Here is a 57167-nt window from a genome sequence, read left to right as displayed (position 1 = left end):
CGAGTGGTGCCGGACAGCTTCACCCACGGTACCTCGCAGCAGCGCTACACCTGGTTTAAACAGGGTTTCGATAGCGGTGATCCTAATACCTGCAACACCTTCGCCTCCCGTTAACATGCATGCCGGAGCCTGACTCCGGCATTTTTTTAGGTCTGGGTCTGGATCCTGATGTTACAGGCAATGCAACAACTTATGCAGCAGCAGGGCATCAGGCGCCTGCTGGTGCTCAGTGGCGAGCCGCAATGGTGTCGTCAGCAAGCACAACGGCTGGCGACCACCCTGCCGGGCGACTGGCCGTGGGTGGGAGAAAATCCGCCGCCCGCTATGCAGTCGCTGGCCAGTGGTGCGGCACGGACATTGCTGGGGCAGGAGCGATTGCATGCGGTGTTTGATGCGACCCGCGGCCTGGATGTAGAGGCGCTGGCCGCACTGGCCGGTACCCTGCGCGCCGGCAGTTGGTTGTTGTTGCTGACACCACCATGGCAACCATGGCATCAGCAGCCGGACTCCGACAGCCTGCGCTGGAGCGATTGCCCGCAGCCGATCACCACCCCAAATTTCATTCACCATTTGCAGCAACACCTGGCGGCGGACAACGAAGTCACGCTCTGGCGAGAGGATGAGCCGCTGACTTTGGCACCCTTGCCAATACGCCCGCAGTGGCAAGCGCCGAATGGCCAGCCGACTCCCGAGCAGCAAAGGCTGCTGGCACAATTACTCGGTGCCGAGTCAGGCGTTTGGGTGCTGACCGCTGCCCGTGGGCGCGGCAAGTCAACGGTGGCTGGCATGCTGGTGGCGAACACGCCGCTCACCTGCTGGATCACCGGGCCCAGCCGAGCGGCTACCGAGGTCGCTGGTGAATGGGCGCAGGGCCGCGCACAATTTTGGGCACCGGACGCGTTGTTGGCCCATTGTCGCGAACATGACGTCAGCGACGTGGGCTGGCTGCTGGTGGACGAAGCGGCGGCGATCCCCGGCCCGTTGCTGCAACAGCTGGTTAGCCATTTCCCCCGCGTTTTGCTGACCACCACGGTACAGGGATATGAAGGCACCGGCCGGGGGTTTTTACTGAAATTTTGCGCGGGGTTGCCTGAGTTCCAGTCGCTGGGGTTACAGCAGCCCATGCGTTGGGCACCCGGTGATGCGCTGGAACGTATCGTCGATAACGCGCTGTTGTTCAACGAACTGCCACTCTGGCAGGCGACGAATAAGCCGGTCAGTATCAGCGGGGTCGAACAAGGGGCGTTGTGTGCCGATCCTCAAGACTTAGTGCGTTTTTACGCCCTGCTAAGCAGTGCCCATTACCGTACTTCTCCGCTCGATTTACGGCGACTGATGGATGCGCCCGGCATGCATTTTGGCGTGGCACGGGTTGAAGATGAGGTGGTTGGCGCGCTGTGGTTGGTGGACGAAGGTGGCCTGAGTGCCGAACTGGCACATGAAGTCTGGGCCGGGCGGCGGCGACCGCGCGGCAACCTGGTGGCGCAGTCGCTGGCGGCACATGGCGGCCAGTGGTGGGCGCCGACGCTGCGCTCACGGCGTATTACCCGCATTGCAGTATTACCGGCATTACGTCAGCAGGGCATCGCCCGCAGCCTGATCGCGCAGCAACGGCAGCAAGCGCAGGGGCTGGATTACCTCTCGGTCAGCTTTGGTTACACCGAGTCGCTGTGGCGCTTTTGGCAATCCTGTAGTTTTGAACTGGTGCGTATCGGCAGCAAAACGGAAGCCAGCAGCGGTTGTTACACCGCCATGGCCATCCTGCCGCTGAGTGAGCAGGGTGAGGCGCTGCGGCATGCGGCGCATAAGCATCTGGCGCGTGACTGGCGCTGGCTGCAGCCGCGTATTGATCTGCAACTGGAAATCACCGGTGACGACGGCGATATCCAGTTGGGCGAGGATGACTGGCGTGAACTGGCCGGGTTCGCCTTCGCCCATCGGCCGCTTGAGGCCAGCCTGGGGGCGCTACAACGTTTACTGCTAGCCAGTCCTTTACCGCTGCCCGCACTGCGTCAGCATCTGCAACAGCAAACGACGCCGGCGGGCTGCGTGGCGTTGCTTGGCTTCAGCGGTCAGAAGGCTTTGCTACGCCGCTGGCGGCAGGAGGCGGGGTTAGCGCTTGAGCAGCTTGATGCCCAGCACTGCTTGCGCTGGCACAACTGGTCGCAATCGTTGGAATAAATTGAAGATGTTGCTCAATAAAACCCGATTTTCCTGAATTCTCAGCGGCGTATAGTAGCTGACAGGAACCCGGGCAACTGGCGCCGGGCAGAATTTGAACAATACGAGGAGTCACCGATGAAACATGAGCATTTTGTTGTACAGAGCCCGGCAACCCCGGCTGCGCAGCTGATCCTGCTGTTTCACGGTGTTGGCGATACCCCAGAGGCGATGGGCGAGATTGGCAGCTATTTCGCCAAAGACTTCCCGCAGGCGCTGGTGGTCAGCATTGGTGGCCCTTTTGCCTTCGGTAACGGCAGCGGCCGGCAGTGGTTTTCGGTGCAGGGTGTGACCGAAGAAAACCGCGCCGAGCGCATTGCTGAAGTGATGCCGCAGTTTATCGAAACTGTGCGTTACTGGCAGCAGCAGAGCGGCGTGAATGATGCCGGCACCGCACTGGTCGGTTTTTCTCAGGGTTCAATCATGGCGCTGGAAGCCTTGAAGGCAGAACCTAACCTGGCCGGCCGGGTAGTGGCTTTTAGCGGGCGTTTTGCCAGCCTGCCGGAGCGGGCGTTCGGTGATTGCGTGGTGCACTTGATCCACGGCGAACAGGATGCGGTGATTGCGGTGCAGCATGCCAGGGCGGCAGCAGAACAACTGCAGGCTATCGGCGTCGATTTCACGCTGGACGTGGAAGAAGACGTGGGGCACGCCATCAATCAGGGCATGATGAACGATGCCCTCGAACGGCTGCATTACTACGTGCCTCAGCGCTACTGGGATGAAGCGATGTTTGGCAAACGCGGCGATTTGATCGCTTTTAAATAAACTTCAGGGCGCTAAATGCGCCCTGATATCATTTCTTCTTCGGCCAGTCGTCGTCGTTATCCCACTCGGCGTTGTTATCGCGGTGCGGTGGCAGTTCCGGCTTATCGGCCAGATAGCGTTTGACGTCAACGCGGCGCAGCTCTTTGATCCCACTGATAATCATGCCGAATAAAATCAGCAGGATAATCCACCAGTAGTCAGCTAACCATTCCATATTTACTCCTTTCCTTCAGGGCGTATAAAACGCGAAAATATCGATGGCAAATGCTCTTCAAGCCATTGGGCACCGGCAACGTCCTTATTTTTCCAGGCTGCCAGCAGCAGCGCCGGCGTCAGCAGATGCTCGGCTTCACGCGCCAGTGGCCGGTAACTCAGATGCCAGGGTTCTACCGCCACGCCGTCACCTTCTTCGGTGAACGGACGGTAAAAGCCAAATTCAGCCATATGCGCCGTCATCCACTGATTGAGCGGATAAAAGTAGCCGCCATGCTGATATTCCCAGGGCTCCAACTGCAGCTTTTGCCCTGCCGGTAACAGTGAGGGATCGTAGACGTCGAGGTCACTGCCCCAGTGATGGCGGCTGGCACCCGGCAAGGCCGACCAACGCAGGATTGCCTCACAGCGCTCGGCGGCGGACAGTGGCGTGATGTCGATCGGTCGGCTGTCCTTATCTAATACTGGGCGCTGCCCGCAGAATTTTCCATTCCAGATCGCCTGTTGACGATCAAAATCACGAAATGTGCTGGCAGGCTGAAGATCAAACCCGGCCGCAAGTGCTGCCTGTTGCATGGCGAGAAACGCGGCCACGGCGGCGGGCTGCAACCGGTGGTTACCGCTGAGCGGTACCAGGTGTTCGGTCGAGCACCCGGTCAGCATTTCTGGCGTGATCATGCGACCAGTTGCTCCATGATGCGTTGGTACATGCGGCTGAGCAGCTGCAAGTCGGCCGCGTGTACGCATTCGTTGACCTTATGGATCGTCGCGTTGACCGGCCCCAGCTCAACCACTTGCGCGCCCATCTGGGCGATAAAGCGGCCGTCTGAGGTGCCCCCGGTGGTCAGCAACTGTGGCGTCAGCTCAGAATAGTGTTCGACGGCGTTAACCACCGCATCCACCAGTGCGCCGCGTGCGGTCAGGAACGGCTGGCCCGACAGACGCCATTCGATGCTGTAGTTCAACTGGTGGCGCTCGAGCAGTTCTTCCACGCGTTGTTTGATGGTTGCGTCGGTCGATTCAGTGCTGAAACGGAAGTTGAACTGGACGAACATCTCGCCCGGGATCACGTTGTTGCTGCCGGTACCGGCCTGCACGTTAGCGATCTGCATGCTGGTCGGCGGGAAGAATTCATTGCCGCGATCCCACTCGGTCGCCACCAATTCATTCAGTGCCGGCATGGCACGGTGTACCGGGTTATCCGCCAGGTGCGGATAGGCGACATGGCCCTGAATACCGTGAATGTGCAGGTTGGCGGTGATCGAGCCGCGACGGCCGTTCTTGACCACGTCCCCGACACGTTCGGTACTGGAAGGCTCGCCGACCAGGCAATAATCCAGGCGCTCATTACGCGCCATCAGCGCCTCTACCACCTTCACCGTACCATGGGTAGCACTGGCTTCTTCATCGGAGGTGATCAGGAAGGCCAGACGACCCTGATGCTGCGGGTTGGCTGCCACAAAACGCTCAGCCGCCACGACCATCGCGGCCAGCGAACCTTTCATGTCTGCCGCGCCACGGCCATACAGCATGCCGTCGCGGATGGTTGGCTCAAACGGTGGGTTATCCCAGCGTTTTTCGTCGCCGGTCGGTACCACGTCGGTGTGGCCGGCAAACGCCAGCGTTTGACCTTCGCCACGCCAGGCCCAGAAATTCAGGGTATCGCCGAACGGCATGGGCTCAACGGTAAAACCAATGGCTTCCAGACGCTCAATCATCAATGCCTGACAGCCTTCATCGTGCGGGCTGAGCGACGGGCGTTTAATCAACTGTTGAGCCAGTTCGATAACCGGGCAAATCATGCTGCCACCTCGGAAATAAATTGCTGGTAGCCTTCGGCACTGAAGCCGAGCAGGGCGTGTCCGTTGCCGTCGTCCAGCAGCGGGCGTTTGATGATTGCCGGCTGAGCCAGCATCAGCGCGATGGCCGCATCGGCATTGTCGCAGGCGGTGCGCTGCGCTTCATCCAGCTTGCGCCAGGTGGTACCGCGGGTATTCAGCAGCGGCTCCCAGCCCAGGCGTTCGACAAAACCGCGCAGCTGCTGTTCGTCCAGCCCGTCGGCGCGGTAGTCGTGAAATTGATAAGCCACACCCTGTTCTTCCAGCCAGCGGCGTGCTTTTTTGATGGTGTCACAATTTTTGATGCCGTACATGGTCAACGTCATGGAGTAAGAACCTTCTCTGCAACCCAGCACCGGCGCGCTGCCGGTGGTAAACCGCCGGTGGCGGTGAAATGAAAGCCAGCGGACAGCATGCCGAAAAATGGCGGGGAGTTCCACCGTCCAATGGTCTGAAAGGCGGGGGAAAGCTGAAAAAATGCCGATCGCGTTTATTGCGGTGCTTTTTTGCTAATCTCACTGTGCTACTCAGTAACCCTACATCAGAAGAAGATCATGGAAAATTACCGAATCGAAGTCACCGAAAGCGCCATCGACGAAATAGAAGCGCTGATTGCAGAAGGGCTGAATCAATATAACGATGAAGTGACCGGCACCAACGATCGTCGCCCGCTAGGGGTGGTGGTGAGAGACCCGATCAGCGGCGAAGTACTGGGCGGTATTAGCGGGCGTTCATCGTTGGGTATGTTGTTTGTCGATCTGTTTTATCTGCCAAAATCGCTGCGTGGCTCAGGACTGGGCAGTGAGTTGCTGCGTCGCTTTGAGCTGGAAGGGCGGCGCAGGGGCTGCGTTTCCGCCGTGCTGTACACCATCAGCTTTCAGGCACCGAAGTTTTATGAGTTGAACGGCTGGACGCGCTTTGGCGAAGTACCCTGTCTGCCGGCAGGTACCAGCCGGATCTTTATGATGAAGACGCTGTAGATGGCTGGTCAGAAATTATTCTCTGGCCTGACGTAATTTATAACTCAGACTTTTTTTCACCATCGGCCATTCGTGGTCGATGATGGAAAAAACCACCGATAAATTCACTTTTCGCCCTGATCCTGAGACCAGTGTTTCATTTCTTCGCTGATAAAATAATTAACCAGATCGCGATACATTTTTTCTATCACCTCCGGGCTTAAGCCTTGCTCATCGGCCCAGACTCGTCTTTGCAGCAGCATGGCCTCCAAGCGTTCTTTGGCGCGTACCGCATCGGGGCTGGTCTTGAATTTGGCCGCAGCCTTTACGTAGGCGAAGCGCTGGGCAATCAGCTTGATGATGCTTTCGTCCATCATGTCTATTTCAGCGCGAATATCATTCATGTTCGCACAGTCCTGCGGAGACAGCCGATTTTCAATGAGCAATGGGGAGTTCCTTTAAGGTTTTTTCAGCGGACATAACCATTCTGCTGCAGTCGCTCTAAAGCTGCGCTGTCGGCATAGACCATGCCGGTAGTCAGCTCACGGAAGTGGTATTTTTTGTAGAATTCCAGCTTGTCGGGCACCGAGTAGATAAACACTTTGCCGAGCGGGGCCAAATCCTGCATGACCCGATCCATCAGCTGACGTCCCAAACCCTGGCCCTGAAAGTCTGGATGCAGGGCCACATCGGCCAGATAGGCAACTGACGTCATGTCGCTAATGGCGTGGGCGGTGGCGATCAGCCGGCCATCAAGGTAGCCCCAGTAGCAAAATTGGCTGTGCTGATAAACGCGCTGCAGGACCTGCGAGTCACGCTGGCCCAATCCGGCGGCTTCCAGTAGCCCGGCCAACTGCAGCCAGTCGACGCCGTAGCGGTTCGGGTCGGTCACGATTTCCATGTTGACCTCGCTTAGCCAATCCGATCCAGATCGGCGGCGTATTGGCGGATCGCACGCTGGTAGCTGCTGATGTCGCTATGCGAGGAGGTTTCAGCCAGCAACAACAACAGGTCGGCTACCGCTTGCTTGGTTTCACCCAGGTTGTACAGCGTCATGGCGCGGAACAGGGTGAGTTCTTTGGCCTGCGGGAACTCGCTCAGCCCTTCGTCGAAGGCGGCCAGCGATTGGTGATACAGGCCGAGCGCCCGGTAGGTACTGCCCAGACCAAGCCAGGCCTCCTGCCGTTGCGTTGCCGACAAATTGCGCGTCAGTGCTGCGAGGTAACAGGGGATCGCCTGCTGCTCAAAGCCCTGAACGTCATACAGGCAAGCCAATTGGTAGTGCAGGGCGGCGTCTTCCGGTTGTTGCAGTAGCTGTTGTTGCGCCAGCTCGGTCGCTTCCTGATAGCGGCCCAACTCTTTTAATTGTTCGATGGTCAGCGTAGGGGACATCACATGGCCTTAGGTGAGTAGGGTTTTTGTACCTTTTGCACGCTACTACGGAAGAATTCATCGCACAAGGGGTATAGGCATTGCTGAAGGAAGGTTGGCCCCGCGATCCGGGGCCGGTTTTACTGTCAAAGTTGCCTTTTAGCCCGAGATACCCGGGCCTAGAGCACCGAGGGGCCATTATGGGACACATCCTTGTGTCCCACCCTGCGGGCCGACTGGAAGTCGTTCCAACTTGTTCCCGACAAGTTGGTCGGCAGCTAAAGCTGCTACGACCCCTTCGGCACGCTCTCCCTAATAACTGGCTTTTCAACGGGTTACTGTGGGCGATCAGAACTCGTGTTTGAGCGTCAGCATGAAGTTACGCGGCTCACCATAGTTGCGGGTACTGTAGAAATTAACCTGCGAGTAGTATTTCTGGTCGAAAACATTGTTCAGGTTAAGTTGCACCGCGGTTTGCGGCGTCAGCCTGTAACGCGCCATCGCATCGACCAGAACGTAAGACCCTTGCTCGGCTTTGCGATTGACCATTTCACCGTTCCTGGCACCGTTGACGTTGGCGTAAACGCTGCTCTGCCAGCGTGCGCCGCCGCCCAGCGTCAGGTCGCGCAAGGCCCCCGTCAGTTGGTAGGTGGTGAACAGGTTGATGCGGGTACGCGGCTGCTCGGTGTTGAGATCGACCTTATTTTTGTCCTTCAGTGAGAAGTGGGTAATGCCAAACTGTGCGTTCCAGCCCTGAGCCAGCTCGCCGTTCAGTTCGAACTCAACGCCTTTGCTGGTGGCGCCCTGGCTCTCATGATAGGTCTGTTGCAGCCAGTCCAGATTGGCGGTGTCTTCGTCCAGCACGCCCAGATTGTCTTGCGTGATGCGGAATGCCGACAGCGACAGGTTGAGCCGCTCATTCAACAGGGCCGCTTTGATGCCCACTTCCTTATTCACCCCTTCGATCGGCGCCAGGTAGTGGCCGCTGCTGTCGAGTAGATTCTGATCCTTGAAGATGTTGGTGTAGCTGGCATAGGCAGAGACCTGATCGGTCAGCTTATAGATCGTACCGACGAACGGAGTGACTTTATTCGCGGTGCTGGTGGTGGTGTTTTTAAAGCTATTGAAGCGAGCGCCGAGTATCAGATCCAGACGGTCGGTTACCGAGAAGTCAGCGCTGCTGTAGAAGCCGATTTGTCGCGTACGGTAATCCATTTGCGGCATTCTGTCTGACCACTCGGGTTCGCCCAGACCGCCATTCCAATCCAGCAGGCTGCCGCTAAACAGTTGTGAGGCGCTGGCGCTACGAGAGGTGCTGTAACTGTGCTGCCAGGCTGAAGAGCTGCCCACCACAAACTTGTGATTACGGCCCAACAGGCTGAAATCACCGTTCAGCTTCAGGTCTACCGCATGTTGATCCCGGTATCCTTCATAACGCCCGACATAAGGGGTTGAAGGTTTCACCGCCCAGGTATCCGGATCAATCAGCCCGCCAAGGCTCATTGCCATTTTGGCATCGAAGACCTGCCGACTGTGGGTGTAGTTGGCTACGCCTTTCCAGTCGTTCTCGAACTGGTGCTCCAGCGTAGCGAACTGGGTGCTGAGCGTGGTGTCCCAGCTTGACCAGTCAGAGGCACCGTTATAGTGGCGATCCCAATTGATCTCGCTGCCGTCGCTGAACCAGCCGGTCGGCAGTGCACCACCCCAGGTGGAGGCTTTAGGCCGGTTTTGTTGATAATCCGCCCCCAGGCGCAGCAGGGTATCGCTGTTCAGATCGGCTTCCAGCGTGCCGTAGATCACTCCTTTGCGTTCCTGATGTCTGTCCATAAACGAGTGGCTACGTTCGCCGGCGGCGGCGATGCGCACCCTGACGGTGCCTTCGTCATTGAGCGGTGTGCCGACATCGACCGTGGTGCGGTAGTGATCCCAGGAACCGGCGGAGAGTTCGACGCGGGCAAAAGGAGAAAGGCTGGACGCTTTCTTTCTGACCAGGTTGATGGCCGCGCCCGGATTACCGACGCCGTTCAGCAGACCGGCGGCCCCCCTGACGATCTCGACGTGATCCAGCGTGATCGAGTCAATTTCCGACTCGCCGCCGGAATAACCCGAATCAAAGAAGGTGGGAACACCGTCGTATTGATAGTTATCGACGCTAAAACCGCGGTAATTGAACGAGGAGCGTTCGCTGTCGTAGTTACTCTCGCTGACACCGGTGGACCAGCGCAGGATATCCTTTAGCGAATAAGCATTGATATCGTCAATTTGCTGGCGGGTGATGACCGCGACCGACTGCGGCGTATTCTTGATGCTCAGCGGCAAGCCGGTGGCGGTGTTCATTTGACTGGTGGTGTAGGAGCCGGTGTTTTCGGTACTGCCATCCTCGCTTAACGGCGAAGCGACCACCTCCAGGGTTTCTTCTTTCTGTGGGGAGGGGGCCTGCCCGGTCCCCGCCGCCTGTGCCACCATGACCGGCAGGCACAGCAGTACCCCGCCGGAAAGGCGGATCATAAAACTAGCCATGACCTGCCTCACAATCCGCCGAGATTAATCTTGAGCAGATAGTCCTGCTTTTTCTCCATCTCTTCCTTGGACTGCTTGATGCTGGCGAAGAGGCTATTGCCGTCGGCTGAAAGCGCCAGGCTGTTAGGCAAAGCGCGGGTGACGATGCTGTTTTTGACCTGGTAGCTGTTGCTGTCAACGATGCTGATGCGCTTGGCCTCGCGGTGAGTGATGTAGATCTCGCTGCGCGCCGGGTTGAACAGCACCGCCAGTGAGTTGATCACGTCAATCTGGTGCAGGATTTTGCCGCTGTTGATATCGACTACCAGCACGTTCGGCAGGTCGGGGTCGGTGAGGAAGACGCGACCGGTTTTGCTGTCCAGACTGATGTTAAGGAAGAAATGTCTCTTGGCGGGTTCTACCACCAGACGATTGAGGATCTGGTGGCTGCTGGTGTCCAGAGTAATCAGTTCGCCGCCGCCGTTAACGCAGTAGATACGGCCACGTTCGCTGTCCAGGGCAAGGCCGGTAGGGTATTCGCCGACGTCGCTCAGGGTGGCAATTTTTTCCCGCTTGGCGGTATCGATCACCCACAGCACGCCTTTCTTGGAAGTGCCAGAGACATACAAACGCTGATTTTTCTTATCAAGCACCATTTCACGCGTCGGGATGAATTGGTCTTCTTTCATGCTTTCACTGAGCTGGATGGTCGCGAGTTCTTTACCACTCTGGGTATCGAGCAGGGTGACGGAACCGTCCACGGTGTTACCGATGTACAGGACATGCCGTTCTTCATCCAGCGCGGTGGCGAAGGCACGACGTTGGGTAGTGATTTTCCCATCCGTGGCCAGCGTGGCTGGGTTGATACGGTAAACAATACCGCCGTTGTTGCCTTTGGCGAATGAAGGCGTAGAAGCGGCAAACAAGGTGTTGTTTTGACCATCAAATGCCAGTTCATACAGGCCGTATCCCACCGGTTTGGTCTGGAAATGGCTTTCTGGCAGCTCAGCGGCCAGCGTAGAGCAAGACAGCAGCAGCATGGCGGAGGTCAGTGCGCTGAAAGAGAAACCTTTGCCTGGGGTGGACAGGTGCAACTTCATATACATTCCTTTACATCAGTTTACGATTCAATGATGCTAATGATATTGATAATTAATATCAATATCATTTAATTAATCATGTGGGTGTGTGAGTTTTATTTATTGAAACATAAGGTATTTTATAAAATATCCATCATAATTTACGGCATTAACAGATCTTGTTTCCGGTTTGTTTAGTTAATGTAATGATTATCATTTCGTTTAAATGCGAAGAAATATCCGCTATATTCGCCAGCAACTGTTAAGAACTGTAAATAAAAATACCACCGACAGGGGCTATCCACCGGTGTGCAGAGTGGGCTGGAGAGAGCCATTCACCTCCTGCTGCGGTAGCCACTTTTTGGACGCTTTGCGGGTTACAACACCAATCGGAAACAGGTTTTATTAGGAATGGTTATGAGTGTTAAACAATTCATGGGAAAACGTAGCCGACTAGCCAGGGCTATGGCGCTGGCATTGATTATTGCCCCTCAGGCTTACGCGCAGGAAGGGGAGGCAGAACAGAAAAATAACGCCTCCCAGGAAGACCAACTGGTGGTCACCGCTTCCGGATTCAAGCAGAACAAGAAATACGCCCCGGCCAGCATTTCGGTTATCGATCACAAGGCGCTCGAGAAACAGAACAGCGGCGATGTGGCCGAAGCGGTTCAGGATATTTCGGGGGTGTCTGTCAGCAACGGTGCCGGCACTGAGGTGTCCGGCGACGTTATGATCCGCGGTATGGATTCGAGTTACACCTCGTTCATGGTCAACAGCATTAAGCAGAATACCGGCGAATCCCGTCCCTATGGCCAGAATGTTGGCACCGAAGCCGGCTTTTTACCGCCGTTGGCGGCCATCGATCGTATTGAGGTGATCCGCGGCCCGATGTCATCGCTGTACGGCTCGGACTCCATCGGTGGCGTGGTCAACGTCATCACCAAAAAACCGTTTGGCGTACGGGAGTGGATGGGCTCGATTGCCGCAAACAGTTTCCTGCAACAACATCAGGAGTTCGGTAATACCCAACAGACCAACCTGTTCCTTATGGGGCCGCTGGTACCCGATGTTCTGGGGCTTAGCCTGTCGGCGGATTACCTCGATCGGCGTGAGGACGAAAAACCCAACTCGTTCAGCAAGAACAACAAAAAGTCGCTCGATATGACGCTCGGTTTTGCCGCCAATGAGACCAACCTGTTCGACCTGAATCTGGTGAAAGGGGAGAAAAAACGCAGCCGGACGGAGAAAGGAGGTGGCACCCCTTGGGGCTGGGACTTTGATCGTGATGCCCTGAGCCTGACCCACTCGGGTTGGTATGCGGAAGATAGCATCGCCACCACCAGTTATTTTCAATACGAAAAAGGCGAGTCAACCTTCCACACCAGCACGCTGGCACCACAGCATATCCAGACCGAGAATTACGTGCTGAACAGCCAGGCCAAGCTAAGCCTGGGTGAACACAACCTGACTCTCGGCGCCAACTACAGCCGTGAAACGCTGAATGACGATTTCTATGCCGACAACAAACGGGCACCGGGCATCGATCCCGTCACGAAAATCTCGCGCGACGGCTGGGCGCTGTTCGCCGAAGGGCAGTGGAACATTGATGACTTCTCGCTGACCACCTCGGCACGTATGGATCGGGACAATTACTTTGGCACCCACATTAGCCCGAAACTTTACGGCAACTGGATCCTCGATTCAGCCTGGGCACTGAAGGGCGGCGTCTCTTCCGGCTATAAAAAACCGTCGCTGCGGGAAAACTCCGATCAATTCATTACGCCGCGTGGCAGCAACCCGCCTTATCCCTATCTGTCGGTGGGCAACAGCGAGTTGAAGCCGGAAACCAGCCTGAATACCGAACTGGGGCTGTACTGGAACAACAATCGCGATCTCTCCTTTGACGGCACGGTGTTTTATACCGACTTCAAGGACAAGATCGCGGAGGTGAATATCTGCGAGGCGAGTGCCAACCATCCTTGCGTGGTGAACGGTTATAACGCCGAATCGATCGATAAGTATTTCAATATTGGCAAGGCCAATGTTTACGGTGTCGAACTTAACGCAGATTGGCAGGCGACAGACAGTCTGAATCTCAGCGCCAACTACACCTTCAACAAGAGCGAGCAGAAAAACGGCGTCAATAAGGGCTATGCGCTAAATGACTTCCCAAAACACATGGCCAACTTATCCGCCAAGTGGGCGGCTGCATCGGCGCTGGACGTCTGGTCCAAAGTCAATTATCGCAGTCGCAACGAGGAGACCGGCGACCATACCCGCTACGGTGCTTATGCCTTGCTGGACGCCGGGGTGATTTACCACTTCGACAAGCACACCCAGGTGATGGCGGGCGTGTATAACATTTTCGATAGTGCGCCAAAACGCACCACCAGTTGGGGGGAATATCCGCAGCTGGAGGGCCGTCGTTATAACCTCGGCTTACGCGTCGATTTCTAAGTTTTGCTGAGTCAATAGCCCGGCAGCTTGCTAACAACGGCCGGGTTAGATCTTTTCTGCATTGGCTTGGACGGATTAAGATCGGAAGGGAATAGCCGGGATTATCGATTGATCAGATAAATACGAAAATGTGCACTATCCCCGGTTTTCGCGGCTGGCATCGTTCCCAATCCCCTTCACTTGCTCAGAAAACAGGCGTAGAATTCGCTTCGTCTATTAATTGAGGTTGTAAATTATTATGGTTGATCGTGAGTTAGGAAACTGGAAAGACTTCATCGAAGAGATGTTAGGTAACTGACACTGCGTTGAGGCTGAAAACAAGGTTGGTTGATTTGTCCGTGATTGAAGCACCTTGGGAACGAGACGCTCGTTCGAGATAAAGCAGCATCGGTTTCCCGACGCTGCTTTTTTTTGCCTGCTATTCTGCGCTGTCTTGCGGTTTGGCCGCTCTGGAGGGTTTGCCCGGGAAGCGGCGACGAACCAGCACAAAGAACAGCGGTACGAAGAATATCGCCAGCAGGGTAGCGGAAATCATACCGCCCATCACGCCGGTGCCTACTGCATGCTGGCTGCCTGAGCCGGCACCGCTGCTGATGGTCATCGGCAGTACGCCGAAGATAAACGCCAGTGAGGTCATCAGAATTGGCCGCAGACGCATGCGCGAGGCTTCCAGCGTCGCTGACATCAAATCCTGACCTTTATGATTCAGCTCGTTGGCGAACTCGACGATCAAAATGGCGTTTTTCGCCGACAGCCCAATGATGGTCAGCATCCCCACCTGGAAGTACACGTCATTCTCCAGCCCACGCAGCCAGGTCGCGGCCACGGCACCAATCAGCCCTAGGGGCACCACCAGCATCACCGAGAACGGAATCGACCAGCTCTCATACAGCGCGGCCAGGCACAGGAACACCACCAGCAGCGAGATGGCGTACAGCGCCGGTGCCTGAGAGCCGGACAGGCGTTCCTGATAGGACATGGCAGTCCATTCCAGGCCGAAGCCGGTTGGCAGCTGGCTGACAAGCTTCTCCATTTCGACCATCGCGGTACCGCTGCTGATGCCTTCTGCCGCCTCACCAACAATCTCCAGCGCCGAGCTGCCGTTATAGCGTTCCAGACGTGGGGAACCGTATTCCCAATGGGAGGTGGCGAAGGCGCTGAACGGCACCATGCCGCCCGCGCTGTTGCGTACGAACCATTTATCGATGTCGCCAGGCAACATGCGGAACGGTGCGGCAGCCTGCACGTAAACTTTTTTCACCCGACCACGGTCGACGAAGTCGTTGACGTAGGTTGACCCCCAGGCGGTCGACAGCGTGTTGTTGATGTCATCAATAGAAACACCCAGCGTCTGTGCCTTGCGTTGGTCAATATCAATCTGTAGTTGCGGGCTGTCATCCAGGCCATTGTGGCGTACCCGGGACAGCAGGGGATTGGCGGCGGCCAGTTGCAACAGTTGATCGCGCGCTGCCATCAGTTTTTCGTGACCCAGCCCGGCGTGATCCTCCAGCTCCATATCGAAACCGGAAGAGTTGCCCAGACCGGTGATCGCCGGTGGGCTGCTGGCAATTACCCGTGCCTCGTTAATCTTGTTAAATTCCTGGGTGGCACGATTGATGATATCGAAAGAGCTGTTGGCACCCGAGGTACGCAGATCCCAGTCTTTCAACCGAATAAACATACGCGCCACGTTTTGCCCGTTACCGCCAGGCCCGGCGCCGATGGTGGAAAACACCGACAGCACGTCCTGCTTCTCTTGGGTCAGGAAGTAATGCTCAACTTTTTCCACCACTTTGGTGGTTTGCTGCAGGGTAGAACCCGCCGGTAATTGCACCTGTACGGTAAACACCCCACGGTCTTCCTGCGGCAGGAACGAGGTTGGCAGCTTGATAAACAGCAACGCCATGCCCCCCAACAGCAGCAGGTAAATCACCATATAGCGTACGCTGGAGTGCAGCACCCGAGCCACGCCGCGCTCATAGCGATCGGCGTTGCGGTTGAACATGCGGTTGAACCAGCCGAAGAAGCCGCGTTTACCGTGATGGTGGCCTTTGGCGATCGGTTTGAGCAGGGTCGCGCACAGGGCAGGGGTCAGGATCATCGCCACCAGCACGGACAGCACCATGGCAGAAACAATGGTGATCGAAAACTGGCGGTAGATGGCACCGGTGGTACCACCGAAGAACGCCATCGGGATAAACACCGCCGACAGCACCATGGCGATACCGACCAGCGCACTCTGGATCTGCCCCATGGATTTGCGGGTGGCATCTCGGGGCGATAGCCCTTCTTCGCTCATCACGCGTTCGACGTTTTCCACCACCACGATAGCGTCATCCACCAGCAGCCCGATGGCCAGCACCATGGCGAACATGGTCAGGGTATTGATACTGAATCCGCAGGCCGAAAGAATGGCGAAGGTACCCATCAGCACCACCGGCACGGCAATGGTCGGGATCAGGGTGGCGCGGAAATTTTGCAGGAACAGATACATCACCAGGAACACCAGCAGAATGGCTTCCAGCAGGGTTTTTACCACGTCTTTGATTGAGGCTTTAACGAACGGCGTGGTTTCATAGGCGACTTTCGCCTCCAGTCCGTGCGGGAAATACTGCGACAGCTCAGCGATTTTATCTTTCACCAACTGGTCGGTTTGCAGCTCGTTGGCACCGGAGGCCAGTTTGATGTTCATGCCGGCGGCCTGCAAGCCGTTATAGCGACTGAGGAAGTTATAGTTTTCGCCGCCCAGTTCGATGGTGGAAACATCGCCGAGCGTCACCAGAGAGCCATCCTGATTGACCCGCAGGGTGATTTTTCGGAACTGTTCCGGCGTCTGTAGCTGAGACTGGGCGTTGATGGTGGCGTTGAGCGCCTGTTTATCAACGGATGGCGAGCCCCCAAGCTGGCCGACCGCCACCTGCGCATTCTGTGATTGGATGGCGGTGACTACGTCCTGGGTGGTGAGCTGGTAGCTGTTGAGCTTGTTGGGGTCAAGCCAGATACGCATGGCGTATTGTGAGCCGTAAACGTCCATGCTGCCCACGCCGTTGATGCGGCTGAGCGGATCCTGCAGGTTGGAAACGATGTAATCGGCAATGTCCTGTTTGTCCATACTGCCGTCGGTGGAGACAAAGGCCACCATCATCAGCGTGGTGTCACCAGATTTAGAAACCGTCACGCCCTGGGTCTGTACGGCCTGCGGCAACCGCTTAATTGCCGCCTGCAGCTGGTTTTGCACCTGCTGCATTGCCTCGTTGGGATCGGTACCGGCTTCAAAGGTCAGCGTCACCGTGGCTTGCCCGGTATTGGTACTCTGCGACGACATGTACATCATGTTGTCCAGGCCGGTCATGTTCTGTTCGATAATCTGGGTGACGGTGTTTTCCAGCGTTTGCGCCGAGGCCCCGGGGTAAGTGGCGCTAATGCGCACGTTCGGCGGCGCCAGGTTCGGGTACTGTTCCACCGGTAAGGAAGAAATCGCCAAAGCGCCGGTCAGGCAAAGAATAATTGCCAGAACCCAGGCGAAAATCGGGCGATCAATAAAAAAATTGGCCATGCAGCGCGAACCTCGTTATGACTTGTTCTATCTTTAAGACGCATCGGAATTGCGTTCATCAGCGGCTGGGAAGGATTCCGGCGCTTATGCACTTTACTCGGGAAGGGGGAGTAAAGCGTGGAGAAAAAAAGGAGATAATGTAAATAACGGTAGTAGAAACCTGCAATGGTGCCGCTATTGTCGTTAAAAAAGCCATTAAGACAATTTTATTACTATCAAGGGCCTGACCGTTCAGGAATCACGGGAAATCATCAGGACTCATATAATGCAGGAGCAAGGCATGGAAATTAACCCGGTATTTGCCCGTCGTCTTTATCTGTGCTGGTTGATCAGCCACAGCGAACGGCCCAATGTTCCACGTCTGATGGAGTTGACCGGCTGGCCGCGCCGTACCCTGCAAGACGTGTTGAAAGCCTTGCCAGGCCTGGGAGTGGAGCTGCAGTTTGTTCAGCAGGGCGTACGTAATAACGACGGTTTCTACCAGTTGGAAAATTGGGGGCCGATCAACAAGGGCTGGGTTAACCAGCATCATCAGACGCTGCTCGCCGCGATTGAATAAAGCTTCCCCGGCGTGCCGGGGAAGTATTAATGACTCTTGTGCTCCAGATACATCACCGTGGCCGCCACGCGTGAACGCACGTCCAGCTTGCGCAGCATGTTGCGGATATGCACTTTTACCGTCTCTTCAGAAATGTGCAGTTGCGCCGCTACCTGTTTATTAGACAGGCCGCGCGCCACTTCCTGCAGCACGTCCAGCTCGCGTTCGGTCAGTTCGGCAAAGGGATCGTGCTGTTCGCTGCGGGATGAAAGATAGTCCGCCACCGCGTCGCTGATCACGTTCTGTCCTTCCGCCGCTGCGCGAATGTGTTCCAGCAACTGTTCCGGCTCGCTGTCTTTCAGCAGGTAGCCGTCGGCACCGGCGTCGATCAACGCATACACGTCGTTGCGTGAGTCTGACACCGTCAGCACGATGATGCGGGCATCCACGCCTTCATTACGCAGCGCTTTCAGCGTGTCCAGACCGGACAAACCTTTCATATTCAGATCGAGCAGAATAACGTCCGGCGCGTGTTGCAGCGCCAGCGTAATGGCTTCGTTGCCGTTACTGGCTTCGGCCAGCACGGTAAACAGCGGATCCAGCCCCAGCAGTTGTTTGATGCCGCGGCGCATCAGCGGGTGGTCGTCGACGATCATCACTCGGTAATTCTTCATCACCATGAAATATGCTCCCTGTAGCGAGTAAAGCCACTCAAACGCGCTGTGCAGCACGCTTCACAGTGGGACAGACTCTTATAAAATAGTGGCAATTGACGCCACAAACATCCTGAAATGACCGTTAGACTTCGCTAAACCGTAACGAAGGGTGAACAGTCCTGATTTTATGACGGGAATGTCAGGCGGACTTCCGTGCCGTCCGGCTCACCCCGCTGGATGCGCAGCGTTCCTCCCAGTCGCGCAGCGCGTTCGCTCATGATGGTCAGGCCATAGTGACCTTCGGGTTCATTCAGGCTGGCGATGCCGCAGCCGTCGTCAGCAATGCTGATACTGTTATCCCCTTCGGCCGTCATTTCGCAGCGAATCACGATTTCCTGTGCTTCGGCATGTTTGATGGCGTTGAGCACCGCTTCGCGCACAATCTGCAGCGCATGCACCTGCTGCTGGGCGTTGAGCGCCTGGGAAGAAAGCCGACAGTGTAACTGAATCCGCGCGCCGGTAAGAACCTTTAATGGTGCCAGCAACTGCTGCAGCGCGGTGTTCAAATCGGCCTCCTGAATATTGAGGCGGAAGGTAGTCAGCAACTCGCGCAGCTGACGATAGGCATCGGCCAGCGCCTGGTCAAAATCGGTAATGATCTCTTGGGCTTCAGGGGCACTGCCTGCCAGTTTGCGCTTGAGCAGGGTTAACTGAATACGCAGGAATGACAGCGCCTGTGCCAGAGAGTCGTGCAGCTCCCGGGCGATAGTGGCGCGTTCTTCCATCAGCAAGAATTGCATATGCTGTTTCTGCGCCCGGTTAAAATAAACCCCACGACTCAGCATGTTGGCCACGCTTTGCATCAGATGCGGATGTGGTGGATGCTCCTGATGCTGCCAGCTCAGTTCACCCAGCGGTTTGTCGCCCTGGATGATGGTCAACGATTGCCATGCCAGCGTTGGCGAAGGGCTACCGCTGTGCAATTGCCATTCGCTGAGGTTGTCCGCCACGTTTAGCCGGATGCAGTGCAAATCTTCGCTTTGGCGCACGATATGCAAGATTTTTTCGAATGCCTGTTGGTCTATCTGCCGCACGCTCAACGCTTGTGAGCAGTTGTACAGCACCTCCAGCGTCTTGTTCGCTTGTTGCAGTCGCTGGGTTTTTACCTGCACTTTCTGCTCCAGCGACTGATATAACTTGGCCAGGTCGCCCGACATGGCGGTAAAGGCCTGCGACAGTACCCCGAGTTCGTTCGGCAGAGCGGTATCCAGCGGCGGGTGGTTAAAGTCCCGCTGTTGCACGCGTTGGCTGGCATCCACCAGGTGCTTCAACGGGGCCACGACCTGACGGCGCATAAAACGGATGCAAAACAGCACCAGGCCGATGATGGCGATAAAGCCCAGCACGCTGATGGCCGCCACGATGGTCAGTTTCAGCTCGGAATAACGCTGTAGCGCCAACACAAAATGGTCAATCTGGTTAACATAGCCGGCGATATTGGCCTGATAGTCGGCCGACTGGCCGGCCTGGATCTGCAGTGCCAGCGGTTGCCAGGCATGCTGCAGCGCCAGATACTTTTCCCGCACTTCCGCAGGCACGTAAAAACGGTCCAGCTTTTGTAATGCCGGGGCTTGCAGCGATTGCTGATACTGCAACAGGTGCTGTTCCAGCTCCGGAGCCGCACGGGTGAGATCGTAAGCCAGTCGGTAGCTCTGCATGCGCAGCGAACCGGCAATGTTGACCGCTTCGGCATCGCGCAGGCTGTCAGCAACGGTGGTCAGCGCCAGCCCGGTGGAGAGCACGGACAAAATTACAATGCAAAACAGCGCCTTGGCCAGGCTGCTGGTCACTGAACGTTTAACAAGCAATCATGCATCCTTTTCTGCTGGGCGATGAGCATCGCCGGGTTTCATTCGAAAGCAAAATTATAAGTTTTGCAACTAAAATGCGCTGCGTTTTGCATTAAGTTGGTCTGCATCACCACAAAATGCAGACGCTATATAATCAACTAGATAGCGTCTGGCTGGCGTTCCTGTGGCCGGTAACCCATTGAAAGCGGAAATAGATTGATCTGGCGCAAGCTACCCCCGCATTTACCCATTTAGGGTAATTATATACCCCCAGCGATCCCCTTATCTTACCCCCGTCTTTCTCAGGGTTTATTCCTGTCGTCTTTCACGTTATGGCGGCAACGGGAAATTCCCTGGCAATGACTACAATAACAATACAAAAACAGGTTCTATTTCACGCGATGGCGTGTTTGCAATGTCGAGGAAAACCGTATGACCGTATTGTCACGGCGCAAACTGCTCGGTGGACAATGGCGTCAGCCAACCGCAGCGATCCGCCCCCCGTGGTCGCTGCAAGAATCCCTTTTTATTGCCGGTTGCACTCGCTGCCAGGCCTGCGTTCGCGCTTGCGAAACCGGGGTGCTGATCGGCGGCAGCGGCGGTTTTCCCGAAATTGATTTCCAGCGAGCGGAATGCACGTTTTGCGGGCTCTGCGTGCAGGCCTGCGAGGAACCGCTATTTCGCCCGTTGGCAGACACTCCCTGGCGGCAACATGCGGTATTCGGTAGCGCCTGTCTGGCGCAGCGGGGTGTGGAATGTCGCAGTTGCCAGGATAGCTGTGAGACTCAGGCGATCCGCTTTCGGCCTCGTCTGGGCGAAATGGCGCAGCCGATGCTGGACATTGCGGCCTGCAATGGCTGTGGCGCCTGTGTCGCCGGTTGTCCGGCCGACGCCGTCACCTTAACCCGGAGCGAAAATAATAATGAATAGCGAATGGCACGTCAGCGGGCTGGTAGTGCAGGCGCGACCGGAAAAAATTCCACGACTGATAACCGCCTTGCTGGCGATAACGGACACGGAAATCCCGGCGCAGGATCCGCAGCACGGCAAGCTGGTGGTAGTGATGCAGGCGGCTTGCTCTCATCAACTGCTGGAAAAAATTGAGTCGGTACGCAATCTGGATGGCGTGCTGGCTGTATCGCTGGTTTATCACCAGCAGGACACTCAAGGTGAGGTAACGCCATGAAACTCAGTCGTCGAGACTTCATGAAAGCAAACGCCGCGGTAGCCGCTGCGGCAGCCGCCGGGCTGACTATTCCTACGGTGGCGCAGGCAGTGGCCAGCAGCGCTGACGCTATCAAATGGGACAAAGCGCCCTGTCGTTTCTGCGGTACCGGCTGTGGCGTGCTGGTTGGCACCCAGAATGGCCGTATTGTTGCTTCACAGGGCGATCCGGATGCGGCGGTCAACCGTGGGTTGAGCTGCATCAAAGGCTATTTCCTGCCAAAGATCATGTACGGCAAAGATCGTCTGACCCAGCCACTACTGCGCATGAAAGACGGCCAGTACCACAAAGAAGGCGAGTTTACGCCGGTCAGCTGGAAGCAGGCGTTCGACATCATGGCCGAGAAGTTCAAGCAGGCCCTGAAAGAGAAGGGCCCAGACGCGGTTGGCATGTTCGGCTCCGGCCAGTGGACGGTGTGGGAAGGTTATGCTGCCGCCAAACTGCTGAAAGCCGGCCTGCGCTCCAATAACCTGGATCCGAACGCTCGGCACTGTATGGCGTCAGCGGTGGTGGGCTTTATGCGTACCTTCGGCATGGACGAACCTATGGGTTGCTATGACGATATCGAGCAGGCCGACGCCTTCGTGCTGTGGGGCTCCAACATGGCGGAAATGCACCCGATCCTGTGGTCGCGCATTACCGACCGCCGCCTGAGCAACGAGAAAGTCAATGTATCGGTGCTGTCGACCTTCGAGCATCGCAGCTTCGAACTGGCGGATAACGGCATGGTGTTCACGCCGCAGACCGATCTGGCGATCATGAATTACATCGCCAATTACATCATTCAAAACAACGCAGTGGATCAGGACTTCCTGAATCGGCACGTTAACTTCCGCCGTGGGGCGACGGATATCGGCTACGGTCTGCGTCCGACTAACCCATTGGAAAAAACGGCGAAAAACCCGGGCAGCGACGCTTCGGATCCGATGAGCTTCGAGGAATACAAGGCCTTCGTGGCGGAGTACACGCTGGAAAAAACGGCGAAAATGAGCGGCGTGCCGGAAGACCAACTGGAAGCGCTGGCGAAGCTGTATGCCGATCCGAACATCAAGGTGGTGTCGTACTGGACCATGGGCTTTAACCAGCACACGCGCGGCGTGTGGGCTAATAACCTGTGTTACAACCTGCATTTGTTAACCGGCAAGATTTCCAAACCGGGTTGTGGACCTTTCTCACTGACCGGCCAACCTTCCGCCTGCGGTACCGCGCGTGAGGTGGGCACCTTTGCTCACCGTCTGCCGGCCGACATGGTGGTCACCAACGAAAAACACCGTCAGACAGCCGAACAGAAATGGCAACTGCCGGCCGGCACCATCCCGGCTAAAGTCGGGCTGCATGCTGTAGCGCAGGACCGTGCGCTGAAAGACGGCACGCTGAACGCCTACTGGGTGATGTGCAACAACAACATGCAGGCCGGGCCGAACATCAATGAAGACCGCATGCCGGGCTGGCGCGATGCGCGCAACTTTGTGGTGGTGTCGGATCCTTACCCGACCGTCAGTGCGCTGGCTGCCGATCTGATCCTGCCGACAGCTATGTGGGTGGAGAAAGAGGGCGCTTACGGCAATGCGGAGCGCCGCACCCAGTTCTGGCGCCAGCAGGTGAAAGCACCGGGCGAGGCCAAATCTGACCTATGGCAACTGGTGGAGTTCTCCAGGCGCTTTAAGGTAGAAGAAGTCTGGCCGGAGGAACTACTGGCACAGAAACCGGAATATCGCGGCAAAACGCTGTACGACGTGCTGTTTGCCAATGGTGAGGTCAACAAATACCCGCTGACTGAAATCCCGGTGGACCAACTGAACGACGAGGCACGCGACTTCGGTTTCTATCTGCAAAAAGGGCTGTTTGAAGAGTATGCCGGTTTTGGGCGCGGTCATGGCCACGATCTGGCGCCTTTCGATAGCTACCATCAGGCTCGCGGTCTGCGCTGGCCAGTGGTGGAGGGCAAAGAGACGCTGTGGCGTTATCGCGAAGGTACCGACCCTTATGTGAAAGCCGGGGAAGAAGTGCGTTTCTACGGCAAGCCTGACGGCAAGGCGGTGATCTTCGCACTGCCGTTCGAACCAGCGGCGGAAAGCCCGGATAGCGAATACGACCTTTGGTTATCCACCGGTCGGGTGCTGGAACATTGGCATACCGGTTCGATGACCCGCCGGGTGCCGGAGCTGCATCGGGCCTTCCCGGAGGCGGTGCTGTTTATTCATCCGCTGGATGCCAAAAGCCGCAACCTGCGCCGTGGTGAGAAGGTCAAGGTGCTGTCGCGCCGTGGCGAATTGATCAGCAGGGTCGAAACCCGTGGCCGTAACCGTCCGCCAAGGGGGCTGGTGTATATGCCGTTCTTTGATGCGGCGCAGCTGGTCAATAACCTGACGCTGGACGCTACCGATCCGCTTTCCAAGGAAGTCGACTTCAAGAAATGTGCGGTGAAATTGCAGAAGGTGTGAGGCGGACGAATTGCGCGATGAACACCCGATTTTATTACCTGGGAGCCAAATAAAAATGAAAAGCCCTGTTGTGAAAAAGATGCTTGCCCTGTGGGTGACCCTGTTGTCGCTGGCCTTCGCCGGTCTGGCGTTTGCTGCTGGTGATGTCGATCTCAGTAAGTCCCCTGAAGTGTCCGGCACTGTCAGCGGGCCGATCTCGATGCCGAAACAGCAGGAACGGATGGCGCTGAACTACGTTAATCAGCCACCGATGATCCCGCACAGCGTTGATGGTTATCAGATCAGCAAGAACACCAACCGCTGCCTGCAGTGCCACGGCGTGGAACATTACCGTACCACCGGTGCGCCGCGTATCAGTCCGACGCATTTTATGGACCGGGACGGCAAGGTGTTGAGTGAAGTCGCACCGCGTCGTTATTTCTGTCTGCAATGTCACGTACCGCAAACCGACGCGGCGCCGATTGTCGGCAATGATTTCCAGCCCATGCCGGGCTTTGGGCACTAAGCGGGGGAGCTATGAGCGAAGACCAACACACCACCACTGAAAAAAAGCCCGGTCGGCTGCTGCGGTTATGGCGCTGGTGGCGCAGGCCTAGTCGTCTGGCGCTGGGTACGTTGCTGTTGCTGGGTTTTGGTGCCGGCATCATCTTCTGGGGCGGTTTCAATACCGGCATGGAGGCGGCGAATACCGAGCAGTTCTGTATCGGCTGTCATGAAATGCGCGAAAACGTCTATGAAGAATACATGGGCACGGTGCATTACAACAACCGCAGTGGCGTGCGTGCGACCTGTCCGGATTGTCACGTGCCCCATGAGTGGGGGCCGAAAATGCTGCGTAAGATCAAGGCCAGCAAAGAGTTGTATGCCAAAGCGTTCGGGTTGATCGACACGCCGCAGAAATTTGATCAGCACCGGCTGGCGATGGCGAGCAACGAATGGGCTCGCATGAAGGCTAACGACTCGCAAGAGTGCCGCAACTGCCATAATTTTGAGTATATGGACTTTACCGCGCAGAAAACCGTGGCGGCGAAGATGCACGACAAGGCGATAACCGAAGGCAAAACCTGTATCGATTGCCACAAGGGGATCGCCCACAAGCTGCCGGATATGCGCGACGTGCCTAACGGCTTCTAAATGCTTTTGGTGGTAAAAACCCCGTAGTTCTTGATGGGCTGCGGGGTTTTTTGTTGCAAATCCTTTGTCACTTCGGCCCCTAATCGCGGTATCCTTTTTGCGTTTCAGCTAACGGAAAAGAAGAAGGGTTCATGTCAGCGAAAATTGAAAATGTGAAAAAAGAGCTGTTGTCGGATAACTGGTATGTGTTGCACAAATATACTTTTGATCTGAAGCGCAAGGATGGCGGTTCCGTTCAGCAGATGCGTGAAGTCTACGATCGTGGTAACGGCGCAACCATTTTGTTGTATAACCGCGCCAAGGGCACGGTGGTGCTGACCAATCAATTCCGTATGCCGACCTACGTTAACGGCAATGACAGTGGCATGTTGCTGGAGGCCTGTGCGGGCCTGCTGGATGCTGATTCACCGGAGCAGTGCGCGCGCCGTGAAGCGGTGGAAGAAACCGGTTTTCAGGTTGGCGAGGTGAAGAAGATTTTCGAAGCCTACATGTCACCGGGCGGTGTGACCGAGATCATCCATTTCTTTATTGCCGAATACCATGACGACGAACGCCATGCATCCGGCGGTGGTATCGAAGACGAAGATATTGAAGTGGTGGAACTGCCGTTTACCGAGGCGGTGGCCATGATCGCCGACGGGCGAATGAAAGACGGCAAGACCATTATGCTGCTGCAGTACCTGCAAATTCATCAGATTATGGGCTGAGACAGGCTATTCATCTCGCCGTTCACCGGCGAGATGAATTCAATCTTGGTTAGCCGTGCTTGTGGGCATTAGGCGGGGGCGTCGGTTTTTTTTTCGCCATTGTCGGCATGTACAATGAATGACAGAGCCGGTTATTGTTTAATTGCTTGCTTCTCCTTAGCTCGCCCGGCGTGGTTTTTAACTGTTTCTTGAATATCCGGGTAAAAACCTGCTGAGAGTCAAAACCATAGTCTAATGCGATATCCATGATTTTTCTGTCGGTGAACCTCAGTGCGATCGCCGCCTCGGTGATTCTCCGCATTCTGATATATTGGGCAAGGGTCAGCCCGGCATGTAACTTGAAAAGCCGTTGAATATGGAATCTGCTGTAGCCGGATTTCTTTGCAATGGTCTTTATATCCAACTCTGCGCCCAAATTGTTTTCTATCCATTTAAGCATGTCATTAATAAAAATCTGCATATTAATTGCCATGAAAACTCCTTTTATCGCATCGGCTTTTTGGGCGTTCATACTCTGATAGGTGGGAAATGGTCTCTGATTTATAAAATAATGCTGACAGTGAGTGGGATTAGCTCTTGATGTCATACATGGCTAGAGGGAAATATGCCGTCGAACAGGAGATCGATTTCAATGGGGGTTAACAAGGAGGCAATATCGGCGCCGTTGACATACCAGTAGGACAGGGAGTGGAAACTGTTCTCTTTGAACATGGCGTCCAGGGTGCTGGTAGCGATAGTTATCGGGACGTAAACCAGGTTGTTTTTTATTATGGCGTGTAGCTTATGTTGCCCTAAAATCAAACCCAGCTTGAACGCATAGTGAATGATGGCGTCTGAATTGGCGCAGAGCAGGCGCTGCAGGTTAATCACCATAATGTCATGCGAGATAACCTTCACAATAACGGAGTTTTTCGTCTCCTCATCCCAGATTAAAATGTCGCCATCCACCAGCATGCTGTTTGGTGGCATAAACACGGCCAGTCTCAGCCCATCATGAGTGGATTTTTGATGACATTCTTCTTCCAACTGTGCGGGGCTCAGAATGAGGTAGTCTGGCGAGGTTCCGCGAATTTTATCTTGCCATTCTTTGTGCTGGTTTATGTTTCCAAGTGTTTCGCTGATAATAATCATGGCGCCTCCATTATTTCGATTATAAATATCCATGCGTAGCTATTTCTGTTTATTTCAAATGCGGAAGGAAACGCTTTTTTTGTTTTATATCTTTTAGGCTTTACAGTGAGAATGAAAATTACACGCTATGTTCGCATCGTTCAATCTATTAATTTTTATCTTTTGATCGGTTAAATCTATCGGTGCTATCGATCAAAAAATAAGTATCAATAGTTTATAGCTATTGTTTTTTGTTGGCTTTATGTATAACTAAATGATTGTATTGATTGTTTTGCTTTTGTATTTTGACGTGACTGGCTTATTCCAGGAGGTATTGGTTCATTGGTCATGTGAGGCGATTATTAATATGCTATTTTGCAATAAAAATAATGGCATTAAAAATCAATAAATATCGTATAAACTGATTTCTTAATAAAACTATCGCGGGTGTTATTTCATTCTCATTATGTCTCCAGGCGGGGTTTGACGTCATTTAAAATAAATAAAAGGTATAAGCTACCTGTTTGTAGTTAACTCAATCGAGGGGGAATATAAGATTTAAAAAGAGTCTCAGCCAGAACGAAAAAGCCCGGCAATTTGCCGGGCTCGGGTAAAGCGATGCAATACGGCTTATTTCAGCAGTGCCTGCGCCTTGGCCACCACGTTTTCCACGGTGAAACCAAACTCTTTGAACAGTTGCTCAGCCGGTGCTGACTCGCCGAAGCTGGTCATGCCCACGATGGCGCCGTTCAGGCCCACATACTTGTACCAGTAGTCTGCGATACCCGCTTCCACCGCCACGCGTGCGCTCACCGCCGCCGGCAGCACGGATTCACGGTAGGCCGCATCCTGCTTGTCGAACGCGTCGGTAGATGGCATGGAAACCACGCGCACCTTACGGCCCGCTGCGGTCAGCTGGTCTGCCGCTTCCACGGTGATGCCCACTTCCGAACCGGTGGCAATCAGGATCACGTCCGGCGTACCGGCGCAGTCCTTCAGCACATAACCACCACGGTAGGCGTTAGCCAGTTGCTCTGCGGTACGTGGCTGCTGAGTCAGGTTCTGACGCGAGAAAATCAGCGTGGTCGGGCCGTCGTTGCGCTCGATACCGTACTGCCAGGCAATCGCCGATTCCACCTGGTCACACGGACGCCAGGTGCTCATGTTCGGGGTCACGCGCAGGCTGGCAATCTGCTCAACCGGCTGGTGCGTCGGGCCGTCTTCGCCCAGACCGATGGAGTCATGGGTGTAGACAAACACGTTGCGGATTTTCATCAGCGCCGCCATACGTACTGCATTACGGGCGTATTCCACGAACATCAGGAAGGTCGCCGAGTACGGCAGGAAGCCGCCGTGCAGCGCGATACCGTTGGTGATGGCGGTCATGCCGAACTCGCGCACGCCGTAGTGGATGTAGTTACCCGCCAGGTCTTCGTTGAGTGGCCTGGAGCCGGACCACATGGTCAGGTTGCTCGGTGCCAGGTCAGCGGAGCCGCCGAGGAATTCCGGCAGCACCTTGCCGAAGGTTTCCAGCGCGTTCTGTGAGGCCTTGCGGCTGGCGATGTTGGCCGGGTTGGCCTGCAGTTTTTCAACGAACGCCTTGGCGTCGGCTTTCCAGTTGGCCGGCAGTTCACCGTTCACACGGCGTTTGAACTCGGCAGCCAGTTCCGGGAAGGCTTTGGCGTAGGCGGCGAACTTGTCGTTCCAGGCCGCTTCCTTGGCTTTACCGGCTTCTTTGGCGTCCCACTGGGCATAGATGTCCTGCGGGATTTCGAAGGCGGCGTATTTCCAGCCCAGGGCTTCACGGGTGGCAGCCACTTCGGCCGCACCCAGCGCCGCGCCGTGCACGTCGTGGGTACCGGCCTTGTTCGGGGAACCGAAACCAATCACGGTTTTGCACATCAGCAGGGACGGCTTGTCGGTCACCTTGCGGGCTTCTTCAATCGCGGCCTTGATGGCATCCGGGTTGTGACCGTCAACGTGACGCACCACGTGCCAGCCGTAGGCTTCAAAGCGCTCGGCGGTATCGTCGGTGAACCAGCCTTCGACGTGACCGTCGATGGAGATGCCGTTGTCATCGTAGAACGCGGTCAGTTTGCCGAGCTTGAGGGTACCGGCCAGCGAACAGACTTCGTGGGAGATGCCTTCCATCATGCAGCCGTCGCCCATAAAGGCGTAGGTGTGGTGGTCGACCACGTCATGACCCGGGCGGTTGAACTGCGCGCCCAGGGTGCGTTCGGCAATAGCGAAACCGACGGCGTTGGCGATGCCCTGACCCAGTGGGCCGGTGGTGGTTTCCACGCCCGGGGTGTAGCCGTATTCCGGGTGGCCCGGGGTTTTGGAGTGCAGCTGGCGGAAGTTTTCCAGCTCGCTCATCGGCAGGTCGTAGCCGGTGAGGTGCAACAGGCTGTAAATCAGCATGGAGCCGTGGCCGTTGGAAAGGACGAAGCGGTCACGGTCAGCCCAGTGCGGGTTGGTCGGGTTGTGGTTCATGTAGTCACGCCACAGGACTTCGGCGATGTCCGCCATGCCCATAGGTGCACCCGGGTGGCCGGAATTTGCTTTTTGTACGGCGTCCATGCTGAGTGCGCGGATGGCGTTGGCAAGCTCTTTACGAGAGGACATGTTTTACTCCAGGTCGGATTAAAAAATCAGTCAAGTTTTCTATTTTCTCAGACTCAGCATTAAAACGGCAATCCCTAATGCCAAATGAGAGCGAGTTCACAACTTATTAGCACAATTGGTCGGTTTTTCGGAATAACACTATTTTCCCAATCGCCAGCGTACACTAGTCTCAGGCGGCAAGTTTCCCCTAAATTAAAATGGCACGACCCCCTTGTTACTATCACAGGAAGATGGCTTTATGAAAATTCGTACCTCTTTGATTGCATTAAGCATTGCCACCTTGGTAAGCGGCTGTCAAAACCTGAATACCGATACCCTGATGCAGTCTGGTGCACAGGCGTTTCAGGCGGCGACATTAAGCAATGACGACGTAAAAACCCTGAGTGATAAATCCTGTGCAGAGATGGACAGCAAGGCACAAATCGCGCCGGCTGACAGCACCTATGCCAAGCGCCTGAACAAAATCTCTGCCGCACTGGGGGATAATATCAACGGCACGCCAGCCAACTACAAGGTTTACGTCACTAAAGACGTGAATGCCTGGGCGATGGCTAACGGCTGTATCCGCGTTTACAGCGGGCTGATGGACATGATGACCGACAATGAAGTGGAAGGCGTGCTGGGCCATGAAATGGGCCACGTGGCGCTGGGGCATACGCGTAAAGCCATGCAGGTAGCCTACGGCACCGTGGCGCTGCGTACCGCTGCGGCCTCAACCGGTGGCATCATAGGTTCGCTGTCGCAGTCACAACTGGCGGACATGGGCGAAAAGCTGGTGAATGCCCAGTTCTCCCAGAAGCAGGAAAGTGAAGCCGATGACTACTCGTTCGATCTGATGAAACAACGCGGCATCGATCCGAACGGCCTGGTCACCAGCTTTGAAAAACTGGCGAAAATGGAAGCCGGCCGTCAAAGCAGCATGTTCGACGACCACCCAGCCTCCGAAGCGCGTGCGCAGCACATTCGCGACCGCATCGCGGCAGGCAAATAAAACCCAACGCCCGGTGAATACCGGGCGTTGTTCATTTCATTAATACAAAGACTTTTGCGGTGGCCCGGCGAAGGTTAGCGGCCCGATGCTGTTCATATCCACTTCCACCACCGACGGTCCCGGATAGTTAATCGCCTCCGCCAACACGCCGCTGAACTGCGCTGCGCTGTCGACCTTCCAGGCTTTCAGCCCCATGGCTTCGGCCACCAATGTAAAGGACGGCGTATGCAGTTCGTTATAGTACTGACGGCCGGCAAAGTATTTATCCTGAATGCCGCGCATCACGCCGTAGCCGCCGTCGTTCATGATCAGCAGGGTGATATTGGCCTGCTCCTGCGCCATGGTCGCCAGCTCGCCCAGGCCTAACGCCAGCCCGCCGTCACCCACCAACCCGACCACTTTACGTTGTGGATTAGCGATCGCGGTACCAATCGCCATCGGCAAGCCCATGCCAATCGCCCCGGCCAGCGAGTGAATGTTGCACAGCGGCGAAATAGCCCGGAATAAACGACTGCCCCAGACGCTGCCGGAGACGGTGATATCACGCACCAACAGCCCATCCTGCGGCAGTGCGGCAGCAATAGCGTCGTTTAATTTGGCATATTCCCCCGACTGCTGGCGCAGCGCGCTTTCCGCCTGCTGCACCGCAGCGACAATCTTGGCATCCCACTCGGCACAGACCTTCTCACCTGAGCTCAATCGTGCCGCCAGTGCGTTAAGCAAAGCGCCACAGTCACCGTTGATCTGTTCGTCGGCCAGATAGTTGCGATTAGCCGCCGCCGGATCAATATCAATCTGCACCAATGGACGTGGCAGTGGCAGCGTCCAGGTCCGGGTTTCATTACTGCGCAGGCGCGAACCGGCCACCAGCGTCAGATCGCACTGCGTCAGGATCGCCTCAATGCTCGGCGAATTATGGAACGCACGCAGGCTGCGCGGATGGCTATCCGGCAGAATGCCGCGCCCGTGGGTGCTGGAGATCACCGCCACACCGGCATCCGCCAGTTTGCGCACCGCATCTCCGCAGGCCAGCGCACCGCCGCCCAACCACAGCAATGGGCGTTTGGCCTGTTTCAGTCGCTGATACAACCGCTCAACCGCGTCGTCACTGGCCTGCGGCAGCGGCGCAGGGGCCACCGGCTGGCTCAGCACCGCGCTGGAGACCAGACTGCTTTGAATATCGATCGGGATCTCGACCGCCACCGGGCCGCAAGGCACCGTCTGCGCGTCGAGAATGGCCCGTTGGATCACCGCCACGGCCTGTTCCGCAGAGTTAACCCGATAAGCGCGTTTGGAGCAGGCGCGCAGGAAACCCAGTTGATCGCGGGTTTCATGAATGAATCCGGCGTCGGCATCCAGATAGGCTTTTTCTACCTGGCCGGTAATGTGCAGCAGCGGCGTGTTGGCGTTCAGCGCTTCGATCATCGCGCCAACCGCATTGCCGGCACCCGCACCGGTGCTGGTCAAGGCCACACCCAGGCCGGAGAAGCGGCCGTGGGCATCGGCCATGGTCACAGCGCCCGCTTCACCGCGCGCCGGCACGAAGCGAATGTTGCCACGTTGCCCCACCGCATCGGCAATCGGCAGATTATGAATCGAAATGATGCCGTACATCGCCGACACCTCGTACTGTTCCAGAGTCCGGGCTATCGCCTCGCCAACCGTTATTTTATCGCTCATCATCTGCCTTCTTATTGTGTTCGTTGTAGGGGTACGCACCGTCGACCAAAGCTAATCGCTCCAGCGATTCACCTGATGGCTAAGCGCCAGGTACAGGCTTTTTTGCTGCATGTAGGCTTTGATGCCGTGCAGGCCCTTTTCGCGGCCCAGACCGCTTTCTTTGAAACCGCCGAAAGGCGTAGAAATAGAGAATGTTTTGTAGGTGTTGATCCACACCGTGCCGGTTTCCAATTGCTCCGCCAGTGCCATGGCCCGTGGGAAATCACGGCTCCAGATACCGGCCGCCAGCCCGTATACCGAGTCATTGGCCTGTTCAATCAACTGCAGCTCATCGTCAAACGGCAGCACCACCAGTACCGGGCCAAAAATCTCTTCCTGACAGGCTCGGGCGCTGTTGCTCAACCCTTCGATTATCGTCGGCAGGTAATAGCTGCCCTGCGCCAGCAGCGGATCGGCCGGGGCTTCTCCGCCAATCACTACCCGCCCCCCTTCCTGCTGAGCCAGCGCCACGTAATCCGCCACGCTTTGGCGATGCTTTTGGTTAATCAGCGGACCGAGATGCACACCCGGCGTCAGTGGATTGCCTACCCGCAATCCGGCCGCCAGCTCACTCAGGCGCGCCAGCAACGGCTGGTACAGAGAACGGTGCACAAACAGTCGCGAACCGGCGATGCAGGCCTGACCGGCGGAGCTGAAAATGCCGTAACAGATACCGCGTGCCGCCTGTTCCAAATCCGCGTCTTCCAGCACGATGGTCGGCGACTTGCCGCCCAGTTCCAGCGAGGTTGGGATCAGCTTCTCGGCAGCAATGTGCGCCAAATGGCGGCCGGTATTGGTGCCGCCGGTAAAGGAAATCTTTTTCACCAACGGGTGACGAGCCAGCGCCTCACCAATCACCGAGCCTTTGCCAGGCAACACGCTGAGCAGCCCGACAGGCAACCCCGCCTGTTCAAACAGCTCCGCCAGTTTGAGCGCCATCAGCGGCGTGGCTTCGGCCGGTTTGAGGATCACCGCGTTACCCGCCGCCAGTGCCGGGGCCACCTTTTGCATTTCGCTGGCAATCGGGGAGTTCCACGGCGTAATCGCTGCGATCACCCCCAGCGGTTGATATTGACTCAGCGTCATCACCTCGGCGCTGCGCTGGGTCGGCAGTTCGCCCTCCAGCACCTCGCAGGCAGCAGCAAAGTAACGGGCGGTCGCCGCCGCGCTGGCCACCAGCCCGCGGGTTTCCGCCAGCGGTTTACCGTTGTCGCGGGTCTGCAACTGCGCCAGCTCTTCTTGCTGCGCCATAATCAGGTTACTGACACGGTACAAAATGTTGGCACGCTGATGCGGCACCAACCCGCGCCACTCGGGCGCACGCCAGGCACGTTCCGCCGCGGCTACCGCGTCATTGACGTCTTCAACGCTGGCGGCACGCAACCGCGCATTGACGCTGCCATCGGCCGGAAATACCGAGGTCATCTCATCGCCGCGCCCTTCGCACCAGCGCCCAGCCACAAAAATCTTTAACCTTTCCATGCTCACTCCTGCCGTTCAGGCAATAAAACCACCGTCGATCAGACGGCGGCAGGCTTGTACCGCGCTCAGCGCCGCCAGGGTTGATGTCTTGGGATTGCTCGCCAGCGGGTTGCCGCTCAGCTCAATCTGAAATTCACCGAAATTGCCGCACACCTGCAGCCGGTGGGTATTACGTCGGGTGGCGGGATCGACCAACAATCGCACCTGAGTGGCGTCCATCCCCAAACCGTTGAGCGCAATGGTCGCCGCCACGTTGGCGTTGGCCGGGAACAAGCGTGCCGCCTCGCGCGCCGACCCTTCAAAAAATACCTGCGCCTCGTTCACCGCATCGAGATCAATCAGTTGCTCTGCCATGCTGCCGCGCCAGCTTGCCGGGCTTTTACAGGCCTGATAGGTGACGCTGTCCAGCCCGCCTTCACGCGCCGACGCCAGCCCATCCATCCCCGCCACCGCACCGGACAAAATGATCAACTGGCCCTGATGCTGCCGACAGGCCTGCTGCAACCGCTGTTGCAGCGCCGCATCCGCCAGCGCGCCGGTGGAGATCACCGCCAACGGCCAGCCACGTGTCACCACCGCCTCACCAAATTCCGCCACCGCCTGCTGGCTGGCGCATTCCAGCACCAGATCCGGCGGCTCAGCACACTGATCCGGATGGGCTAACGCCTGCACCTGGCCGCCAAAGGCGCTGACAATCGCCGCATGATGAGCCGCACGCGCCACGATCCAGCCCACGCTCACCCCGTCCGGCAGGCGGGAAAGCACTTCTCTGGCCATTGCGCCGTAGCCAATCATCATGATCTTCTTCATCTTTTCAGCCCCTGCGGTTAAAGATGGCGGTTAAAGCCACCGGAGACGTCGAGCGCCGCACCGGTAGTAAAGGACGCCAGGGGGGAAGCCAGGAACAACAGCGCCTGCGCCGGCTCCTGCGGTTTACCGAGGCGTTTCATCGGGATGCCGCGACGTTCGGCAATCGCCGCCGTCCACTGCTCCCAGCTCTGATCCTTATCGCTGCGCTCGTCGAAACGGCGTCGCCACTGGCCGGACTCCACCATACCCAGCAGGATCGAGTTGACGCGAATGCCCTTGTCCACCAGCTCTTTCGACAATGTCAGCGTCATGTTGAGCAGTGCGGCGCGAGCCGCCGAGGTGGCGATCATGTGTTCTTCCGGCTGCAAGGCCAGCAGCGAATTCACACAGGTAATTGAAGCGATATCCGAACGTTCCAGCGCCGGCAGAAACGCCTGCACCGGGTTAATCACGCCGAACAGCTTTAGCTCCGCCTCATGCAGCCAGGCCGCACGTGGCGTATGCTCAAAATGCGCGACAAACCCCTGACCGGCGTTGTTGATCAACAGATCCACCCCGCCGAAGTGTGCCGTCACCTGAGCGGCAAACTGTGTCACCTGTGCCTCGTCCAGCACGTCGCAGCACAGCGCCAGGATCTCCGCCTGCGGAAACTCATTGCGCAGGCTGGCTTCGGCTCCCGCCAGTTTATCTGGGTCACGGCCGCAAAAGGCCACCTTCGCCCCCTCCGCCAACAGCAGGCGCAGGGTCTCAAAACCGATGCCCGACGAGCCGCCGGTGACTACCGCGACCCGATGCTCAAGCTGAAAATTCATGATTGGATTGCTCCCGTAAAATCCTGCAGATAACGGTTAAATTGCTCCGGCGCATCGAGATAACTGGCGTGCCCTGCCTGCTCAATCAGCCGCAGGGGCGCGTCCTGCTGTTGCGCCAGTATTGCCGCCGCTTCGGGCGGTGTGATCCGGTCGCAGTCGCCGCACCACACCTGCAACGGACCACGGTACTGCGCCAGATGGCGGCCGATATCGTCGTTGGCCAGCATCCAGGCAGCGCTAAGAAAGCCTTCCGGATCCAGCTGCTGCATACCGTTGCGTACCCAGGCGATATCCTGCGGATCCGCGCCATCACGCAACAGCGCAGCCGCCCGCTGTTCGCCATAGCCTTGCGGCCCCAGCTTTTCAATCATCTGTTTGCGCTGGCCATAAACCTGCTGGCGTTTTTCTTCCGACGCAGTGGCATAACCCTGAGCCGGATCCGCCAGCACCAGCCCACATAACCCATCAGGATGCGCGGCAGCATAGGCACTGCCGATCAACGCGCCGAGCGAATGGCCAACAATCAGCGGTTGCTCCAGCTGCAATTCGGCCACCAGCGCCGCCAGAGCAGCAGCATAAGCGGTGGCGTCCGGCCGGCTCACCGTCAGCGGCAGGCTGCCGCCGTAGCCCGGGGCATCCCAGGCCAGCAGGCGGTGGCCGTCGGCCAACCCGCGATCGTTAAACTGCTTGATCCACGAGGCCGAACCGGAGCTGATGCCGTGCAGCAACACCACTGGGCGGCCGTGCCCCGCTTCGCGCCAGCTCAGGGTGGCCCCCCCGGAGCGCGCCTGCTGACGTTGCACCAGGCCGTTCATCAGTTGCGCTTCACTTTGGATAAAGGGTGATCCGCCGGGTAGGTCGGCGTTTCCGGTTTGGCGGTGCCGAGCATCACGCACATCAGCGCCTCTTCCTCGCCGTGGTTAAACAACCCACGGTAAACACCGGCCGGAACCGAAATCAGATCGCGCTCTTTCAGCTTGGTTTCGTAGTACTCCGTGCCGTCCTGGATCATCAGCGTGATGCTGCCCTTCAGCATAAAGAACACCTCTTCCACATCGTCGTGCAGGTGCAGCGGGCCTTCGCATTTTGACGGCAGCACCATGGTGGAGAAGGTGAAATTACCCGCCGGAATGGTGTTGGTATCGTTAACCACCCCGGTGGCCCCGGTGCCGATGTAGCGCATCTGCGCACGGCGGTATTTCGGGTCGTAATCGGCCTGGAACTTCAACGCATTCCAGTCATATTTGCGGCCTTCAAAACGGGCGATACGGGATTCCACCCAATTCTCTATCGACTGATCCTGCGGCTTGACGGCAGCTTGTTTCTCAACCTGGGACATGTTGGTACTCCTCTGTGAATCAATGGGATATCAATATTTCTTCAGCAACGGCAGCAAAATGATGCAGCCGATAAAGGCCATCACCACCAGGAACAGCAAGCCGTTATCCATGTTGCCGGTGGCGGCGATCAGCGCCCCCATCAGCACCGGTGCCAGTGCACCGGCAAAATTACCTAATCCGTTAAAAATACCGCCGGCGGTGGCGCTAACCTTGCTGCTGGTGGCCTTCGCCAGCAGGGCAAAAATGTTCGGCGCACCGGCCCCCCACATAAAGGTGCTGAAGGCCATGGCGGCGATCACGCTGTAAGTCCCCTGCATATGCAGCACCACGGCCAACCCCAGCCCGGCGCCGCACAGCGAGATAAAGCAGGCCAGCGCACGACGATCCAGTTTGTCCGACAGCCAGGCCCCGAGCACTTCACCCAGCAGCATGGCGATAAACGGCAGCGATGACAGGTAACCGGCGTGTTCCAGGTGAATGCCTTTGCCCTTGATCAGGTAGCTGGGCAGCCAGCCGTTCATGCCCCACAGGTAGGTCAGGAAGGCGATGTTAAACAGGCAAATCATCCAGAAATGCGGGTTGCGCAGCAGCTCATGGCGATGCTGTTTGCGTTCGGCGACCGCCGGGGGTGAAACGGTAGCGGCAGCCGGACGCGACACGTTCAGATGACGCATGCCGAACAGCACCAGCAGCATCACCGGCAGCGTCAGGAACGCCATAAAGAAGAAGGTGGTCTGCCAGTCAAAGGTGTTAAGGATATACAGCGTGACCGGGAAGCCGAGCGCCGCCCCCAGCGGGGTACCGAGCAGCCACAGCATGGTGGCACGCGCCTGCAACCGCTGCGGGAAGGCCTGGCGGATAATGGCGTAGGCCATCGGCAACAGCGGGCCTTCGGCAATGCCGAGTAAAATGCGCAGCGTCATCATGGTGTGATAAGAACGGGCCAGGCCCATCAGCACCATCAACACGCCCCACACCACCATCATGCCGATCAAGACTTTTACCGGGTTCAGCCGGTCGCCAATGCCGCTCAACAGCATCGAAGAAATGCCGTATGAGAACAAAAACGCGCTCATCAGCAAGCCCAGTCGCGCCGGGTCAAAACTGATGCCCAGCGCCTGCTGGAATTCACTATCGGAAAACAGTGCCGCGATGCTGATCTTGTCGAAAAACGCCAGCAGCACACAGGCAAACAGCGCGACAGGCACCGACCAGCGAACCCGCTGCTGCGGATTTTCGGCAACGGCTTCCCCCACCCGTTCAGCACGGGCGTCAATCTCTTGCGTAGTCATGAAACGCTCCCGAGGTTACGGGCGTTATTTCAACGCCATCAAAGAAAACTCTGCGTCCGCCAACTGCTGCGGTTCCAACACTCGCCCGCTGGCCAACCAGCGCTTGCCCAGCTTGATGGTGCGCGCGTCGTTAAACGCCACCATCTGCACCAACTGACGATCGGCATTCAGCGTAAAGAACACCTGTGACTGCGGTGTACGCCGCACCACGTGATGCACGCCGCCGGTCGGTATACCGAGGATCTGGATATTGGCGTCGTATTGATCCGACCACAGCCAGGCCACGTCATCGTAAGGAGAGGCGAAGGCATCCAACATCGCACAGGCGGTGCTGATCGCCTGATTCTGCGCATAGGCCCAGGATTGCAGGCAAAGGCCCAGTGTCGGATGGCGTGCCACGTCACCGGCGGCAAAAATCGCCGGGTGGCTGGTGCGCCCCTGACCGTCAACCACAATACCGGCGTCAATCTTCAACCCGGCGCCGTGCGCCAGCTCCAGATTCAACTCCACGCCGATCCCCACCACCACCAGATCAAACGGCTGAGGATCGCTGATGTCGCTGCCGATCCAGGCGCTGCCGTCACGATCTTCCAGTTGAATGTCACCGCAGCCGCAATGCACCGTCACGCCCTGCTGCTGATGCAGTTCGAGCAACGCCTGTGAAACGTCTGCGCCGACGCTGCGCATACACAGCGCGGGTTGACGTTCGAATACCGTGACCTCAGCGCCAATGCGCCGTGCTGAGGCGGCGATCTCCAGGCCGATCCAGCCGCCACCGACGATGGCCAGCTTGCGACACCCCTGTAACGCCTGGCGCAGCCGGGCCGCATCGTCCCAGGAGCGTAACGTCATCACCCGTGGATGACTGGCCCAACGGGCATCCGGCAAACGTGGCCGTCCACCGGTGGCGATCAGCAGTTGATCAAACTGGAGCTGTCGGCCATCGCTAAGGCTGACAATTTGTTGTTGTACATCAATGGCTTCGGCACACAACGGGCGATACCAGTCGATGTTCAACCCGGCCACCACCTGCTCGCTGAACAGTCGGCTGAGCGGCGCATTGCCGTCCAGTAACGCCGCCTTGGAAAGCGGCGGACGTTCATAAAAGTCATAGGGCTCGTCACTGACCACCGTCAGCTTGCCGGTGTAGCCCCGGTCACGCAGCGTTTTCGCCGCCCAACCGCCAGCCTGACCGCCGCCGATGATCAGGATGCCCGCCGGTTGTGGCTGGCTCATAACGCCCCCGGTTTTTTATGCTGGCGGCGCGTGTCGTGGTCGATCCCCCCTTCCACCGCCCACTCGGTGAACGACACCAGTGAGTGTTCCAGCTCGCGGGGCTGCCAGTTTTCGGTCAGGTAATCGTCGTTGGTGTAGTATTCAAACGCCCCACCGGTTGGGCTGTTGACGTACCAGAAATAGGCCGAGGAGATAGGGTGGCGTCCGGGGCCGATAAAGGTGCTCCAGTGCTCTTTGTTCATGGCGATACCACCGCCGATCACCTCATGGATGTCGCGTACGGTAAAGGCCACGTGATTCAGGCCCCGTGGGCGATTAGGTAATTTCAGCAGGAACAGGTTGTGATGGCCGCCGCGAGCCTGAGTACGCAGGAATACCGCGCGGTCGATATAGCGATCCGAGACCTGGAACCCCAGCACGTCACAGTAGAAGCGCTCGGTCGCGGCCAGATCTTCGACGAAGAACACCACGTGGCCGATATTGATCGGCTGCGCCTGCGCATACACCGGACTTGGCTGATCGATGCGGCGCACGTCGCCCCACTGGTTGATCGGCGACACCGGTAAATCGACTTCACGCTGCCGGCTAACGCTAAAGCGCACCGTCATGCCGTTCGGATCAAGGCACTCCAGCTCTTCGCCCACCTGACGGAAGCCTGGCATCTGCACCAGCAAGGGCTGCAACGCTGCCAATTCGGCCGGGCTGCCAACGCCCCAGGTCATGCGACGCAGCGTCGAGCCGCCCTCAAATGCCGCCGGTAATGCCTCGCTCTGCAATGGATGCAGCACCACGCGCGCCCCGCTCAGAGTAGTGAATTCACGCTGGGTTTCGCCCCAGTGCTGTTGCGCCGCCTGCAGGCCGAAGTCCTGCATGAACTTTTCGCAAGTTGGCAGATCTTCGACGCCAAATTCCAGTTTTTCGATTCCGATTACGCTCATTAATTGTGCCTCACGTTCTCGCTGAATGCGTTTTTCAGACATGACAAACCCGGGCCCCTGTTTGCCATGGGCCTTATCCCTGTCTGAGTCATTGGTAGGGGACGACTCTATTCGTCCCGATTAATGCAGGGGGCAGCCAGTCGCGCCCCTGGGAAATCAGTTAACCGACGTTAGCCTGCGGCGGTGCACCCAGGAAGCCGGAGATTTTCACCGCGGCGTCCCGCACCTCCATGCGTAACCGCTCGCGATCCGCTTTCGGGATTTCATCGGACGGCACCATAATGCTGATCACTGCCTCAACCCGCTGCTCGCGGTTGAAGATCGGATAGACGATGGAAGAGATACCGTGGCGGAAAAACGACTCGCCGATCACATAGCCGCGCGCCTTGTCCTGCTGCACCATCTGCCACAGCGTTTCGCGATCCGCCGGTGTACCTGGGCCACTACCCGGCAGTTGTTCCTGCGGATACAGCAGCTCAAACTCTTCGCGAGTGGCGCTGGTCAATAACATGCGGCCGAGCGAAGTTTGGTGTACCGGCAGGCGGGTGCCGACGCTGACCTGGTTGATTTGCGAACCGGCGGCGCTGACGCGGGCGATGTAGATCACGTCACGCCCATCACGGATCGCCAGATGACTGCTGCATTGGCTGCGATCGCGCAGTTGTTCTATTACCGGCTGACCGGCCTGCGCCACGTCCAGCGAGGCAATATATTCAAAGCCGAGACGCAGCACCTTGATGCCCAGCGAGAAGGTGTTGGTGCGTGGGTTACGCTCGAGAAACCCCAGATGCTCCAGCGTCTGCACCACGCGATAGGCGGTAGCTTTTGGCATGTCGACCAGGCGATGCAATTGGGCAAAGGTCATTTCCTTGTGCTGCTCGCCAAACGCCAGCAACAGTTGCAATCCGCGATCCAATCCTGGGATCAGATATTTACACCCTTGGTCGTCTGCCATGTGCTGCTCCTGGCTAAAAGGTAGATTAGTTAAAGACGAAACCACCGTTGACCGGCAACAGTTGGCCGGTCACGAAGTTCGCCAGCGGTGACAACAGGTAGAGCACCGTCCCGTTGACGTCGTCAGGATGCTGAGCCCCGGCCAGTGCCCGGCCCTGCTCGTACAGCTGATGACGCTCGGCGGGTACATATTCGGTGGCCTCCACCCGCGTCAGGCCCGGGGCAATGGCGTTAACGCAAATCCCCTGCGGGCCCAGCTCACGCGCCATCGAACGGGTCATCGAGATAATCGCCCCTTTGCTGGCCACATAGGCCATTAAGCGCGGTGCGCCCCACAGCGCGGTATCCGAAGCCACGTTAACGATCTTGCCATGCGGGTTTTGTGCCAGCAGCGGTACCGCCGCCTGACTCACCAGCCAGGTGCCACGCACGTTGACCTGCATTACTCGATCCCACAGATCGATATCGTATTCCATCATGGTTTTACCGCCCACGCCGGTGGCCAGGGCCGCGTTGTTCACCAACCCGTCAACTGCCCCACCTTCGGCTATGGCGTTAAACGCAGCGCTGATCGAGGCCGGATCGGCCAGATCGATCACCTGACTTTCAACCTGTGCCCCCTGCTCACGCAGGCTGGCGGCGCCGTCCGCCAGTTCATCCGCCAGAATATCGCACATCACCACGCTGGCACCGGCGGCAGCAATGGCGGCAGCGAAACTACGCCCCAGCCCACGCGCCGCGCCGGTCACCACAATACGTTTCCCCGTCAGCAGGCCATTCACTGTGCCGCCTCCTGTTCACTGAGCTGCGCCAGCTGTTTTTGCGCTTCTTTTTGCATCATGCGGCGCAGGCGGGATAAGCCGACGTCATGCTGATACAAATATTCACGGCCACGCGCGTTCGGTGCCATGTTTTCCAGCACGATGCGATCCTGCTCCAGAACGTCCCAATGCAGCGACTCCAGGCGGTTGCGGTACATAAAACGCCACATGTCACGCTGCCAGTCTTTCACCTGGCGGATACGCCAGAAGAACACCCGGCAGTGATCCTTGTCTTCCGGTACCACCATGCCGATGATCCAGAAATGGCCGCCCGGCCCGAAACGTTTTTTGTATGGGATCGACAGGCGCATCCAGTAGGCGCCGCTGCTGCCGAACTCTACCCAGTCAAAGTTAACGCCGATCTGGCCATTCTTCTTAAAGATGAAACCGCTGTCGGTCGGCTCCAGTGCCATATCCGCCTTGCGATCCCCTTCCGCCATTGAGTGTGAAGAGGAATGCAGGTAGGTGCCGTGCATCGGGTCCATCACGTTTTCCAAGGCGTACTGATAATTGCAGTCCCAACTGGCGGTGCACAGGAAGTTGCTGTAGGACGCTTCGTCCGCCAGTTCCGGCGGGAAGGTCAGCTCGGCCGGCTCTTCATCTGCAGTCACACCGAAATAGAGGAACACCGCGCCGTAGGCTTCTTTGGCCGGATAGGAACGCAGGCATTTCTGCCCCACCAGCGGGCAACGATCGACCGCCGGTACGTCTTTAACCGTACCGTCACCGCCCACTTCCACGCCGTGATACCAGCAGGCGATGCGATCGCCCAGGTTCCAGCCCATGGAAAGCCGTGCCCCGCGGTGCGGGCAGCGATCTTCCAGCGCGTGGATCGCGCCTTCGCCATCACGCCACACTACAATTTGCTGTTCCAGACGCGTAATACCGACCGGGTTATTGCCAATTTCCCAACTGGCCAGCACCGGATACCACATGCCGCGCAGCCCCTGATCGAGATAATCCTGTAAGGCCTGTGCGGAGGATGTTGTGTTTGCTGTCATTGTCTTCTCCCGGGTGTGGATCAGAAACCGTTAACGTGCAGGAACTCGCGGAACGCCGTCTCATTCCACGGCTGGCCATTGCGATCAAACAGGCGGCGCTGATTTAGCGCACTGACGATCTGCTCCAGCTCTTCCGCGCCCTGATCGAAGATCTCTTCCAACGCCGCCACCAGCGCGGTCTCAAAACCGTCCGGCACCCGGGCACGGTTTTGCCAGATCACATTTTGGAATTGACCGGGTTGATGGATCTGACCGTTGCCGCCTTCGCGCGCCGGGATCACCTGTTGGGTGTCCGGCAGCCAGGGATTGAAATCGGTGATGTGCTGCATGATTACTCCTCCGCAATAAAGGTGATTTGGATTTGATTGTCGATCACCCGGGTGGCATAGGTTTGCAGATCGCGACCGCCTGGCTCACGCAGGCACTGGCCGGTACGTACGTCGAACAATGCTTCGTGCAACGGACACTCGACCTTACCGTCATCAACAAACCCCTGGCTGAGCAAGGCATAGGCATGTGGGCAGACGTCTTCCAGCGCGTAATAGTTGCCGTCGATCAGATACACCCCGACTTCTTTCCCTTCCACGTTGGCAGAGAAAGGAAAATCTTCTTTCACCTGAGACACTTCACACACTTTCTTCCAGCTCATTGCTTCTGTCCTCTATCTGATTGTTTCATATATGAAACTCAGTTTCTTATTTAATACAGCCACTATAAGTATGGCGAAACTTTCGTCAAGAGAGCAAAGCGGCAATTGTTAATGGAAAGTTGTTTAAACATGACAAATGCGGGAAGGATCACGAAAAAATGCACCGAGATGAAAAGCCTATGAAACTTGTGCGTTGCATCACGAAATCATGGGTAAAAACACGTTGATCTGACTGGCTCAATGAGAGTAAAAGTTCTATCTCACTGACTAAAACGCCCTTTTAAATAACAATAAATTTACATTTAAACAGCTCAACCCCGCTTTTCAGCACTGTGAAATCAGCGGGTTAGTTTTCTGCTGCCTGAATTCTTTCATCGCCCGCTAAAGGAGCGCACATGGTGCAACAACGTCAACGCTGGTCCGGGGTCGTGGCCCTGCTGTTTCTGATCGTCATCGCCTATGCCGATCGGGTCAATATTGCCGTGATGCTGGTCAACCCCGACTTTCTGCAGCACTTTCAGCTCGGCGACAGTCGCGCACATCAGGGCATGCTGATGACGGTGTTTTTGCTCGGTTACGGGCTTTCCGCCATGCTGCTAACGCCGTTTCTGGAAACTCTGATGGGGTATCGCCGCGCGCTGACGCTGAGTATTGTGCTGTGGGCGTTGCTCACCGCCGCCTCGCCGCTGGCCGGTTCGGTGCTGCTGTTATTTGCCGTGCGCGCACTGTTGGGCATCAGTGAAGGGCCGTTATTTTCGCTGAAAACCATGTATATCGGCGATCACTTCGCCGCCGATGAGCGCGGCAAACCCAATGCGGTCAGCACCCTGGGCGTCTCGCTGGGGCTGGTGATTGGCTTTCCGCTGGTGAGTTTCCTGATGGCTCACTTCGGCTGGGCCATCTCCTTCTATCTGCTGGCGCTGATCAACCTGCTGCTGGGGCTGGCATTGGTACGGCTGTTTATCCATCCCGCCACCCAGCCTTCGCGCACCCGCGACCCACGGCCGATAATGAGCCGCGTCTGGGAAACCTTCGCGCTGGCCTGGCGTACCCCGATGCTCGGCTGGATCATGCTGATCGAGATCGCCACCCTCAGCTACCTGTGGGGTTCCAGCTCCTGGTTGCCGGCTTACCTGACCGACGAGAAAGGCTTTTCCATCAAACAGATGGGCTGGATGGCCTCGCTGCCGTTTATTGTCAGCATCGGCTCAAAATACCTCGGTGGCGTGCTGCTCGATCGCATTCGCCCTTATCAGGCACCGCTGATTTTCGCCTTTGGCGGTGCGGCCACGGCACTGTGCATCTATGGCGTGATGCACAGCCATCAGCTCGGCTGGATTGCCTTTTTCCTGCTGGCGGCCAATGCCTGTTGGGGCGCTCAGGGTGCCGCGATCCCTACCCTGCTACAGCATTATGCGCAGCCGCAGGCCGTCGGCAGCGCCTATGGGCTGATTAACGGTATCGGCAATATGTTCTCGGCGTTTGTGCCGATGATTATGGGCATGGTGATGGCCAGCCAGGGTAAGGTGTCTTCGGGGTTTGCGGTGCTGATCGTGTCGCAGGGAGTGACACTGTTGGCGGGTACCGTACTGTTCAGCCGGATGCTGATGACACGTGAGGCAAAGCGGGTATAAAACAAGAGGGGCGCATAATGCGCCCCTCTTCATACTAACGGAATGGGCTTAGCGCCCTTTCTTCTTACGTCCCGGCTGGGCAAAACGCTTGCGTGCAGCCGAGTTACCGCTGGGCTTTTCGGCGCTTTTTGGTGCGCTGGCGGCAGGCTTTTTCACTGCAGGTTTGGCTTTCTTGGTCGGTTTGGCTTCTGAAGATGAACCCTCGATCAATTTGAACAGTTCGACCAACTCATCGTCGGTTAAATCGCGCCATTCTCCCGGCGGCAACCCGGCCATGCCCACATTCATAATGCGGGTACGCTCCAGCTTGGTCACCTCATAGCCGAAATGCTCACACATACGGCGGATCTGACGGTTAAGTCCCTGTACCAGTACGATGCGAAACACAAAGGGCGCTTCTTTCTTCACCTTGCACTTTTTGGTCACCGTACCCAGCATCGGCACACCGGCCCCGAGGCCACGGATGAAATCGTCGGTCACCGGTTTGTTGACCGTGACCAGGTATTCTTTCTCGTGGTCGTTACCCGCCCGCAGGATTTTGTTCACCAGATCGCCGTGGTTGGTGAGGAAAATCAGACCCTGTGAGTCTTTATCCAACCGCCCAATCGGGAAGATACGGGTGCTGTGGTTAACGAAATCGACAATGTTGTCTTTCTCGCCTTCTTCCGTGGTGCTGACGATACCGACGGGCTTGTTCAAGGCAATAAAGATCAGATTGTCTTCGTTGCGCGGTTCAATCAACTGACCGTTAACCTTGACGACGTCGCCTGGAAACACCTGATCGCCAAGCGTCACGCGCTTGCCATTGATAAAAACATTGCCTTGTTCGATGTAACGATCGGCATCACGGCGCGAGCAGATACCGCTCTCGCTTATATATTTGTTAAGACGTGTGGATTGTTTGGTCAACATATTCTCTCCGTAAGCCCGGATTATAGACCTTCAAGGCAACAGATACAGGCATTTTCATAGTGCGGTAACGAACGGTGAATAGAGTGTTTTAGACTATATTTTCCATTCTAAATTCATCACCCGCTATACCCTATGGATTTCAAGCTGCAGCTAGGCGCCCAGCTCATTCATCCTCAGGAGCTTACTCAAGTAAGTGACTGAGGTGAATGAGTGCAGGTAACAACGCTGCAGCTTGAAAGACGACGGGTATATTTAGGCCTGTTTTTTTGCTGCCTGCAGATACAGCATCTCCAGGCCCAGGGTCGCCGCGGCCAGCGCGGTGATCTCGGACTGATCGTAGGCCGGTGCCACTTCCACCACGTCCATGCCAACGATGTTCAGTGACTGCATGCCGCGTACCAGTTTCAGCGCACGATCGGAGGTCAGGCCGCCGATCACCGGTGTGCCGGTGCCCGGTGCAAATGCCGGATCCAGGCAGTCGATATCGAAGGTCAGGTACACCGGCATATCGCCGACGATCTGTTTGATCTGGGCCAGCAGATCGTCCGCGCTACGATCGTTAACCTGCGCAGCGTCCAATACCGTGAAGCCGTTATCATGATCATATTCGGTACGAATGCCGATCTGCACCGAATGTTTTGGATCGATCAGACCTTCGTTCGGCGCATGGAAGAACATGGTGCCGTGGTCATATTGGCTGCCGTTCGCGTAGGTGTCGGTATGGGCATCGAAGTGCACCAGCGCCATTTTGCCGAAATGTTTGGCGTGTGCGCGCAGCAGCGGCAAGGTAACAAAGTGGTCACCGCCGAATGAGAGCATGCGCTTGCCGGCCGCCAGCAGTTTTTCTGCGTGCGCCTGCAGGTTGTCGCTCATGCTCTGAGCGTCACCAAAGTTGAACACAATGTCACCACAGTCGACCACGTTCAGACGATCGCGCAGGTCAAAGTTCCACGGCCAGCGGTTGCCTTCCCAGGCCAGGTTGGTGGAAACCTGACGGATCGCCGCGGGGCCATGACGGCCACCGGCACGGCCGGAGGTTGCCATATCAAATGGAATGCCGGTGATGACCCACTCTGCATCGCTGTCGTAAGGCATAAAGTTCAGCGGAAAGCGCAGGAAACCAAAGGCATTGGACACTAAAGAATTATCGGGCTGGTGGCCTAAGGTACTCATAGTAAACCCTCATATTTCAACGTTTCGCCTGTTGAAAAATCACACAGGCGCTGGCAAAAAAAAATCCCTCCCGCGTCGTTAGCCCGACGAGAAAGGGATCCATTCGAAATCTGTTTAGTACTGCTGATACGGCAGATTATCGCCGTATTTCGTTCCCGCTTCAAGAGCGCGCATCATCATCCCAGCAGCTCGTCGTCACCCAGTATAGACCCTGCATCCTTCAGCTATGTGATCGTTGCCGTTTGTCGTGACTAAATTTTGTGATTTGGCTCCCTTAACCTGGCCTATAAATTATATAAGTTTGTTACTCCAGCATTTAAGAAATAGGTGTTTATTAAATTAAAAAACCCCTAAAAAATAAAAAATACTTTCACTAACGATTGCATCTTATATATTCAGCTAAAAAACAGGCTAACAAATAAAATGTTAACAATCATGCCAAGGCAGCACAAACGGATTATCAAACACCAGAGGATTTATTTGGCACTGCAAGCCATAACATTTTTATCATGTTTCCCATTGGGTTATCTGTGTTCTCAAATTGATTCAATGAATGATATTTCCCTGGAAATCATTCTCATCTATATCCCCGTATCTATGCTCCTGGTGGATTACCTTTACCAACGCTTCGAAAAATAATTACGTCGCTACTGTTTCACCAATACCGGCTGCTGGCTGTAACGTGCCGGGAATAAATGCTCGAGCTGTTTTATTTTCGGTTGGTCGTTAATCATGATGTACATGGAATCAGGGTGATCGGTCAAAAAGTTCTGATGATAACTCTCTGCCGGGTAAAAATGCCCGTTGCCCTCGACGCGAGTCACCAGCGGCTGAGCATAACTGTGGCTGGCCTGTAACTGGGCAATGTAGGCGTTGGCAATCCGTTGTTGTGAGTCACTCTGCGGGAAAATCGCCGAACGATACTGCGTGCCACTATCCGGTCCTTGTCGATTAAGCTCGGTAGGATTATGAGCCACCGAGAAAAAGATCTGCAACAAGGTGCCATAAGAAACCTGAGTCGGATCAAAAGTCACTTTCACCGATTCCGCATGGCCAGTATCACCCCCGCTAACCTGCTGGTAATCGGCGGTTTGCGCTGCACCACCGGTGTAACCTGAAACCGCGTTGGTCACGCCTTTCACATGCTGAAAGACCCCCTGCACACCCCAGAAACACCCGCCGGCAAAAATAGCGGTCTCACTGTGCGACGTCACTGCCGGTTCATCAACCGCAGGTGCCGGGATCACCACCGCGGTTTCCGCACCGCCAAATGACCATGCGCTCCCCTGCCAGAGCCCCACACCGACCAGCGCGACCACACCAGAGAAAGCATAAGACCGCAACCCCTTACCGAGCCTGTTTGAAAGTTTCATCGTATTCCCCACGGGATTAGCCGAAAGTGAAGGCGTAGGCAGCGACGCCCGCCTGTTCGAATTCAATGCTGAAGGTGTGTTCACCCGCACCATCGGTTTGTCGGATCAGTTGATAAAGGCGTTGATCGGTGACCACGCCGCGCCCATCCGGCGCGACATCAGCACCATGCATTTCGCCAGGCGCCTGGCCATCCAACGTCACTTTGAAAGCCACCGGCTTACCCGCCGCTGTCGGGCCTAATACCAAATGCAAATCGCGAGCATGGAAGCGGTAGACGATGCGCCCTTTAGGGGCATTGAGCGTCACGTTTTCGCCACCGACGGTCCAGTTCCCCGCCAGCCCCCAATCATTGAGCGGTAAACTTGCAGGCACGCCGTAGCGGGCGACCCTATCCTGGGTAGCCTCGCCGGAGGCAAAGTTTTGTGCCCGCGCATAGCCCAGATAGGTTTCTGGCGAAATGCCAGCCTGATTACCGGCCGCCTGCTCAACGCCCTGCCCGGCGACCTGGCTGACGGCGGTGCTGATATTTTTAGCCCCGGCCTGACGCAGCAACGCCTGGATCACCCGCTCAGACTGCGCATAATCACCTTCGCCAAAATGCTGGTAACGGATATGCCCGTTGGCATCAATAAAATAGTGGGCAGGCCAATACTGATTGTTGAACGCACGCCAGATGCTGTAGTTGTTATCGATGGCGATCGGGTAATTGATCCCCAGCTTTTTAGCCTCTTGGGTGACGTTGCCAATGTCTCTCTCAAAGGCAAACTCCGGAGCATGCACACCGATCACCACCAACCCCTGATCGCGGTATTTCTCTGCCCAGGCCTTCACATAAGGCAAAGTACGCAGGCAGTTGATGCAGGAATAGGTCCAGAAATCCACCAGCACCACCTTGCCGCGCAGAGACTCAGCGGTCAGCGGCGGAGAGTTCAGCCATTGCACCGCCCCTGACAACGCCGGCATTTCGCCAAAATCTTCCAGAACCGGCGTTGAATCGACAGCGGTTTGCACCGGCAGACGCGCTGGGGCAGCTGCTGGGGTGAACGTCTGCAACAAACGTTGTTCAATCCCGCCGGTGGAGGCCGCTGAAATGCGTGCCAGCACGCTGGTATCCAGACCGAGAGCAATCGCCACCACCCCAACCAGCATCGCACCGCCCAAGCCGCGACGGATCCATTCACCGGCACCCAGCGAACGTTTCATGGCGCTGAAGACCTTGCCGCCGATCAATAACGCCAAGGCCAATGAGGTCGCCGCCCCGGCGGCATAGGCTAACAAAAGGAAAGTTGAACCGACATTCGCCCCCTGCAGCGCGGCACCGGTCAGCACCAGACCGAGGATCGGCCCGGCGCAAGGTGCCCAAAGCAGCCCGGTAGCGACCCCCAGCAACAGCGAGGGGCCAACCTGGTGCTGCTTGTCTGCGGCAATCTTGTCAGACAGGCGATTGCCGGCCGAGACCAGTGGGTGCATCACACGTTCGGCAACCGCCGGGAACAGCAGTGTGACCCCAAATACCGCCATCAGCACCAGTGCCAGCCAACGACCGTATTGATTGGCGGCGACCACCCAACCACCGCCAACGGCGGCCAGCGTGGCGAACAGTGCAAAGGTCAGCGCCATGCCCACCAGCAAGGGCAAACCGGAGCGTAAGAAAGGACGATCGGCGCGCGAAAAAATGAACGGCAGCACCGGCAGAATACACGGGCTGGCGATGGTCAGAATGCCGCCGAGATAAGCCAGTATCAGGATCAACATATCGCTCTCCCCATTAGGCTTTTTGCACTGCAAACTGCAGCGCCAGCCCGTTCATGCAGTAACGTAATCCGGTAGGTTGCGGACCGTCGTCAAACACGTGCCCCAGATGCCCGCCACAGCGGCGACAGTGCACCTCATCGCGCACCATGCCAAATGTTCGATCCTGCTGCTGTGCGACCGCCTGTTCAAGCGGCTGGTAGAAGCTTGGCCAACCGGTATGGCTGTCAAACTTGGTATGAGAGGAAAACAGCGGTAGCTGGCAACCCGCGCAGGAAAACAGGCCGTCGCGATGTTCATCATTCAGCGGGCTGCTATAGGGCGCTTCTGTGCCCTGTTCCCGCAAAATATGATACTGCGCGGCGCTCAGTCGCTGATGCCACTGTTGATCAGTGTAGCTGACTTCAAATTGCCCAGAGGCCGCCGCAAGGGCTGCCTTTCTCGGCAAGAGCCCGAATGCGAGCGCTGCGGACAGGCCGCCGCCAGCCAGAATAAATTGCCGTCTGTTGATCATCATCGTCACCCCGGAAACCAATCCAACCGATAGTGACAAACTACAGAGAAAACCCTGTCCGAATCCTCACGGAGAGTTAACAAATTTGTGATAACTGATAGGGGGAAAAGAGGTATTGAGGGAATTGCGGGGAAAAACCATTAAAAAAGGCCGGACATCAGAGAGATGCCCGGCCTTTCAGAACTACTTACTCATCTTCTAAATAAGTATAACCGTATAAACCGGCTTCAAACTCTTCCAGGAACTGCGCCTGCAGTTCACTGTCCAGATCGGTTTCTTTCACCTGATCGCGGAATTTGGCCAGCAACGCGGTAGGATCCAGCTGCACGTATTCCAGCATGTCGGCAACGGTATCGCCTTCATCAGACAGTTCGCTTTCTACCGAGCCGTCAGGGAACACAAACACGTCAACCGAAGCGGTATCACCGAACAGGTTGTGCATGTTGCCCAGGATTTCCTGATAGGCACCCACCATAAAGAAGCCCAGCGCCGGCGGGTTTTCCGGATCGTACGGCGGCATTGGCATGGTGGTCGCTACGCCGTCACCGTCGATGTAGTGATCGATAGTGCCATCGGAGTCACAGGTGATGTCCAGCAGTACCGCGCGGCCTTCCGGCGGCTTATCCAGCCCTTCCAGCGGCAGCACCGGGAACAATTGATCGATCCCCCAGGCATCCGGCATCGATTGGAACAGCGAGAAGTTGACGTAGAACTTGTCCGCCATGCGCTCTTGCAGTTCGTCAATGATCGGACGGTGTGCGCGGTTGCTCGGATCCAGCTGCTGTTGGATCTTGTTGCAGATGTTCAGGTACAGCTGTTCGGCCCAGGCGCGCTTGGTCAAATCCAGCATGCCGTGAGCGTACTGGGTGTGAACGTCGTGCAGGTCCATCTGGCTGTCGTGCAGCCATTCGCGCAGTGAACGGCGGTTCTCCGGCTCGTTCAATTCCTGCCAGGTTTCCCACATGCTTTCCAACGCGCGCGGCGCGTCTTCTGCCGGAGGTAATGGTTCACTGAATTCGTTGCGCTCAACGCCGATCACGTTAGACACCAGCACCGTATGGTGTGCGGTAACCGCACGGCCGGATTCGGTGATCACCGTCGGGTGCGGCAAACCGTGTTCATTACAGGCGTCGCCGATACCCCAGATCACGTTGTTGGCGTATTCGTTCAGGCCATAGTTCACCGAACAATCGGACTGCGAACGGGTGCCTTCATAATCCACGCCCAGACCGCCGCCCACGTCGAAGCACTGGATGTTAACGCCCAGCTTGTGCAGTTCAACGTAGAAACGTGCAGATTCGCGCACGCCGGTGGCGATATCGCGAATGTTGGCCAGTTGCGAGCCCAGGTGGAAGTGCAGCAGTTGCAGGCTGTCGAGACGACCCGCTTCACGCAGGGTTTCCACCAGCTTCAGCACCTGAATGGCTGCCAGACCGAACTTGGACTTTTCGCCACCGCTCGACTGCCATTTGCCGGAACCTTGTGACGCCAGACGCGCACGCACACCGAGGCGCGGGACCACGTTCAGACGTTCGGCCTCTTCCAGCACCATGTTGATCTCGGACATCTTCTCGATCACCAGGTACACCTTGTGCCCCAGCTTTTCGCCGATCAACGCCAGGCGGATATATTCACGGTCTTTATAGCCGTTACACACGATCACCGAGCGGGTCATACCGGCATGCGCCAGTACCGCCATCAGTTCAGCTTTGGAGCCGGCTTCCAGCCCCAGCGGTTCGCCGGAGTTGACCAGCGATTCGATCACGCGACGATGCTGGTTTACTTTGATTGGGTAAACCAGGAAATAGCCACCTTCGTAGCCGAACGACTCACGCGCGCGTTTGAACGCGGCATTGATCGAACGCAGGCGATGCTGCAGGATCTGCGGGAAGCAGAACAGTGCCGGTAAACGCAGACCGTCTTTTTGGCGTTGCTTCACCAAATCAGCCAGATCGACACGTGCCTGCGGGACGTCCGGATCCGGGCACACGCTGATGTGGCCCAGTTCATTGACGTCATAATAATTGTTGCCCCAGTAGGCGACGTTATAAGTGCGCAGCATCTTGCTGGCATCACGGTCATTCATGGCAACCTCCTGCATGGAGCGCAAAGATTTAGATTCGCCCGTTGCTGACGGACGGTGAATCAAAAGATCATCAGACATTACTCGCCTCACATCCCGTACTGACGATACAGTCAGCCACTATCGCAGCTACAACCCGCGAGAACAACCCAACAAACCGCCCTTGCGGCAGCGAATAAAACTGCCGTTCGCGGTCAGCGATCGGTTTATTACTCATATAATTGTAAGACACCCTGTTCAAACCTCGTGAATCGGGTCAAGAAACATCCCACAGGAAGGCTGCAGGCTACCCTTGTTCAGTTCTTCAGTCGACCGTTAACCGGCCCGAGGATCCTGAGTAGCGCCCAGGTGTTTATCACACCTGAAAGGTGGTGTAGAGACAAGACGGGAGATAGCAGAAGAATATGCGCCAGAACGGCACTGCTGTTGAGAACCAACAACCGGTAGACAACGGATCATTAATCCAACCACCTCCACGCACGCCGTCCTCAATGAACGACTGAGCCTCTATTAATAGTGTAAGAACGTGACCGTTCTATGAAGCGGCGACACCAAAGGTCGGCGTCTGCGGCTGAGTATCCGGCCACTCACGGAGGCGTCACAGAAATTTACAACTTCTTGCCCCACGCTGTGCACCAAATGAGCCGCGCGCGCAGTTTATACCGATAACACGGGGAAAATGCAAAATGAAAATTTGCCGGAAACTGTTTCAAGCGATGAAAATGGCGTCGGCGGCTTTGCGCAAAAGAGCGAAATGGCAAAAAAATACTGGCAATCCGGCTAAGGCCTGACCTAAAATAGACGTCCAGATGTTAATCCATCTATACTGATTAACAGAGAAACTGCTTAACGGCTTTGCCTGAGGGGCGTTGCAGGATGCATCTCGCGCCATCAGCGGAAGACCCTTCGCTTTGATGCCGGATCTCCAGCGCTGTGCAGTAATTTCTAACCCGTCTTATGCAAGGTACAGAATATAATGGCTAAACACCTTTTCACGTCCGAATCCGTCTCCGAAGGACATCCTGACAAAATCGCTGACCAGATCTCCGATGCCGTTCTCGACGCCATCCTGGAACAGGATCCTAAAGCACGCGTAGCTTGTGAAACCTACGTGAAAACCGGCATGGTACTGGTCGGCGGTGAAATCACCACCAGCGCCTGGGTAGATATCGAAGAGATCACCCGTAAAACCGTGCGCGAAATCGGTTATGTGCACTCGGATATGGGTTTTGACGCCAACTCTTGTGCCGTACTGAGCGCCATCGGTAAACAATCCCCGGATATCAATCAGGGTGTTGACCGTACCGATCCGCTGGAACAGGGTGCCGGCGACCAGGGCCTGATGTTTGGCTATGCCACCAACGAAACCGAAGTGCTGATGCCTGCACCGGTGACCTACGCCCACCGTCTGGTACAGCGCCAGGCCGAAGTGCGTAAGAACGGCACTCTGCCGTGGTTGCGTCCCGATGCGAAAAGCCAGGTCACTTTCCAGTATGACGACGGCAAAATCGTCGGCATCGACGCGGTGGTACTCTCTACCCAGCACTCCGAAGATATTTCGCTGAAAGACCTGCAAGAAGCGGTGATGGAAGAGATCATCAAGCCGGTTCTGCCTACCGAGTGGTTGAGCGCCAGCACCAAATACCACATCAACCCAACCGGCCGTTTTGTTATCGGTGGCCCAATGGGCGACTGCGGTCTGACCGGGCGTAAAATCATCGTTGATACCTACGGCGGCATGGCTCGTCACGGCGGCGGTGCATTCTCCGGTAAGGATCCGTCCAAGGTTGACCGTTCAGCAGCCTACGCAGCACGCTATGTAGCGAAAAACATCGTTGCTGCCGGTCTGGCTGACCGCTGTGAGATCCAGGTTTCCTACGCTATCGGCGTGGCAGAACCGACCTCAATCATGGTGGAAACCTTCGGTACCGAGAAAATCCCTACCGAACAACTGACGCTGCTGGTGCGCGAGTTCTTCGATCTGCGCCCATACGGCCTGATCCAGATGATGGACCTGCTGCAGCCGATCTACCGCGAAACTGCCGCCTACGGCCACTTCGGCCGTGAGCACTTCCCTTGGGAAGCGACCGACAAAGCAGCCCTGCTGCGCGATGCTGCCGGCCTGAAATAAGCCCGCGTATCGAGTGTGAAAACGGCGAGCCTGGTGCTCGCCGTTTTTGTTTTTATTGGATGGGTGCTCATGGATCAACGCACAAACAACCAACAGGCGGGAGCAATGCCCCCGCCGTTGGGTTGCCTTACCCTTGGGATTCGTAAGCCAGAATGGCGGCAACTTCCGTGTCGCCCAGCTTGTGATGCGCAATTCACACAGCGAACCGCGGGTGATCCACATAAGCGCGATAAGCGTCATGCTGATAATCATCAGCCTTAGAACGATCCGTCCCTGCTGCATTTTTGACCTCCTTTTCCTTGCCTCTCGGCAGGTAAGAAGCTAACCTAACGTTCTCTGGCGTTAGAGTTGGCCTCGGGTTGATGTATATCGACACGGGGCTTTTCTCTTTCTATCCCTTGCGTATGCTCAGGACGAAAGATCCAGAGCACCCGCGCGCAGTATATTCATCTCCCTCAGGTTTCAGCGGCCCTTTCCACGTTAAGTTCTGTTTCTGCGCAACCTTACGCAAAGCGTTGCAACACCCTGAAAACACAAAAGACAAAGGCCCAGCAATGCTGAGCCTTTGAGGGCAGAAATGGGCGTTGCGATGTCGGTTACGAGGTTTGCTTACGCAGCAGGTAAACGAAATACGGTGCGCCGATAAAGGTCGCCAGCAGCCCGGCGGGAATTTGGTACGGGAACATCACCATGCGTCCACACCAGTCGGCAAACACCATCAGCAACCCGCCCAACAGTGCGGCAATCACCATCTGCGGTAACGCGCGGCGGAAGCCCAACATACGCGCCATGTGCGGTGCCATCAGACCAATAAAGCTCAGCGGCCCCACGGTCAGCGTGGCCATGGCGGTCAGCGTGGCGGCCAGCAACAGAATGCTCAAGCGCACCGGCGTCAGGGCGATGCCCACCGAACGGGCAGTGGCACTGCCGAGCGGCAGGATACTGAGCCAACGCCGACACAGCGGTGCCAGCACAATCAGCACTGCCGCAATGATCGCCGTTCGCACCGCCTGTTCCGGCGTCACCGAATAGGTAGAGCCGGAAATCCAGGTCAGCAGCCCACCGGTGCGCGGATCGCCGCTGGCCAACAGCAGGAAAATGGTGGTGGTAAACGCCGTGCTGAGCGCAATACCGGCCAGCAGCATGCGCTCGGTGGAGAAACCTCCACGTCCGGCGGCGACCATAATCACCAGCAAGGTACCGGCTGCTCCCAGGCTCCCGGCCGGCAGCAGCCAGACAAAGGCATCCCCTGGGACTATCAGCAGCATCATCACCACGCCGAAGGCGGCCCCGGAGCTGATGCCCAGCACTTCCGGACTGGCCATCGGGTTACCGGTCAGCTTTTGAATCAAGGTCCCTGCTACCGCCAGCATCATGCCCGCCGCCAATGCCGACAACACTCGCGGCCAGCGCCACGGCATCAGTGACTCCAGCTCAGCCCCCTGGCTCCAATGCCAACCGGCAGCGTTTTGCCCAAACATCAGTGCCACAGTCAAACCAGCGAATAACACAGCCCCCGCCAGTGCGACCCACACCAGCAGATGACCACGTTCAGCCGGCACCTTATCGCCCAGATTCATTGGCGGTGGCGTAGAGGCACTGCGCAGCCGCGGCAACAGCCACAGCAGCAACGGTGCACCAAACAGCGCGGTGGCCGCACCGGTCGGGACTTCACGCCAGACCTGCGTCAGCCAGATCATCACTTGATCGGTTAGCCACAACAGCAACGCCCCCAGCAACGGGGCCAACATCATGCGGTGCGCCAACCGACGTGCGCCCAACATTTTCGCCATCAGGGGGGCAAACAGGCCGATAAAACCAATTACGCCAACGGCATTCACCAGCATGGCACTGAAGATAATCGCCAGCGCCAATGCGCAGAAACGCGCCATCGACAGGCCCAGCCCCAAATTACGCGCTACGCCGTCATCCAGACCCAGCAGCGTCAGTGGGCGAAGCAGCAACACCGCCAACAGCCCGGCTACCAGCAGGCGCGGCAGGATAAACTGCACCGTGCTCCAGTCTTGCTGGTTCAGTGCGCCAGTACTCCACAGGAACACGCCCTGCAACTGATCGTAATTAAACAACGCCAGCAGGCTGTTGACCGCTCCGCAATAAAGCCCCAGCACCAACCCAGCCAGGATCAGCGTCACCGGTGACATGCGTTTGCCCCAGGCCACGCCGAACACCAGCCCACCGACCACTACCGCCCCCACCATGGCGGCCAACTGGCGGGTCAGTTCACCGCCCGGCAACATCCATAACGTGGCGATAGTCAGCCCGAGCTGTGCCCCGGCGGA

The 57167-nt window shown here is 56.8% G+C and carries 54 protein-coding genes and 1 pseudogene (2 of these 55 cut by a window edge); 16 read left to right on the top strand and 39 right to left on the bottom strand.

The features are described 5' to 3' along the window. The 3 genes from ypfJ to ypfH all read left to right on the top strand — a co-directional run. Window positions 1-114: the 3' portion of a KPN_02809 family neutral zinc metallopeptidase gene (gene ypfJ, locus OC597_RS11475; RefSeq protein ID WP_012146218.1), read on the top strand. The gene continues 753 nt to the left of window position 1, outside the view; 114 of the gene's 867 nt are visible here — the last part of the coding sequence; its start codon lies beyond the left edge, outside the window; the stop codon is at window positions 112-114. A 54-nt stretch (window positions 115-168) separates the two neighbouring features. Next, a complete protein-coding gene (locus OC597_RS11470; RefSeq protein ID WP_262208770.1) occupies window positions 169-2181 on the top strand; it encodes a tRNA(Met) cytidine acetyltransferase TmcA in 2013 nt (670 codons plus the stop codon). A gap of 117 nt (window positions 2182-2298) precedes the next feature. Continuing rightward, window positions 2299-2988, top strand: a complete 690-nt coding sequence (ypfH, locus tag OC597_RS11465) for an esterase (protein ID WP_261259119.1) — start codon at window positions 2299-2301, stop codon at window positions 2986-2988. Window positions 2989-3016: 28 nt separating this feature from the next. Here the strand turns inward: ypfH and OC597_RS11460 are convergent, their stop codons facing one another. The 4 genes from OC597_RS11460 to OC597_RS11445 are packed head-to-tail and all read right to left on the bottom strand — an operon-like array spanning window position 3017 to window position 5365. Then, a complete protein-coding gene (locus OC597_RS11460; protein ID WP_099062576.1) occupies window positions 3017-3202 on the bottom strand; it encodes a YpfN family protein in 186 nt (61 codons plus the stop codon). 2 nt (window positions 3203-3204) lie between these two features. Continuing rightward, window positions 3205-3879 carry a M15 family metallopeptidase gene (locus OC597_RS11455; protein ID WP_262208767.1) on the bottom strand — a complete coding sequence of 225 codons (675 nt, stop codon included), beginning with the start codon at window positions 3877-3879 and terminating at the stop codon, window positions 3205-3207. After that, the gene (dapE, locus tag OC597_RS11450) at window positions 3876-5003 is read right to left on the bottom strand and encodes a succinyl-diaminopimelate desuccinylase (protein WP_112348697.1); all 1128 of its coding nucleotides are present in this window, start codon (window positions 5001-5003) and stop codon (window positions 3876-3878) included. Before dapE ends, OC597_RS11455 begins: the two co-directional genes overlap by 4 nt. Next, the gene (locus OC597_RS11445; RefSeq protein WP_085118090.1) at window positions 5000-5365 is read right to left on the bottom strand and encodes an ArsC family reductase; all 366 of its coding nucleotides are present in this window, start codon (window positions 5363-5365) and stop codon (window positions 5000-5002) included. The genes dapE and OC597_RS11445 overlap by 4 nt, the downstream gene beginning before the upstream one ends. A 228-nt stretch (window positions 5366-5593) precedes the next feature. Here OC597_RS11445 and OC597_RS11440 point away from each other — a divergent pair, with 228 nt between their 5' ends. Further along, the gene (locus OC597_RS11440) at window positions 5594-6019 is read left to right on the top strand and encodes a GNAT family N-acetyltransferase (protein WP_262208766.1); all 426 of its coding nucleotides are present in this window, start codon (window positions 5594-5596) and stop codon (window positions 6017-6019) included. A 104-nt stretch (window positions 6020-6123) separates the two neighbouring features. Here the strand turns inward: OC597_RS11440 and OC597_RS11435 are convergent, their stop codons facing one another. The 5 genes from OC597_RS11435 to yncE all read right to left on the bottom strand — a co-directional run bounded on the left by OC597_RS11435 (window position 6124) and on the right by yncE (window position 10968). Then, window positions 6124-6402 carry a chorismate mutase gene (locus tag OC597_RS11435; protein ID WP_410071707.1) on the bottom strand — a complete coding sequence of 93 codons (279 nt, stop codon included), beginning with the start codon at window positions 6400-6402 and terminating at the stop codon, window positions 6124-6126. A gap of 65 nt (window positions 6403-6467) precedes the next feature. Continuing rightward, on the bottom strand, window positions 6468-6899 hold the full coding sequence (locus OC597_RS11430) for a GNAT family N-acetyltransferase (protein WP_262208765.1): 432 nt from the start codon (window positions 6897-6899) through the stop codon (window positions 6468-6470). Between the two features lie 11 nt (window positions 6900-6910). Beyond that, window positions 6911-7390, bottom strand: coding sequence for a tetratricopeptide repeat protein (locus OC597_RS11425; protein ID WP_262208764.1), 480 nt, complete (start codon window positions 7388-7390; stop codon window positions 6911-6913). 327 nt (window positions 7391-7717) lie between these two features. Further along, entirely contained in the window at window positions 7718-9889 is a 2172-nt protein-coding gene (locus tag OC597_RS11420) for a TonB-dependent siderophore receptor (protein WP_262208762.1), read from the bottom strand. A gap of 8 nt (window positions 9890-9897) precedes the next feature. Continuing rightward, on the bottom strand, window positions 9898-10968 hold the full coding sequence (yncE, locus tag OC597_RS11415) for a 7-bladed beta-propeller protein YncE (protein ID WP_262208760.1): 1071 nt from the start codon (window positions 10966-10968) through the stop codon (window positions 9898-9900). A 396-nt stretch (window positions 10969-11364) separates the two neighbouring features. Between yncE and OC597_RS11410 the strand changes: the two genes are divergently transcribed. After that, entirely contained in the window at window positions 11365-13404 is a 2040-nt protein-coding gene (locus tag OC597_RS11410) for a TonB-dependent receptor domain-containing protein (RefSeq protein WP_262208758.1), read from the top strand. 238 nt (window positions 13405-13642) lie between these two features. Beyond that, the gene (gene ypfM / locus OC597_RS11405; protein WP_112349006.1) at window positions 13643-13702 is read left to right on the top strand and encodes a protein YpfM; all 60 of its coding nucleotides are present in this window, start codon (window positions 13643-13645) and stop codon (window positions 13700-13702) included. 120 nt (window positions 13703-13822) lie between these two features. On the opposite strand, the gene acrD is transcribed toward ypfM, so the two are convergent. Continuing rightward, a complete protein-coding gene (acrD, locus tag OC597_RS11400; protein ID WP_262208757.1) occupies window positions 13823-16960 on the bottom strand; it encodes a multidrug efflux RND transporter permease AcrD in 3138 nt (1045 codons plus the stop codon). 280 nt (window positions 16961-17240) lie between these two features. Here acrD and OC597_RS11395 point away from each other — a divergent pair, with 280 nt between their 5' ends. Beyond that, the gene (locus OC597_RS11395; protein WP_099062557.1) at window positions 17241-17519 is read left to right on the top strand and encodes a winged helix-turn-helix domain-containing protein; all 279 of its coding nucleotides are present in this window, start codon (window positions 17241-17243) and stop codon (window positions 17517-17519) included. Window positions 17520-17545: 26 nt separating this feature from the next. Here the strand turns inward: OC597_RS11395 and narL are convergent, their stop codons facing one another. Then, the gene (narL, locus tag OC597_RS11390; RefSeq protein ID WP_085118079.1) at window positions 17546-18178 is read right to left on the bottom strand and encodes a two-component system response regulator NarL; all 633 of its coding nucleotides are present in this window, start codon (window positions 18176-18178) and stop codon (window positions 17546-17548) included. A 161-nt stretch (window positions 18179-18339) separates the two neighbouring features. Next, complete coding sequence (narQ, locus tag OC597_RS11385; RefSeq protein WP_261259157.1) at window positions 18340-20022, bottom strand: nitrate/nitrite two-component system sensor histidine kinase NarQ; 1683 nt, start codon at window positions 20020-20022, stop codon at window positions 18340-18342. 414 nt (window positions 20023-20436) lie between these two features. Here narQ and napF point away from each other — a divergent pair, with 414 nt between their 5' ends. The 6 genes from napF (at window position 20437) to nudK (ending at window position 25514) form a co-directional block, all read left to right on the top strand. Continuing rightward, the gene (gene napF, locus OC597_RS11380) at window positions 20437-20934 is read left to right on the top strand and encodes a ferredoxin-type protein NapF (RefSeq protein ID WP_262208756.1); all 498 of its coding nucleotides are present in this window, start codon (window positions 20437-20439) and stop codon (window positions 20932-20934) included. Beyond that, window positions 20924-21190, top strand: coding sequence for a chaperone NapD (napD, locus tag OC597_RS11375; RefSeq protein WP_176980464.1), 267 nt, complete (start codon window positions 20924-20926; stop codon window positions 21188-21190). The genes napF and napD overlap by 11 nt, the downstream gene beginning before the upstream one ends. Continuing rightward, complete coding sequence (gene napA / locus OC597_RS11370; protein ID WP_262208755.1) at window positions 21187-23673, top strand: nitrate reductase catalytic subunit NapA; 2487 nt, start codon at window positions 21187-21189, stop codon at window positions 23671-23673. Before napD ends, napA begins: the two co-directional genes overlap by 4 nt. Window positions 23674-23752: 79 nt before the next feature. Beyond that, a complete protein-coding gene (gene napB / locus OC597_RS11365) occupies window positions 23753-24178 on the top strand; it encodes a nitrate reductase cytochrome c-type subunit (protein ID WP_409977076.1) in 426 nt (141 codons plus the stop codon). Between the two features lie 11 nt (window positions 24179-24189). Then, on the top strand, window positions 24190-24807 hold the full coding sequence (napC, locus tag OC597_RS11360; RefSeq protein ID WP_085118070.1) for a cytochrome c-type protein NapC: 618 nt from the start codon (window positions 24190-24192) through the stop codon (window positions 24805-24807). 131 nt (window positions 24808-24938) lie between these two features. Next, the gene (gene nudK, locus OC597_RS11355; RefSeq protein WP_261285111.1) at window positions 24939-25514 is read left to right on the top strand and encodes a GDP-mannose pyrophosphatase NudK; all 576 of its coding nucleotides are present in this window, start codon (window positions 24939-24941) and stop codon (window positions 25512-25514) included. 49 nt (window positions 25515-25563) lie between these two features. Here the strand turns inward: nudK and OC597_RS11350 are convergent, their stop codons facing one another. The 3 genes from OC597_RS11350 to tkt form a co-directional block, all read right to left on the bottom strand. Next, window positions 25564-25986: a helix-turn-helix domain-containing protein gene (locus tag OC597_RS11350; RefSeq protein WP_262208751.1), complete on the bottom strand. Its 423-nt coding sequence runs from the start codon at window positions 25984-25986 to the stop codon at window positions 25564-25566. A 110-nt stretch (window positions 25987-26096) separates the two neighbouring features. Further along, entirely contained in the window at window positions 26097-26645 is a 549-nt protein-coding gene (locus OC597_RS11345) for an urease accessory protein UreE (RefSeq protein WP_261285110.1), read from the bottom strand. 609 nt (window positions 26646-27254) lie between these two features. Then, entirely contained in the window at window positions 27255-29249 is a 1995-nt protein-coding gene (gene tkt, locus OC597_RS11340; RefSeq protein ID WP_262208749.1) for a transketolase, read from the bottom strand. A 238-nt stretch (window positions 29250-29487) separates the two neighbouring features. Between tkt and loiP the strand changes: the two genes are divergently transcribed. Continuing rightward, window positions 29488-30240: a metalloprotease LoiP gene (gene loiP, locus OC597_RS11335; RefSeq protein WP_099065249.1), complete on the top strand. Its 753-nt coding sequence runs from the start codon at window positions 29488-29490 to the stop codon at window positions 30238-30240. 39 nt (window positions 30241-30279) lie between these two features. On the opposite strand, the gene OC597_RS11330 is transcribed toward loiP, so the two are convergent. From OC597_RS11330 to OC597_RS11265, 14 genes are all read right to left on the bottom strand, one after another. Further along, on the bottom strand, window positions 30280-31920 hold the full coding sequence (locus OC597_RS11330; RefSeq protein ID WP_262208785.1) for a thiamine pyrophosphate-binding protein: 1641 nt from the start codon (window positions 31918-31920) through the stop codon (window positions 30280-30282). A gap of 51 nt (window positions 31921-31971) precedes the next feature. Continuing rightward, window positions 31972-33441, bottom strand: coding sequence for an aldehyde dehydrogenase (locus tag OC597_RS11325; RefSeq protein ID WP_262208747.1), 1470 nt, complete (start codon window positions 33439-33441; stop codon window positions 31972-31974). Between the two features lie 15 nt (window positions 33442-33456). Further along, a complete protein-coding gene (locus OC597_RS11320; protein ID WP_262208745.1) occupies window positions 33457-34251 on the bottom strand; it encodes an aspartate dehydrogenase in 795 nt (264 codons plus the stop codon). A gap of 17 nt (window positions 34252-34268) precedes the next feature. Then, complete coding sequence (locus OC597_RS11315; protein WP_261258739.1) at window positions 34269-35063, bottom strand: SDR family oxidoreductase; 795 nt, start codon at window positions 35061-35063, stop codon at window positions 34269-34271. Further along, the gene (locus OC597_RS11310) at window positions 35060-35878 is read right to left on the bottom strand and encodes an alpha/beta fold hydrolase (RefSeq protein ID WP_262208743.1); all 819 of its coding nucleotides are present in this window, start codon (window positions 35876-35878) and stop codon (window positions 35060-35062) included. The genes OC597_RS11315 and OC597_RS11310 overlap by 4 nt, the downstream gene beginning before the upstream one ends. Then, window positions 35878-36402, bottom strand: coding sequence for a cupin domain-containing protein (locus OC597_RS11305; RefSeq protein WP_085119009.1), 525 nt, complete (start codon window positions 36400-36402; stop codon window positions 35878-35880). Before OC597_RS11305 ends, OC597_RS11310 begins: the two co-directional genes overlap by 1 nt. Before the next feature lie 30 nt (window positions 36403-36432). Continuing rightward, the gene (locus tag OC597_RS11300) at window positions 36433-37695 is read right to left on the bottom strand and encodes an MFS transporter (protein WP_262208740.1); all 1263 of its coding nucleotides are present in this window, start codon (window positions 37693-37695) and stop codon (window positions 36433-36435) included. Window positions 37696-37719: 24 nt separating this feature from the next. After that, window positions 37720-38931 (bottom strand): NAD(P)/FAD-dependent oxidoreductase, encoded by a 1212-nt coding sequence (locus tag OC597_RS11295; RefSeq protein ID WP_262208738.1) that lies wholly within the window; start codon window positions 38929-38931, stop codon window positions 37720-37722. Then, complete coding sequence (locus OC597_RS11290; protein WP_261258744.1) at window positions 38928-39869, bottom strand: VOC family protein; 942 nt, start codon at window positions 39867-39869, stop codon at window positions 38928-38930. The genes OC597_RS11295 and OC597_RS11290 overlap by 4 nt, the downstream gene beginning before the upstream one ends. Before the next feature lie 160 nt (window positions 39870-40029). Then, window positions 40030-40824, bottom strand: a complete 795-nt coding sequence (locus tag OC597_RS11285) for an IclR family transcriptional regulator (protein WP_135317939.1) — start codon at window positions 40822-40824, stop codon at window positions 40030-40032. 25 nt (window positions 40825-40849) lie between these two features. Further along, window positions 40850-41605 carry an SDR family oxidoreductase gene (locus OC597_RS11280; protein ID WP_262208736.1) on the bottom strand — a complete coding sequence of 252 codons (756 nt, stop codon included), beginning with the start codon at window positions 41603-41605 and terminating at the stop codon, window positions 40850-40852. Next, complete coding sequence (locus tag OC597_RS11275) at window positions 41602-42645, bottom strand: Rieske 2Fe-2S domain-containing protein (RefSeq protein ID WP_099065260.1); 1044 nt, start codon at window positions 42643-42645, stop codon at window positions 41602-41604. The genes OC597_RS11280 and OC597_RS11275 overlap by 4 nt, the downstream gene beginning before the upstream one ends. Before the next feature lie 20 nt (window positions 42646-42665). After that, window positions 42666-42974 carry a recombinase-like helix-turn-helix domain-containing protein gene (locus tag OC597_RS11270; RefSeq protein WP_085119018.1) on the bottom strand — a complete coding sequence of 103 codons (309 nt, stop codon included), beginning with the start codon at window positions 42972-42974 and terminating at the stop codon, window positions 42666-42668. A 2-nt stretch (window positions 42975-42976) separates the two neighbouring features. Beyond that, complete coding sequence (locus OC597_RS11265) at window positions 42977-43294, bottom strand: non-heme iron oxygenase ferredoxin subunit (protein ID WP_012146671.1); 318 nt, start codon at window positions 43292-43294, stop codon at window positions 42977-42979. A 395-nt stretch (window positions 43295-43689) separates the two neighbouring features. Here OC597_RS11265 and OC597_RS11260 point away from each other — a divergent pair, with 395 nt between their 5' ends. After that, window positions 43690-44928, top strand: a complete 1239-nt coding sequence (locus OC597_RS11260; RefSeq protein WP_261426065.1) for an MFS transporter — start codon at window positions 43690-43692, stop codon at window positions 44926-44928. Window positions 44929-44976: 48 nt separating this feature from the next. Here OC597_RS11260 and rluF read toward each other — a convergent pair whose 3' ends face one another. The 8 genes from rluF to yqgG all read right to left on the bottom strand — a co-directional run bounded on the left by rluF (window position 44977) and on the right by yqgG (window position 53195). Beyond that, window positions 44977-45840, bottom strand: a complete 864-nt coding sequence (gene rluF / locus OC597_RS11255) for a 23S rRNA pseudouridine(2604) synthase RluF (RefSeq protein WP_261258746.1) — start codon at window positions 45838-45840, stop codon at window positions 44977-44979. Window positions 45841-46092: 252 nt separating this feature from the next. Then, window positions 46093-47013 carry an agmatinase gene (gene speB, locus OC597_RS11250; RefSeq protein WP_207977573.1) on the bottom strand — a complete coding sequence of 307 codons (921 nt, stop codon included), beginning with the start codon at window positions 47011-47013 and terminating at the stop codon, window positions 46093-46095. A gap of 647 nt (window positions 47014-47660) precedes the next feature. After that, window positions 47661-48386, bottom strand: a complete 726-nt coding sequence (gene msrA, locus OC597_RS11245; RefSeq protein ID WP_261258748.1) for a peptide-methionine (S)-S-oxide reductase MsrA — start codon at window positions 48384-48386, stop codon at window positions 47661-47663. Between the two features lie 16 nt (window positions 48387-48402). Continuing rightward, window positions 48403-50142: a cytochrome c biogenesis protein DipZ gene (locus tag OC597_RS11240; RefSeq protein WP_262208732.1), complete on the bottom strand. Its 1740-nt coding sequence runs from the start codon at window positions 50140-50142 to the stop codon at window positions 48403-48405. Between the two features lie 13 nt (window positions 50143-50155). After that, window positions 50156-50653, bottom strand: coding sequence for a peptide-methionine (R)-S-oxide reductase MsrB (gene msrB / locus OC597_RS11235; RefSeq protein WP_261426072.1), 498 nt, complete (start codon window positions 50651-50653; stop codon window positions 50156-50158). A gap of 187 nt (window positions 50654-50840) precedes the next feature. After that, entirely contained in the window at window positions 50841-52817 is a 1977-nt protein-coding gene (gene speA / locus OC597_RS11230) for a biosynthetic arginine decarboxylase (RefSeq protein WP_261258750.1), read from the bottom strand. Next, window positions 52810-52953, bottom strand: coding sequence for a virulence promoting factor (locus tag OC597_RS26650; RefSeq protein WP_112347340.1), 144 nt, complete (start codon window positions 52951-52953; stop codon window positions 52810-52812). Before OC597_RS26650 ends, speA begins: the two co-directional genes overlap by 8 nt. Window positions 52954-53051: 98 nt before the next feature. Further along, window positions 53052-53195 (bottom strand): small protein YqgG, encoded by a 144-nt coding sequence (gene yqgG, locus OC597_RS26700; RefSeq protein ID WP_488175597.1) that lies wholly within the window; start codon window positions 53193-53195, stop codon window positions 53052-53054. A gap of 517 nt (window positions 53196-53712) precedes the next feature. Between yqgG and metK the strand changes: the two genes are divergently transcribed. Further along, window positions 53713-54867, top strand: a complete 1155-nt coding sequence (metK, locus tag OC597_RS11225; RefSeq protein WP_085119028.1) for a methionine adenosyltransferase — start codon at window positions 53713-53715, stop codon at window positions 54865-54867. A gap of 127 nt (window positions 54868-54994) precedes the next feature. Here metK and OC597_RS11220 read toward each other — a convergent pair. Both OC597_RS11220 and fhuB read right to left on the bottom strand, forming a co-directional pair. Further along, window positions 54995-55149: pseudogene (locus OC597_RS11220) on the bottom strand (Hok/Gef family protein). A gap of 314 nt (window positions 55150-55463) precedes the next feature. Then, window positions 55464-57167, bottom strand: partial view of a Fe(3+)-hydroxamate ABC transporter permease FhuB gene (gene fhuB / locus OC597_RS11215; RefSeq protein ID WP_262208729.1) — the 3' portion only. The gene runs 285 nt beyond the window's last position; 1704 of the gene's 1989 nt are visible here — the last part of the coding sequence; the start codon falls outside the window, past its right edge; the stop codon is at window positions 55464-55466.

Source organism: Serratia proteamaculans (assembly GCF_946227095.1).
Taxonomy (GTDB): domain Bacteria; phylum Pseudomonadota; class Gammaproteobacteria; order Enterobacterales; family Enterobacteriaceae; genus Serratia; species Serratia proteamaculans_E.
Note: the sequence above shows the minus strand (reverse complement) of the source record. Positions and strands in the feature narration are given on the sequence as shown.

What these genes read in the sequence shown, in the direction of transcription:
- OC597_RS11275 (WP_099065260.1), bottom strand. Translation starts at nt 42,645, where the DNA reads ATGACAGCAAACACAACATCCTCCGCACAGGCCTTACAGGATTATCTC.
- msrB (WP_261426072.1), bottom strand. Translation starts at nt 50,653, where the DNA reads ATGATCAACAGACGGCAATTTATTCTGGCTGGCGGCGGCCTGTCCGCA.
- OC597_RS11315 (WP_261258739.1), bottom strand. Translation starts at nt 35,063, where the DNA reads ATGAATTTTCAGCTTGAGCATCGGGTCGCGGTAGTCACCGGCGGCTCG.
- narL (WP_085118079.1), bottom strand. Translation starts at nt 18,178, where the DNA reads ATGGTGATGAAGAATTACCGAGTGATGATCGTCGACGACCACCCGCTG.
- OC597_RS11305 (WP_085119009.1), bottom strand. Translation starts at nt 36,402, where the DNA reads ATGTCCCAGGTTGAGAAACAAGCTGCCGTCAAGCCGCAGGATCAGTCG.
- napF (WP_262208756.1), top strand. Translation starts at nt 20,437, where the DNA reads ATGACCGTATTGTCACGGCGCAAACTGCTCGGTGGACAATGGCGTCAG.
- OC597_RS11260 (WP_261426065.1), top strand. Translation starts at nt 43,690, where the DNA reads ATGGTGCAACAACGTCAACGCTGGTCCGGGGTCGTGGCCCTGCTGTTT.
- OC597_RS11430 (WP_262208765.1), bottom strand. Translation starts at nt 6,899, where the DNA reads ATGGAAATCGTGACCGACCCGAACCGCTACGGCGTCGACTGGCTGCAG.
- napC (WP_085118070.1), top strand. Translation starts at nt 24,190, where the DNA reads ATGAGCGAAGACCAACACACCACCACTGAAAAAAAGCCCGGTCGGCTG.
- speB (WP_207977573.1), bottom strand. Translation starts at nt 47,013, where the DNA reads ATGAGTACCTTAGGCCACCAGCCCGATAATTCTTTAGTGTCCAATGCC.
- OC597_RS11325 (WP_262208747.1), bottom strand. Translation starts at nt 33,441, where the DNA reads ATGGAAAGGTTAAAGATTTTTGTGGCTGGGCGCTGGTGCGAAGGGCGC.
- OC597_RS11265 (WP_012146671.1), bottom strand. Translation starts at nt 43,294, where the DNA reads ATGAGCTGGAAGAAAGTGTGTGAAGTGTCTCAGGTGAAAGAAGATTTT.
- OC597_RS11435 (WP_410071707.1), bottom strand. Translation starts at nt 6,402, where the DNA reads ATGAATGATATTCGCGCTGAAATAGACATGATGGACGAAAGCATCATC.
- OC597_RS11420 (WP_262208762.1), bottom strand. Translation starts at nt 9,889, where the DNA reads ATGGCTAGTTTTATGATCCGCCTTTCCGGCGGGGTACTGCTGTGCCTG.
- OC597_RS11310 (WP_262208743.1), bottom strand. Translation starts at nt 35,878, where the DNA reads ATGAACGGCCTGGTGCAACGTCAGCAGGCGCGCTCCGGGGGGGCCACC.
- OC597_RS11270 (WP_085119018.1), bottom strand. Translation starts at nt 42,974, where the DNA reads ATGCAGCACATCACCGATTTCAATCCCTGGCTGCCGGACACCCAACAG.
- ypfH (WP_261259119.1), top strand. Translation starts at nt 2,299, where the DNA reads ATGAAACATGAGCATTTTGTTGTACAGAGCCCGGCAACCCCGGCTGCG.
- yqgG (WP_488175597.1), bottom strand. Translation starts at nt 53,195, where the DNA reads ATGATCCGTTGTCTACCGGTTGTTGGTTCTCAACAGCAGTGCCGTTCT.
- acrD (WP_262208757.1), bottom strand. Translation starts at nt 16,960, where the DNA reads ATGGCCAATTTTTTTATTGATCGCCCGATTTTCGCCTGGGTTCTGGCA.
- nudK (WP_261285111.1), top strand. Translation starts at nt 24,939, where the DNA reads ATGTCAGCGAAAATTGAAAATGTGAAAAAAGAGCTGTTGTCGGATAAC.
- OC597_RS11295 (WP_262208738.1), bottom strand. Translation starts at nt 38,931, where the DNA reads ATGAGCCAGCCACAACCGGCGGGCATCCTGATCATCGGCGGCGGTCAG.
- OC597_RS11395 (WP_099062557.1), top strand. Translation starts at nt 17,241, where the DNA reads ATGGAAATTAACCCGGTATTTGCCCGTCGTCTTTATCTGTGCTGGTTG.
- OC597_RS11410 (WP_262208758.1), top strand. Translation starts at nt 11,365, where the DNA reads ATGAGTGTTAAACAATTCATGGGAAAACGTAGCCGACTAGCCAGGGCT.
- speA (WP_261258750.1), bottom strand. Translation starts at nt 52,817, where the DNA reads ATGTCTGATGATCTTTTGATTCACCGTCCGTCAGCAACGGGCGAATCT.
- OC597_RS11320 (WP_262208745.1), bottom strand. Translation starts at nt 34,251, where the DNA reads ATGAAGAAGATCATGATGATTGGCTACGGCGCAATGGCCAGAGAAGTG.
- OC597_RS11470 (WP_262208770.1), top strand. Translation starts at nt 169, where the DNA reads ATGTTACAGGCAATGCAACAACTTATGCAGCAGCAGGGCATCAGGCGC.
- OC597_RS11350 (WP_262208751.1), bottom strand. Translation starts at nt 25,986, where the DNA reads ATGGCAATTAATATGCAGATTTTTATTAATGACATGCTTAAATGGATA.
- napB (WP_409977076.1), top strand. Translation starts at nt 23,753, where the DNA reads ATGCTTGCCCTGTGGGTGACCCTGTTGTCGCTGGCCTTCGCCGGTCTG.
- OC597_RS26650 (WP_112347340.1), bottom strand. Translation starts at nt 52,953, where the DNA reads ATGAGTAATAAACCGATCGCTGACCGCGAACGGCAGTTTTATTCGCTG.
- OC597_RS11460 (WP_099062576.1), bottom strand. Translation starts at nt 3,202, where the DNA reads ATGGAATGGTTAGCTGACTACTGGTGGATTATCCTGCTGATTTTATTC.
- OC597_RS11455 (WP_262208767.1), bottom strand. Translation starts at nt 3,879, where the DNA reads ATGATCACGCCAGAAATGCTGACCGGGTGCTCGACCGAACACCTGGTA.
- msrA (WP_261258748.1), bottom strand. Translation starts at nt 48,386, where the DNA reads ATGAAACTTTCAAACAGGCTCGGTAAGGGGTTGCGGTCTTATGCTTTC.
- OC597_RS11445 (WP_085118090.1), bottom strand. Translation starts at nt 5,365, where the DNA reads ATGACGTTGACCATGTACGGCATCAAAAATTGTGACACCATCAAAAAA.
- rluF (WP_261258746.1), bottom strand. Translation starts at nt 45,840, where the DNA reads ATGTTGACCAAACAATCCACACGTCTTAACAAATATATAAGCGAGAGC.
- OC597_RS11300 (WP_262208740.1), bottom strand. Translation starts at nt 37,695, where the DNA reads ATGACTACGCAAGAGATTGACGCCCGTGCTGAACGGGTGGGGGAAGCC.
- OC597_RS11285 (WP_135317939.1), bottom strand. Translation starts at nt 40,824, where the DNA reads ATGGCAGACGACCAAGGGTGTAAATATCTGATCCCAGGATTGGATCGC.
- OC597_RS11240 (WP_262208732.1), bottom strand. Translation starts at nt 50,142, where the DNA reads ATGTTGATCCTGATACTGGCTTATCTCGGCGGCATTCTGACCATCGCC.
- yncE (WP_262208760.1), bottom strand. Translation starts at nt 10,968, where the DNA reads ATGAAGTTGCACCTGTCCACCCCAGGCAAAGGTTTCTCTTTCAGCGCA.
- OC597_RS11345 (WP_261285110.1), bottom strand. Translation starts at nt 26,645, where the DNA reads ATGATTATTATCAGCGAAACACTTGGAAACATAAACCAGCACAAAGAA.
- dapE (WP_112348697.1), bottom strand. Translation starts at nt 5,003, where the DNA reads ATGATTTGCCCGGTTATCGAACTGGCTCAACAGTTGATTAAACGCCCG.
- OC597_RS11330 (WP_262208785.1), bottom strand. Translation starts at nt 31,920, where the DNA reads ATGAGCGATAAAATAACGGTTGGCGAGGCGATAGCCCGGACTCTGGAA.
- loiP (WP_099065249.1), top strand. Translation starts at nt 29,488, where the DNA reads ATGAAAATTCGTACCTCTTTGATTGCATTAAGCATTGCCACCTTGGTA.
- OC597_RS11440 (WP_262208766.1), top strand. Translation starts at nt 5,594, where the DNA reads ATGGAAAATTACCGAATCGAAGTCACCGAAAGCGCCATCGACGAAATA.
- metK (WP_085119028.1), top strand. Translation starts at nt 53,713, where the DNA reads ATGGCTAAACACCTTTTCACGTCCGAATCCGTCTCCGAAGGACATCCT.
- OC597_RS11290 (WP_261258744.1), bottom strand. Translation starts at nt 39,869, where the DNA reads ATGAGCGTAATCGGAATCGAAAAACTGGAATTTGGCGTCGAAGATCTG.
- napA (WP_262208755.1), top strand. Translation starts at nt 21,187, where the DNA reads ATGAAACTCAGTCGTCGAGACTTCATGAAAGCAAACGCCGCGGTAGCC.
- tkt (WP_262208749.1), bottom strand. Translation starts at nt 29,249, where the DNA reads ATGTCCTCTCGTAAAGAGCTTGCCAACGCCATCCGCGCACTCAGCATG.
- OC597_RS11425 (WP_262208764.1), bottom strand. Translation starts at nt 7,390, where the DNA reads ATGTCCCCTACGCTGACCATCGAACAATTAAAAGAGTTGGGCCGCTAT.